Origin of the sequence: Rhizobium sp. NLR10b, from assembly GCF_019685435.1 — a bacterium.
GTDB lineage: Bacteria > Pseudomonadota > Alphaproteobacteria > Rhizobiales > Rhizobiaceae > Rhizobium.
In genome coordinates this window covers 340,183-397,853 of sequence record NZ_JABDWV010000005.1, presented here as the reverse complement: position 1 = coordinate 397,853, position 57,671 = coordinate 340,183, and the positions used below count along the sequence as shown (strand labels likewise).

Below are 57,671 nucleotides of genomic sequence, written 5' to 3'. Positions count from 1 at the left end.
GACATACCCCATCGATGAAACACCGGATCCGCCCATGTCGTTCGAGCAAGCATCCCTGCTGATCCTTCTGCTGGCGATGCTCATTCTCTTCTCGCTCGAGCGCATACGCATCGAGGTGACTGCGATTGCCGGCCTGCTCGCCGGCTATGCGCTCGGACTTTATCCGGCCGACCAGATCTTCGCGGGCTTCGCCAGCCCCGTCGTTATCACCGTCATCGAAATCCTGCTGATCGTTCAGGTGCTGGCGCGCGCCAAACTCTTCAACAACCTCGCTGCGCGTGTCGCGGCCGCAAGACCCTCGAACTTCAAGATCATATCAGGCGCTTCCTCGCTTGCCGGCGTTCTTTCCATCTTCATGAACAATATCGGCGCCTTTGCAATCACCTTGCCGGTGGCGCTGCGGCTCGGCGTGGCACTCTCAATCCCCCGCCGTCAGCTCGTCATGCCCATCTCGTTTGCCGCCCTGCTCGGCGGCCTCGTCTCGCTGATCGGCACGCCGGCCAACCTGCTCGTCAGCGACGCGCTTGCCAAGACGTCCGGTGCGGGCTTTCATTTCTTCGATTTCAGCTATGTCGGGCTGCCAGTCGCAATCGCCGGCATCCTGCTCATCGCCCTTCGGGTCCGATACTTGTTTCCGGAACCTGACGCAGTGCCGGCAACGCTCGCCCAGGGCTCGCGGCGCATCGTCGTCGAACGTCGCATTCCGGATGCTTCGCCGCTGATCGGCACACGGCTTTCCGAGTGTCTGACCCGCTTCGGCATCAAACCGCACGCGCTGATCCGTGACGGCAATTTTGTGTTTGGCCCGCTCGACCAGTCGATGGTCTGTGCGGGCGACGTGCTGCTTGCCGAAGGCGCCGATGACATCTTTGCCGACCTTGCCGCCACACAATCCCTGGTGGCCGATGCCCATCTGGACGGTCCGGCGCCGGATTTTACCCGGGTCGAAACCGTCGTCATGCCCGAAAGCACGCTGGTGGGTTCGCGCGTCAGCTCGCTCGAAGTCTTCCACCATCGCGGCATCGCAGTCACTGCTCTTTCCATGCGCACACCGCGCATCGAAGGCCGCTTTCTCGATCTGCAACTGTCGATCGGCGATATTTTGACGCTGGAAGGGCCGCGCACGGCAATCGCCGAAGCGCTGGAGGAAAGCGAGTGCCTGCCGCTTGCTCCGACAGCGTCAGCCGAACCGGCCCTCCTCTCCTGGCGGCCTTTCGCATTATTTGCCTGCGGCGTCGCGGCGTCGGCGGCGGGCCTGCATCCCGAGGTCGCTTTTGCGGGTGTCGTCCTCGTCCTCGCTTTGCTCAATCATCTCAACATCCGGCAGGGGATGGCCGACCTCAACTGGCCGATCATCATCATGCTCGCGGCGATGATTCCGATCGGCCAGGCAGTGGCCAGCACCGGGGCGGCCGAAGCCATTGCCGGCTGGCTGAGCCTCATCGTGCCGGTTAACCATCCGCTTTCCGGCATCGCCCTCATCCTCTTCCTCGCGATGGCGCTGACGCCCTTCGTCAACAACGCGACCGTCGCAATCGTGCTCGCCCCGATCGCACTCGAATTTGCGAAGATCGGGCGGCACGCGCCCGACGCCTATCTGATCGCGGTCGCCGTCGGAGCCTCGCTCGATTTTCTGACGCCCTTCGGCCATCACAACAACACGCTGGCGATGGGCGTCGGCGGCTACCGCTTCAGCGACTTCCCGCGGGCCGGCTGGCCGCTTGCCGTCGCAACTTACGGCCTCGCTCTGTTTCTTCTGGTTCTGTTCTGGCTGTGATGCCATAGTCGGCTCGGCTTGAACTTCGCCGGTAATGAAACTAGAGCAGGAAGCCTTCAGCCAAAGACAAGGACAGTCGAACGCCGTGCGAATCCTCTCCGAAGCCCATTTCCCGGAACTGCCGAACTACTATCGCGGCAAGGTGCGCGAGAATTACGACCTTCCCGACGGACGCCGCATCATCGTCAGCACTGATCGCCTCAGCGCTTTCGACCGTATTCTTACCTGTATTCCCTATAAGGGCCAGGTGCTGACGCAGACCGCACGTTACTGGTTCGAGGCGACGAAGGACATTTGCCCGAACCATGTGCTCGACTATCCCGATCCGAACGTGGTCATCGGCAAGCGGCTCGACATCCTGCCGGTTGAAATCGTCGTGCGCGGTTATCTCGCCGGCACCACCGGCACCTCGATCCTGACCCTCTATAAGAAGGGTGAGCGGGAGATGTACGGCATGCGTCTGCCGGACGGTATGCGCGACAATCAGATCCTGCCGGAACCGGTCATTACGCCGACCAGCAAGGAATTCGACGGAGGCCATGACGAACCGCTGACGCCTGCCGAAATCGTCACGCGAGGACTTCTGACCAGCCACCAGTGGGAAACCTTGTCGAAATATGCGCTTGCGCTCTTTGCCCGCGGCCAGGAAATGGCCGCGAAGCGAGGCCTGATCCTCGTCGATACCAAATATGAATTCGGCACCGATGGCGACGGCAACATCATCCTCGCCGATGAGATCCACACGCCGGACAGCAGCCGCTACTGGCTTGCCGACAGCTACCCGGCAAGCTTTGCCGCCGGAAAGCGGCCGGAAAGTTTCGACAAGGATTTCGTCCGCGCCTGGGTGGCGGAGCGTTGCGACCCCTACAAGGATGAAATCCCTGAAATCCCAACCGAACTGATCGAGCAGACCTCGGCCGTCTATATCAGGGCCTACGAGGCGATAACCGGCGAGCGCTTTGTTCCCGACAATAGCGGCGAGACGCCGCTTGCCCGTGTCCGAAACAATCTCGCCCGCTATTTCCCTTGAAAAGGCGACACGAGAGCCGCCGGGCCTTGCATCGGCTTGGCAGTTTTCGCTGAATAGCGCTAGCATCGGCAAAAAGGGATACCGGGCGCGGCCCGGCGGGGGACGGATGGTAAGAAGGCCGAGACGCAAGGCCGAGGAAACGCGACAGGACATCCTCTCCATGGCGGAGATGCTGTTTCGCGAACGTGGCTTCGCCGCGGTGTCGATCGCCGATATATCAGGCGCGCTGCACATGTCGCCCGCCAATGTCTTCAAGCATTTCCGTTCCAAGGTGGCACTGGTCGATGCCATCGCCGGGCGACATCTCGACAATGCCGCCGAGCGTTTTGTCCCTCTCGACCAGACCATGCCCGCGAAAGAGCAACTGCTTCGCTTCGTCCTGCGCCTGCTGGAGGGCCATCTGCAGGATATCCAGAAGAGCCCTTACATCTTCGAAATGGTGCTTTCGACCATCGAAGCCAAACTCGAAGCCGGCAATCGCTATCGCGCCCGTATCGAGGAGAAAATCGGCGAGATCATCCGCAAAGGCATGGTGGAAGGACGTTATCATTGCCGCGATCCCGAGCGTGCGGCGCAGACCGTCGCCGATGTGCTTGCCTGCGTGCTGCACCCTGTCCTCATCGTCCGCGACGACAAGGAGACGCTGGTGCATCGTGCCGAGGAAATCGTCGGCTTCGTCGATGCCGCACTGCAAAATAGCGCTTGCTAAGTGACGGTTGCTGACTTACGTCACTTCGTAAAGCTTTTGTTAGACTCGGGATTATGGCATTTGAGGCCAAGCTCATCCTGACGCTTACATAAGCCTGCGCTCGGCCCGGCCGGGCCCGTGGATCGAACGGCGATTGCCACCGCATGAGGGAATTCAGAATGATTCGGCGTGCCGTCCTCATCTCCTCGGCCCTGCTGGCCGGCGCATTGCTTGGCGCCTGCAGCGACAATGCCGGCAAGCCCGCGGGCAATGCCGGCGCGGCCGCGCAGCAGGCGATCCCCGTCGGCGTGATCGCCTTGACGAAGGCGAATTTCCCGATCACGACAATTCTTCCTGGCCGCGCCGAAGCTTTCCAGACGGCCGATATCCGGCCGCAGGTGAGCGGCATCATCCGCGAGATCGCCTTCAAGGAAGGCGGCGAGATCAAGAAGGGCGACCTTCTCTATCAGATCGAGGATGCGCCCTATATCGCCGCCGTCGAGCAGGCTAAGGCGGCCATCTCCAAGGCCGAGGCGAGCGTGCCGAGCGCTGAAAGCAATCTCGAACGCTACCAGCGCCTCGTCGGCAGCGGCGCCACCCAGATCGAATACGAGACGGCGAGAACGACGCTTCTCCAGGCGAAGGCCGAGGTCGAGGCGGCAAAGGCTGCCCTTTCCGCGGCACAGATCGACCTCGACCATACGAAGATCGTCGCGCCCTTCGACGGCGTCATCGACCAGACCGCCTACAATATCGGCAACGTCGTCTCGGCCAACCAGACGACGGCGCTGACGACGATCCGGCAGCTCGATCCGATCTATATTTCGCTGACGGAATCGAGCACCAACCTGCTGAGGCTGCGCGATGCGATGGCCGCCGGCGATATCAAGGGCGCGGAGAATGTCGCCTTCCACCTGATCCTTGAAGACGGCAAGGAATATAATCAGCAGGGGAAGCTCGACATGTCGAAGCAGGTGGTCAGCGAGACCACAGGCACCTTCATCATCCGTGTGCTCTTCCCCAATCCCGATCGCATCGTCCTGCCCGGCATGTATGTCCGCGCCACGGTCGCGCTCGGCGCCGAAACCGGTTATGCGCTGCCGCAGCTGGCGACGAGCCGTGACGCCAACGGCCGGTTGACGGCGCAATTCGTTTCCGCCGACGGCAAGGTCGAAACCCGCGCCTTCGAGAACAGCTCGCCCTCTAATAATTCCTGGCTGGTAACCGAAGGCATCAAGGACGGCGATCAGCTGGTCGTCACCGGTCTGCAGTCGGTCACGGCGGGCATGCCGGTGAAGCCGGTTCCGATGGAGATCAACGACAATGGCGTGGTCGTGGCTGCCGAGCAGCCCGCGGCCGGTGACGCTGAGAAGCCCGCAGCGAAGTAATCGCTGCGAGGCCGCATCGTCACCGTCTCAGCCGCACAGGAACAGCCAATGGCCAAGTTTTTCATCCGACGTCCGATATTCGCCTGGGTCATTGCGATCACCATCATGCTCGCCGGCCTGCTGGCGATCTTCACCCTGTCGATTTCGCAATATCCCGACATCGCCCCGACGACGGTGCGCATCAACGCCACCTATCGCGGCGCCAGCGCCGAGACCGTCGAAAAATCGGTAACGACGATCATCGAAGACGGCATGACCGGCCTGGACGACCTCACCTATATGACTTCGACTTCGTCGACCGGATCGGCCAGCATCCAGCTCACCTTCGGAACCAGCATCGATCCCGACATCGCCCAGGTGCAGGTGCAGAACAAGCTGCAGCTGGTCCAGTCGCAGCTTCCGGGCGACGTTATCGATGCCGGCATCAGCGTGACGCGCTCGACTTCGAGCATTCTCCTCGTCGGCTCGCTCGTTTCAACTGACGGCAAGCGCAATTCGGTCGATCTCGGCAACATCATGTCGACCTCCATCGAGGACCAGATCCAGCGCCTGGAAGGCGTGGGCAGCATCAACGTCTTCGGTTCCGGATACGCCATGCGCATCTGGCTCGATCCCTTCAAGCTGGTGAAATACCAGCTGACGCCGAGCGACGTCACAGCAGCGATCCAGGCGCAGAACACCCAGGTCTCCGTCGGTTCGCTCGGCGCCCAGCCGACGATCCCCGGTCAGCAGCTCAATGTCACCATCACCGCGCAAAGCCAGCTCACCACCGTCGCCGACTTCGAGCACATCATCCTGAAGGTCGAAAAGGACGGCGCGACGGTGCGCCTGAGCGATGTCTCGCGCATCGAGATCGGTCAGGAAAGCTACGGCGGCAGTTCGCGCTACAACGGCCTGCCTTCGAGCGGTTTCGCCGTCAACCTCGCAATCGGCGCCAACGCCATCGATACCGCCGCACGCGTTCGATCCGCGCTCGATGTCATCGGCCGCACCTTGCCGGAAGGTGTGAAGATCACCTATCCCTATGACACGACGCCCTTCGTGGAGCTGTCGATCGAGAAGGTCGTGCATACACTGATTGAGGCAATCGTGCTCGTTTTCGTGGTGCTGCTCGTCTTCCTGCAGAATCTGCGCGCCACGCTCATTCCGACCATCGCCGTTCCGGTGGTGTTGCTCGGCACCTTCGGGGTGCTGGCGGCCACCGGCTATTCGATCAATACCTTGACGATGTTCGCCATGGTTCTGGCGATCGGCCTTCTCGTCGACGATGCGATCGTCGTCGTCGAAAACGTCGAGCGCATCATGTCCGAAGAGAAGCTTTCGCCGCTCGAAGCGACGGAGAAATCGATGGGCGAGATCACCGGCGCCATCGTCGGCATTGCGCTCGTGCTGACCGCCGTCTTCATTCCGATGGCCTTCTTCGGCGGCTCGACCGGCATCATCTATCGCCAGTTTTCGATCACCATCGTCTCGGCCATGCTGCTGTCGGCGCTCGTCGCCATCGTGCTGACGCCGGCGCTCTGCGCCACGATGCTGAAGCCGGTCAGCGAACACGGGAAACACCGCGTCGGCGACTGGTTCAATCGCAACTTCACGCGCTCGACCAACGGCTATGTCTGGACTATCGGCTATCTCTTGAAGCGGCCGATCCGCGTCATGCTGGTCTTCCTTCTCGTCGGCGCCGGCTGTGCCTATCTCTTCACCCGGCTGCCGAGTTCCTTCCTGCCGCAGGAAGATCAGGGCGTGCTGCTGACCATCGTCACCACGCCGCCAGGCTCGACCACGCAGCAGACGCAGGCCGTCGTCGAGAAGGTGGAGCACTATTATCGCGAGAAGGAGAAGGATGCCGTCGAGTCCGTCTTCGGCGCACTCGGCTTTGGCTTCAGCGGCTCCGGCCAGAACAGCGCCATCGTTTTCACCAAGCTCAAGGATTTTTCGCTGCGCACCGATCCAAATCTGAGCGCCCAGTCGGTCGTCAACCGGGCCCTGCGCAGCTTCTTTGCGATGCGCGAGGCACAGGTTTTCGCGCTCCTGCCGCCGGCGATTCAGGGCCTCGGCGTGTCGAGCGGCTTTTCCATGTATCTCGTCGATACCGGCGGCCAAGGCAGCGACGCGCTGACGACTGCTTCCAAGCGGCTGATCCAGATGGGCAACAGCTCGGGTAAAATCGTGGCGCTGCGCAGCAGCAACAAGGAAGTCGAGCCGCAGATGCGCATCGTGCTCGATCAGGAGAAGATCGGCGCCATGGGCGTCGACATCGCCTCGGTCAATTCGATGTTGTCGATCATCTTCACCGGCCGCGACGTCAACGACTTCACCCTGAACGGCGAGATCAAGCCGGTCTACGTCCAGGGCGACGCGCCCTTCCGCATGCAGCCGGACGATCTTAATCACTGGTATGCCCGCAACACGGCCGGCGAAATGGTGCCCTTCTCCGCCTTCACCAAAACCGAATGGGTGAAGGGCGCACCTTCGCTTGCCCGCTTCAACGCCGTCAGCGCCATTCCGCTCGATGGCGCCGCCGCGCCCGGCGTGTCATCCGGCGATGCCATGAACGAAATGGAAGCGCTGACCGAGCAACTCGGCGGCGGTTACACCGTCGCCTGGCAGGGCATTTCCTACCAAGAGCGCCTTTCCGGCTCACAGGCGCCGATGCTCTATGCAATCTCGGTTCTCGTCGTCTTCCTCTGCCTGGCAGCGCTTTACGAGAGCTGGTCGATCCCCTTCTCGGTAATCATGGCAGTGCCGGTCGGCGTCCTTGGTGCTCTGGCGGCGGCAACACTCTTCGGCCAGTCCAACGATGTGTATTTCAAGGTCGGCTTGCTCACCACGATCGGCCTGGCGGCGAAGAACGCGATCCTGATCGTCGAATTCGCCAAGGATCGCACGGAAAGCGGCATGGGGCTTTTCGAGGCGACACTGGAGGCGGCGCGGCTGCGCCTGCGGCCGATCATCATGACATCGCTTGCCTTCATTCTCGGCGTCGTGCCTCTGGCGATCGCTACGGGCGCGGGCTCGGCGGCCCAGAACGCTATCGGCCTCGGCGTTCTCGGCGGCATGCTGTCGGCAACGATGCTCGGAATTTTCTTCGTGCCGTCCTTCTACGTCGTCATTCGACGCATCTTTGCCACACGCGACAAAAATGCGGCAGGAGTGTGATAAAAATGCACTGTGATAATGCTGTTCCGATTGCTACATTGCGCCCGACTGCTTCGGTGTGTGTGTTTGTGGTTGGACGAGGCGCGGCTGCGATAGTGAAGCATGAAGCTTCGGACAAGAATTGACTTGCTCGAGTACAGGATGAAATGAATGGTATCTCTTCGTTTTGCCACACCGGCATTATTGTTATTACTGTCGGGCTGCGTTGTTGGCCCGGATCATGCTCCTCCTGAAATGCCGCTGCCCGCTAAATTCGGAGAAGGCGGAACAAAAAGTATAGGCGACGTTGCTACCGCAGCCTGGTGGACCGCCTTCAACGACCCCAAACTGAATGGCTATGTTCAGGCCGGCCTTGATCAGAATCTGACGGTCCAGCAGGCGATCGAACGTATCAACGCGGCCTCCGCAAACGTCACTGTCGCCGGAGCGGGCGCCCTGCCGAACCTGAACGTCGGCGCCTCTCACACGGTCAGCGGCCAGAGGGGCGAACTGCGCACGCAGTTCGACACGCGCAACACCAGCGCCGGCGACGTCCAGCTGAGCTGGCTGCTCGATCTCTTCGGGCTCTACAAGCGCAGCACCGAAAGCGCGCTCGCTTCGCTCGACTCCGCCTACGCGTCGGCTGATGTTGCTAAGCTGACCCTCGTGCAGGATCTCGTCTCCAGCTATATCGACGTCCGCTATTATCAGCAGCGTCTGGCGCTTTCGAGGGCCAACCTGAAGTCTCGTCAGGAAACCTACGAACTGACCAAGTTCCAGCTGGAAGCCGGCGCTGCCTCGCGTCTCGATGTCGTTCAGGCCGAAGGCCTCGTACAGTCGACGCTCGCTGAAATTCCCGGCCTCGAAACCAACATCCGCATATCGGCCCATCACATCGCCACGTTGCTCGGCCTACCGGCCTCGGCCCTCGTGAATGAGCTGCTGAAGGGCCGCGGTCAGCCAGTATTCCGTGGCGGCATCAACTCGGGCATCCCTGCGGACCTGATCCGCAACCGTCCCGACATTCGCGTCGCCGAGCGCGATCTCGCCGCCGCAACGGCCAATATCGGTGTTGCCGAGGCCCAGCTTTATCCGAGCATCTCGCTCAGCGGCTCGATCTCGCCGTCCTACATCAACCAGCGCGGCATCCATGGCGACCTGACCCCCTGGTCCTTCGGTCCGACCCTCAACTTGCCGATCTTCGATGGCGGCCGTCTGCGCGCCAACGTCAAGTCGGCCCAGTCCACTGCCGCGACCGCCTATCTCAACTGGAAGTCGACGGTGCTGTCTGCGGTCGAACAGGTCGAGAACGCACTCGCGGCTGTCCGGCGCGACGCCCAAACGGTCGCCGCCCTACAGGCCCAGGTGAAGACCACTCAGGAAACGCTCGAATTATCGACCGCGTCCTACAAGGACGGCGCCTCGTCGCTGCTCGACGTTCTCGATGCGCAGCGCCAGGTTTCGCTTGCCCAGGCAAGCCTTGCCCAGGCGGTCCAGCAGATGGCCAAGGATTACGTCTCGCTGAACATCGCGGTCGGCGGGGGCTACGCACCCGGCGGCAAGACCACCGCGACGGTGGCGTCTGTGCCGGCAAAGGCCAAGAGCTGAGCGGCTTTTCGCCATTCTGAAATTACCAAACCCCGCGATTGCCTCGCGGGGTTTTTCATTGCCGGCAATATCCCGGAATACTCGCGCCCCAGACGAATTTGGATTCGACAAGCAGAAGGAGCTGCTATAGGACTGATTAAACGATTAATCAGAATGCTAGATCATGGCGTCATCGCGCTCCGGACCGAACCTCAGCAGGATTGCGACCTCCCTCGGCGTTTCCATTGCCACGGTCTCCAATGCGCTTTCCGGTAAAGGTCGGGTCTCCGGCCCGTTGGTCGAACGGATCCGCGAACATGCCGCCGAACTGGGCTATGTCCCGAGCCAGGCCGGCCGAGCGCTTAGGACCGGCCGCAGCGGCGTTCTCGGCCTGGTATTGCCCGATATCGCTAATCCTCTGTTTCCGAAGATCGCACAGGCGATCGAATATGCCGCCTCCATCGCCGGTTACGGCGTGCTGATCGCCGACTCCCGTGGCGATGCTGCCGCCCAGACCGAGGCGATCGATCGTCTCGTCGAACGCGGCGTCGACGGCCTGATCATTGTTCCCCGCCGCGCCACCCGCATTTCGTCCGCCGCTTGCCCAGTCGCTCTCATCGACACCCCCTCGACGCCAGGCAACACCGTTTCAGCCGACCATTGGCAGGGCGGCCGCGAAATTGCTCTCCATCTCGCGGACCTCGGCCACCAGCGCATCCTCATCATCGGCAACAACCAGGAATCCAGCGTTCAGAACGACCGCGCCGATGGGATTCGCGCCGGTATGCACGCGGGCATGCATGCCGAAACGCTGTGGATCGGGAAGGTGGAGCAGGATGGCGGCAGCGGCTGTCCGCTCGGCCTCGCCGAAAAGGTGCGGGAGGGTTTTACCGCTTTCGCGGCTCTCTCCGATCTGCAGGCGTTGCGCGCGCTGACCGAGCTGCAGCAGGCCGGCATCAGCGTTCCCGGCGATGTCAGCGTCACCGGCTTCGACGACCTCATCTGGTCGCCTGTTGTCACACCGTCGCTGACGACGGTAAGGATGGACATGGATAGAATTGCCGGAATTGCCGTATCGGCGCTGGCCGATACCATCAGAAAAAGCCGCGTCCGGGAAGGCGTGCTCGTTACCGCGGAAATCGAACGCGTCGCAATGCAGCTGATTGTCCGCCAATCATCCGGGCCTGCGAGTCCGGCAACAAAAACCTCAGAGATGGAGAACATGTAAGATGAAAAAAGCTCTCATGGCGTCGGCGGCACTCGCCGCACTGTCGCCGTTTGCCGCCTCCGCAGCCGAACGAACGCTGACCATTTCCGTCTATGCCTTCGCCCAGGACGACTTCAAGACGCTGGTCTATGATCCGTTCGAAGCCCAATGCGGCTGCAAGCTGGTGGTCGAGACCGGCAACAGCGTCGAGCGGCTGGCCAAGATGGAGGCGAACAAGGCCAACCCCGTGGTCGATCTCGCCGCCGTTTCGATGGCGGATGCGCTTGCCGCATCGCGCGCCGGACTGACCGACAAGATCGATACGACGAAACTTGCCAATTTCGACAAGCTCTACGACGTCGCCAAGGACCCGAACGGCGACGGCATGAGCGTCGGCTACACTTTCTATGCCACGTCGATCGCTTATCGTTCCGACAAGATGAAAATCGAGTCCTGGGCCGATCTTCTGAAGCCGGAATATGTCGGCCATGTCGCCTTCCCGAACGTCACAACCAATCAGGGCCCGCCGGCGCTCTATATGCTGGGCCTGTCGCTCGGCAAGGATACGCCTGATCTGCAAGGCCCGATTGAGGCGCTGGGCGAAAAGAAGGACGACATCGTCACCTTCTATGAAAAGTCCTCGCAGCTCGTGCAGCTCATGCAGCAGGAGGAAATCTGGGCAGCCCCCATCGGCCGTTTCTCCTGGGCCGGCTTCACCAAGCTCGACCTTCCCGTCGCCTGGGCAACGCCGAAGGAGGGGCAGACCGGCGGCATGAACGTGCTGGTGTTGACCAAGGGTTCGAAAAACCAGGATCTCGCCATGCAGTTCATGGATTTCTGGCTTTCGACCGCGATCCAGACCAAGCTCGCCGAAAAGCTGATCGACAGCCCCGCCAATAGCGAGGTCAAGCTTTCGGAAGCTGCGGCCGGCAACCTCACCTATGGCGAGGAAACGGCCAAGAGCCTCAAACTGATCCCTTCCGCCATCGCCCTCGACAACCGCGCCGGTTGGCTGAAGACCTGGAACGAGAAGGTCGGCCAGTAGAGCCCGCATGAACCCGCCCCGGCCGCTCGCCGGGGCCATCTCCTCTCCTCGAAAGGCGTCTCATGTTCCAGAACCGCGCGGAAGCCCTGGCGCTTGCCTTGCCGGCAGCCGTCTTTGCGACGGTGGTCTTTCTGCTGCCCGTCGCAATCCTGCTGTCGGAGGGTTTCCGCGCCGATGGTGCCTGGACGCTGTCGGCCTATACCGGCTTCTTTTCCGAGACGCTGAACCGCACCGTTTTCCTGCGCTCCTTCCGGCTCGCCCTCGAGGTCACCGCCGTCTCGGCCGTCATCGGCTACGCCGCAGCCTTTGCCATCGTCAACCTGCCGGCGAACGGCAAAGGCCGCATGATCGGCCTCATCACCCTACCGCTGATGATTTCGCCGGTGGCCCGCACCTATGCCTGGATTGTCATTCTCGGCCGCACCGGTATCGTCAACCAGGCGATCACGGGCCTCGGTTTCAGCGCCGAACCGCTGCGCCTGCTCTTCACCGAGACCGCCGTCTTCATCGGCCTCCTGCAGCTATTCCTGCCGCTGATGATCCTGTCGTTGATCAGTGCGCTCGAAAACATCCCGAGGGATGCGATCCCGGCTGCCCGCGTGCTCGGCGCCAACTGGTTGCAGGCCTTTTGGAAAGTCGTCCTGCCGCTGACGCGCGAGGGTCTCGTCATCGGCGGCACGCTCGTCTTCACCGGCTCGCTCACCGCCTACATCACGCCGGCCATCCTCGGCGGTTCCAAGGTGCTGATGCTCGAAACGCTGATGTATCAGCAGGTGTCCGTCGCCAATGATTTCGTCTCGGCAAGCGTCATCGCCTTCATCCTGATCGTCATGAGCTTTGCCGCCAACATCCTGCTGAAACGCCTTGCGACGGCGAGGAGCCGCAGATGAGCATCCGTCTCCTTTCGCCTGTCGTGCTCCTCCTGCTGCTGATCTTCCTGATCGGCCCGTTCCTGATCATCATTGCCGCCTCGCTCTCGGCGGGCGATACGCTGGCCTTTCCGCCGCAAGGCCTGTCGCTGCGCTGGGTGATGAAGGTCTTCACCATCGAAAGCTTCCGCGACAGCTTCGCCATGTCGCTGTTCCTTGCCGTCTTCGGAACGCTCGCAGCCCTCATCCTCGGCATCCCGGCCGCCTATGCCTTGCAGCGTTACCCAATGCCCGCCGCCGAAACCGTCCGCACCATCGTCTCGCTGCCGATCATCGTCCCCGGCATCATCGTCGGCCTGGCATTGCTGCGTTATCTCGTCGTGCCCTTCGGCTTCAACATCACGCTTGCGCTGTTCTTTGCCCATGCGGCCCTCGTACTGCCCTATGCCGTGCGCGTCGTTTCGGCGAGCCTCGACAATCTGCGCGCGGATATCGAGGAAGCAGCCGTCCTGCTCGGCTCCTCCAGGCTTGGTGCCTTCTTCCGCGTGGTGATGCCGAATATCCGCGGCGGCATCCTGGCCGCCTTCATCCTCGGCTTCGTCACCAGCTTCAATCAGGTGCCGGTCTCGCTCTTCCTTTCCGGCCCGGGTGTGCGGACACTGCCGATCGACATGCTGGGCTATATGGAAACCACCTACGATCCTTCGATCGCGGCGCTCTCCGCCCTTCTCGCTTTCCTCTCGATCGGTATCGTCTTCCTCGCCGAACGCTTCCTGGGATTCTCGCGTTATGTCTGATGCCTATCTCAAACTCGACAAGCTGACGCTTCGCTATGGTGATACGGTCGCCGTCAGGGATCTCGACCTTGCGATCGCCAAGGGCGAGCTCGTCGCTCTTCTCGGCCCGTCCGGCTGCGGCAAGACGACAACGATGCGCGCCATTGCCGGCCTGCTGAAGCCCGCTTCCGGCCGCATTGGCCTCGACGGCGCCGATATAACCCGCGTCTCCGCCAACAAACGCGCGGTCGGCCTCGTCTTCCAGTCCTACGCGCTTTTCCCGCATCTGACGGTCTACGAAAACGTCGCCTTCGGCCTGCGCCTCAAGGGCATTTCGGGCGCGAACCTCGATGCCCGCGTCGGCGCCGGCCTGAAATCCGTCGGCCTGACCAGCTTCGCCGGCCGAAAGCCTGCCGAACTGTCCGGCGGCCAGCAGCAGCGCGTCGCAATGGTGCGATCCATGGTGATGGAGCCGAAGGTGCTGCTGCTCGACGAACCGCTCTCCAACCTCGACGCCCGGCTTCGTCTCGAAATGCGCGCGGAATTGCAGCGCGTGCAGAAGGAGACCGGCGTCACCATGATCTTCGTCACTCACGATCAGGTGGAAGCCCTGGCCCTCGCCGACCGCATCGTCGTGATGCTGAACGGCGGCATCGAACAGATCGGCACGCCGGAGGAGATCTATAACAATCCCGCCTCCGCCTTCGTCGCCGATTTCGTCGGCTTCGAAAATGTCTTCGCTCTGAAGGACGGAAAACTTGTGACGCCGCACGGCCCCGCAGCACTCTCCGAACCGCCGCCCCAGGCTGTGGCCGGCCTGGCCTGGCGCCCGCGTACGGTGACCATCGGCTCCGGTCCGTTCCAAGGTACGGTGCGCGGCACGTCTTTCGCCGGCAATACACGCGAATACCTCCTCCAAACGCCGCTTGGGCCTATAAAGGCTGAAATCGACGCGAGCTTGCCGCCGCACGAGATCGGCAGTGAGCTCGCCTTCAATCTGCCGGTCGCCAGAGCGGCCAACCTCAAGCGCTTCGGGTGACATCATGGGTGCATGGATCGATACCGACATGGGCTTCGACGACATCGCCGCCATTCTGGTGGTGGCGCAGTCGAAATATCAGATCGACGGCGTCTCGCTGGTCTTCGGCAATACGCCGCTGCCGCAGGTGCGGGCGAATGCCGCAGGCGCCGCCAGCGCCTTCGGCTGGACGTTCCCCGTCCATACCGGTCGTGCAGCACCTGTTCTCGGCAAGCCCGAAACCGCCCAGGCGATCCTCGGCGAAACCGGCATTCCGACGTCAGGCACCAGTCTGCCGAAGGCCCCTCCCAGTGCCGAGAGCGATGCCTTCACCGCGCTCTGCCGCTGGCTCGACGGCGACGGACCCCACCGCATCCTGGCGCTCGGGCCGCTCACCAATATCGCCGCCGTGGCGCTCGCCCGCCCCGATCTTGCCGCGCGCATCACCGACATCGTCTGGATGGGCGGCGGCGTCACATCGGGCAACCATACGGCCTCTGCCGAGTTCAACGCGCTCGCCGATCCCGAGGCGCTGGCAATTGTTATCGCCCATGGCCTGCCGTTGCGTATGGTCGATCTCGATCTCTGCCGCAAGATAGTTGCAAGGCCCGAAGATGCCGAGCCGGTGCGCAGTGCCGGCGGCGCCAATGCCGAACTGATCGCCGACATGTTCGCCGGTTATATAGGCATCGGCACCAGCCGTGGTCGTCCCGGCATGGCAATTTACGATCCCTCAGCCGCCGTGGCTTTCGTCGCCCCCGATATCGTTAGCTTCCGCCCCGCCCGCATCGACGTCGAACTGCAGGGCGCCCTCACCCGTGGCCGCACCGTCGTCGAGACCCGCGCCACGCATGCGACCTTCAACGCCCAATTCGCCGCCGATATCGACGTCGAGAAGGCGCGTACCATCATTCTCGCCGCTTTGGTCAACGAGGCCCGCAAATGAACGCCATTCCTCGTCAGGAACCTTTCGATCTCAACGATCCCGAATTGCGCGCCCGGGCAGTTGCCGCCGCCCGCGGCGACGCTCCCTTTGATATGCTCATCACCGGCGGCCGGCTGCTCGATGCGGTGACAGGCCTGATCCGGGAGGCTGATATCGGCCTCGTCGGCGCGCTCATCGCAAGCGTCCATACGCCGGCAAGCCGAACGGATGCCATCGAGATCATCGATGCGACCGGCGCCACCCTGACGCCGGGCCTGATCGATACGCACATGCATGTCGAAAGCTCGATGGTGACACCGGCAGAATATGCAAGCGCCGTGCTGGCGCGCGGTGTCACGACGGCCGTCTGGGATCCGCATGAATTCGGCAACGTCCATGGCCTCGACGGCGTGCGCTGGGCGATCGAGGCGGCACGTGCATTGCCGCTGCGCATGATCCTGCTCGCCCCCTCCTGCGTGCCGTCTGCACCGGGCCTGGAACTTGCCGGCGCCGATTTCGATGCCGCCGTCGTTGCCGAGATGCTGCGTTCACCCGCTGTCGGCGGCGTTGCCGAAGTCATGAACATGCGCGGCGTCATCGACGGCGATCCACGCATGAGCGCTATCGTCAACTCTGGCCTTGCCTCCGGCAAGCTCGTCTGCGGCCATGCTCGGGGCCTCGAAGGCGCTGACCTCAACGCCTTCATGGCAGCGGGCGTCACCTCGGACCACGAACTCACCTCCGGCGCCGATCTCGCCGCCAAGCTTTCCGCCGGCCTGACGATCGAGCTGCGCGGCTCTCACGATCATCTCTTGCAGGAATTCGTCGAGGTGCTGAACGGTCTCGGCCAGCTGCCCCCCACCGTTACGCTCTGTACCGACGACGTCTTTCCCGATGAACTCTACCAAAGCGGCGGCCTCGACGATGTCGCCCGCCGCCTGGTGCGCTACGGCATGAAACCGGAATGGGCACTGCGGGCCGCGACCTTCAACGCCGCTGAGCGGCTGAAGCGTTCCGATCTCGGCCTTGTCGCCTCGGGCCGCCGCGCCGATCTCGTTCTCTTCGAGGATCTCACGGAATTCCGAGCACGCCTCGTCATATCAGACGGCCGCATCGTCGCCCGCAACGGCAGCATGGAGGCGGCCGTTCAGCCGCTCGATACGGCGCCGCTCGTCAACTCCATCAAGCTACCGCCGCTGACGGAGAATGATTTCCGCGTCCCTGCGAAGGGCGCGCGCGTCCGCATCGCTACCATCGACCGTCCGCGCTTCACGCAATGGGGCGAAGCCGAAACGGAAGTCCAAGACGGCTTCGTCGTGCCGCCGGCCGGCAGCGCCATGATCGCCGTCGCCCATCGCCACGGAAAGGCCGGAGGCACCCCGCGCATCGGCTTTCTCACCGGCTGGGGCGAATGGCGCGGCGCCTTCTGCACCACCGTTTCGCATGATAGCCACAACCTCACCGTCTTCGGCGGCAATGCGGCCGACATGGCGCTCGCCGCCAACGCCGTCATAGCAGCCGGCGGCGGCATGGCAGTCGCCAAGGACGGCGTAATCCAGTCGATCCTGCCGCTCCCGCTCTCCGGCCTCGTCACCGACGCCTCACTGAAGGACACCGCCTCAGCCTTTGCCGAAATCCGCAAGGCCATGGACAAAATCGTCGACTGGAAGCCACCCTACCGCGTCTTCAAGGCCTGTTTCGGCGCAACACTCGCCTGCAATGCGGGTCCGCACCTAACGGACCGGGGGATTGCGGATGTGGTGACGGGGAAGGTGGTGGAAAGTCCGGTGCTGGAGATTTTCTAGGTCGAACGCATCTCAAAGCGAGGGGAGTGCCGTGCAGCCCTCCATCCGCCCACGGGCGTCTGCCGCCGTGACCAACATAACATATGGCCTATTCCGAAATAGACATTCGGAATCAAACCTTCCTGACCAGGCCGAACGGCAGCACGTTGTCAGATTCAAGCTGAGCTGCCGACGCGGGCCGTCCGATGTAATATCCTTGGATCTGGTTGATTCCGTACTGCTGCATCAGCCGCTGATGTTCAATGGTCTCAACGCCTTCAATGAGTATCCTTACGCCGCGATTGCGCAGCAGGCTGATGATGTCAAGCAACATCCGCTTCCCTTTTTCCGTGTTGCAATCATGGAGGAAGGATCGATCGATCTTGACTGTGTCGAATTCTATGAGGCGAAGCCACGAGAGCCCGGCAAACCCTGTGCCGAAGTCGTCCAGCCAGACTTGAGCGCCTAGCTTTCTCAGGTCGCTGATGCAACGAACCACGGTCTGGTCGATTTCCAGCTCAACGCCTTCTGTAATTTCGAAAGCAAGCCGAGCACCCGTCACGCCGAATTCTGCGAGCGTCGCAGCGACATAGCTGGCGAAACCTGGCATTTTAAGTTCAATCGGCGAAACGTTGACGCTGGCAACTTGCACCAAGCCGGTTGCCAACAGGTCTCGGCAAACGGTGCGGATTGCCCACCGGCCGAGTTCAACAATCGAACCTGTCCTTTCCGCAACTGGAATAAACATAGCAGGTGGTATCTGCGTCCCGTCCAACATCCTCAAACGCATCAAAGCTTCAACGCCGTCCGTCTTGCCTGTCTGAATGTTGCGGATCGGCTGATAGACGAGTGAGACAAGCCCGTGTTCAATCGCAATTTTCAACGTCGCGGCTATATCCTCGCTGTCATCGCTACTCTGCGGGTCTTCGGGATCGAAGACCACGAGGGTGTTGCGACCCGTTGCCTTGGCGGCATAAAGCGCGCGATCGGCTTCATGGACGACCTTGTCGACCTGTTTGGTCTCATCCCGCGTATAGGACACGCCGACACTCACGGTGATTACGGCGGTCCCGTCCCGCCTGTGCTCGTGTGGCCAGGCCAACGCTCGGACGTCAGCACAAATTGCTTCTGCCAGGTCGGTCGCTCTTTGCGAATTCGGCATTGGCGTGATGACGATGAATTCCTCACCTCCGTATCGCCCGATAATCGAGCCCCAGGACGAGGCCACGCTTTGGAGAAGCTGCGAGACAGCGACAAGGCACCGGTCACCTTCTTGATGGCCGTAGCAGTCGTTATAGTGTTTGAAATAATCGACATCGATAAGCAGGACGGCAAAGGGCGCCCTATGGTCCTGCCAGCGTTGCCAGTAGTCACGCAGACGTTGATCAATCGCCCGGCGATTTTCCAGCCCGGTCAACGAGTCGGTGTTCGAGAGATGCAAAAGAGCCCTACCTCTTTCGTCGGCAGCAGCTTGCTGCAAACTCGCTTCAAGAGCATTCAGGAAGACTTTATAGCGCTCTCTGTTGAGTTGAAGGTTCACGTAAGAGGTAAAAATAAAGCAAGAAATGCAGAACGCACCGAGGATCAGCTTATGAAGAAGCAGCATCGGCGCGAACAAACAGAGGGCGCCGATGAAGATGAGCATGTTCGTTACGGAGGCCGCAAGAGCTAGCGGAAACCGGAAACTGAAGAACAGGTTGACGCTCATCATAAAGATCGAGCCAAAAACCATATAGTATGAAAAGGCGTCCGTGACCGTGGTCATCTGAGCGGTGAGAAGCCAGACAAGATAAGCTGCCAGCACGGACACCGCCGCAGCCATATCGACCGTATCGGCTTTTGCCTTGCAGTAGAGCAAGAGTTCCAACACGCACAGCGCACCGGCGCCAACCGCCAATCGACCGGCGATCGTGTACCGGACCACGTCGCCAATAAAGAGATAATCGGTGAAAGAGTATGCAAGGTAAGCGGCCACCGCTATCCAGAGGCCGTTGCGCGTAGCGGTCTTTCGGCCGCTCTCGCTCTTCTGCTTATAAAGACGGCGCAACTGTTCTGGCGACAGCATCGGCCTTATTGTGGCGACTGCGGTCTCGGCTAACACGTGCATCATGCCCCTGCCACCCAACATATTGCCACAGTTGCCCTACGCAGACTGCTGGCTGATGCTGGATAGCCCTGCGCAGACTCCACATCAACCGATAAGGCTCCCCCGAGCCACAAGCGGGCAGAGTATCTGTCGGGTTCACTAATATTTTCTAAAATTAAAGCGTGCGCTGAGGCCGCGTTCCAACCTTGACGCTTGACCTTAAAAGAATGTTGAAGATTTTATTCAATGTTTAGATCTTTATCCCCAATGAGGTTTCCGTGGCTCAGCCCCTCTTTTCCCTTGATGGCCAAAGCTTGATTACACCGCAGTCCGTTAGCAATCAGTTCCCCTCACCTCACCACGATAATGAAAAGGACCTGCTGCGGACTGCAGAAGCTGAGTTTGCGATTGTCATCAACATTGCAATGCAGCGGTTCGGTGCCGGGAACGACCTGCCTGGCGCAGTCAAGTGGTTAATTGGTCAGCTTCATGACGTCCGTCAAAAATTCGGTGCTGCTGTATGGCAGAAGCTCATCCCATTTATTCAGGCCCATCCCTCGGCAAAGATCCTGCAGCAGTGCCCGTTCACTCGTTGGTCCTTTGAAAAACCTCGCGGCTATTCCGGTGATGCCGGTCTTATCGACTTTATTTATGGCCATCCGGCGGTGGCCGAACAAGTGGCCAGATCCACCCTTCTCGGGCTGGATATCTTTGAATACACGATCAACGCGCCCGGCCCGGTAGCGGTCAGGGAACGTCGCGACATCCTGACCCGCTACGTCGATGACACCGCTGCGCGAACGGGTTCGGATACCGAGGTGCTGGCCATCGCCGCCGGCCACCTCCGGGAGGCGGAGACATCAAAAGCATTGGCAGAAGGCCGCCTTAAACGCTGGGTTGCTCTTGATCAGGACCCCCAAAGTATTGGCTCGATCGCCAGCCAATTCCATGGGACTTCTGTAGAGCCTATCGACGGATCCGTGCGCGGCTTGCTCGCGCGAAAGCATCAGCTTGGCACCTTCGATCTGATCTACGCAGCAGGGCTGTACGATTACCTTGCCGATAAAGTGGCAATCCGGCTCACGCAGATTTGCATGGAAATGCTGAAACCGGGCGGCGTCTTTCTATTTGCCAACTTCTCCGATGAGATGGCGGATGACGGATACATGGAATCCTACATGAACTGGGAGCTCCTCCAGCGATCCAATGCCGACATGTGGCGTATAGCCAATGCCGGTGCGGCGGAAAATACGGTTGAAAAGACAGTCTGGTTCGGGGCCAATCGCAACATTATTTACGCCACCATCAGGAGGCTGTCGTAAGTCGCGACGACCGGGCCGCGCTGCTACAGACCGGCCGGCGGTTTGGAGCTCCCGCTGCTGGCGATCTGGGCCTTTGCCCTGGCTGGGGCTCCCAGCTTGGGCCAACTGACGGCAGGATCCATTTACGCCTGGGCGCTCGTGCTGATGCTCATCGGCCTAATCATCGCGGAGCTGAAACAACAGACCGCACCGACTCAGAAAGCCTTTCTCCGATAAATGCGCCAATCGGCCGTCTCCCGCACCAGCACATAGTGGCGGGCGATATAGTGGGCATAAAGGTCGCGCAGGCCGTTACCCGTCCAGATTTCGATCGGCCATTTCGGATCGAGGATAAGGTCAACGTCGGCGAACATCTCTTCCGCGGCCGGATGATCATCCGGTCCAAGAGTTCGCCCCCAATGATACCACACGCTGTCGCCCACCGGCGGTGTCAGCCCCATGCCGGCGGAGAAGGGATTGACGAAATCGAGAACCGCGACGCGCTCGTCAGCAGACATCAGTTGCGACAGGGCAGCCGAAGCGTCAGCCAATGTCCTGTTGTATCTCTCGAAGTATTCGTATTGGCCGGCGCTCCACATCTCAACGAGCCCGATCTCAGAAAACGCCGGCAGCGGGATCGGTTTGCCTCGGCCGCCGGCAGCATAATAGGCATGAATTGCGAGCGATGCAGCGTTGCAGACGGCGGAGGGCAACAATAGGAACCCTAGGAGTAATGGCAGGGCGAACCGCGCCTTCCCGTATCGGGAGAGCAGCTTGGCGCGAAAGAGGCATTCCGTAATGACGGCGGCGCCCGCACCCAACGTCAGAATCCCGACGGTCTGGAAATTCTGCCCGATCAAGAGGATTCCGGTTGTGCCGCAGAAGGCAACGAAGAGCAAATGCCGATAACTCGGCGTCAGGTTGAGAACGACGAGCACGACCGTCAGATAGACAAGAAGGTCGGCGTGATTGTTCCGTACCAAGTGACCGAGGGCGGTCAACGTGAGAACGCCGCCGCTGTTTTTTGCTGAAAGGCCAAGGTCAGCAAGGTAGTTGAACCCGCCGCCCCAGATGATTTCAGTCGCGATAACGCTGAAAGCGATCATCCCGAGCGCCAACCTCACCCAACCGATCTGGCGACGATCGAAAAGCATGAACAAAAGGAAGCCAAGCCCTACGACGCCATAGGTGATCTTGGTGTAGAGCATCAACAACACAAGGAGACTGGCGCATGCGGCGTCGACGGCCTTGCTACTCCCGGAGGCCGGCAAGCGAGGCAAATACATCACCAGCAGTAAGCCCAGCGACGCCCATCCAATCCGGTTGTAGAACATGGCAAAGGTCAGCTCCCCTATCCGCTCGCCCGGATTTGCGGGAACCGCAGCTATCAAGAGCAGGAAGATCGCAAGCGGCAGTCCGAACGCCATATGCATCCGGCTGCCCACGATTTCCGCGGCGATAGCCGCAAGCAGGAGAACCACTATCGCCATTCCAGCCGGCATCGCGCCGCCCATATTGCCCGACAAGCCATAGCCGGCGGCGGGAATGTAAAATGTCAGCGGCCCGAGTGGCGAATGGAAATCCACATTCGGCACCTGGCCATGTACGATGCGATGAGCACCATCCAGGAAAACGAAGAGGTCGTTGACGTACTTGGTCGTCGCCGTTTGGCCGGGCAGAGCGAGAAGGCAGGCGAGAACGAAACCCGTGCCGAAGATGACAGCCTGCGACCAACTCAACCGTGACGCCGGGCGCGATGCGCCGTCTCCCGCTTGCACAGTCACTTCACCTCGCTTTGCACCTTCGCCTGACGCCACTGGTAGACCGTCCACTCCGATGTCTTCTGAACGACCTCGAACCGAGCCGAAAGAAAGGGGCCGTACAGCTCCTGCAAGGGCAGGCTGTTGATACCGGTTTTAGGCACCATGACGATCTTTACATCCGCAAAGAGCACTTCCGGTGGGATGTAGGCCTTCTCGTTGATATTGCGGTTCCAGTGAAACCAGGCGGAGTCACCGGTAGGCGGGCGAATTCCGAGGCCGGCTGAAAATGGATTGACGAAATCAAGCACAAAAACGCGTTCGGGTAGTACGGGCAACGCCTGCAGCAGCGCCCCCCCGGTTACGATGTCGTCGAGATAGCGCCTTATGAAGTCAGGTTCGCCGCCAGGCGGATCGATTTCCCGAACATCGTCAAAACGTGGCAGCCCGAGCGATTGACCAGCTTTCTCAGCCGCAAGCGATGTATGCAGAATGAGGGCAGCGGCGTGATGTACGATCGGCGGCGACAGGAATAAGGCCGCGAGCAGCGGAAGAGCCCCGGCAGGAAGAGCCAAGCCTCCTGTCCTTCTCCCGTCATCGCCTTGCTGAGGCCAGGCGGCTTTCTGCACCAGAGCGACTGCGCCGCAGTAGAGCGTGATAATGCCCCAGCTGTGGGCGTTCTGATTGATGATCGCCAGGCCGGCGCCTATGCAGAACCCGGAGAAGAGAAAATCGCGGAAGCTGCCGGTTTGCCAGATGGCGACCAAGGCGAAGGCCGCAAACACGATGAGGTCGGAAAGGTTCTCACGCAGGTTCTTCAGGATGCTGGCGACGTCATGGCCGCCGCTGACACGCGCCGCCGCCCGCAGATCCTCTATATGCTGAATGGTTCCGCGCCAGAAGAACTCGATGGCGATCATGGCCAGCCCCGTCAGCAGCAGGGCAGTCACGACCCAGCGGCGCTGCTGCCGATCCAACAGGATGACAAGGAGAAAGGCGGTTCCGGCGAGCCCGTAAGTCGCCTTGATGTAGAATGAGACGAGCAGAAGAAAGACAGCGGCAAGAGCATCGGCGGCATCGTTGCGCCCGCGCGCGGGCTGCGGCGTCAGATACATCACCAGCAGCAAGCCGAGCGCGACCCAACCGATGCGATTATAGAACATCGCGAACGAAGGATACCAGATGGAACTGCCGAGATTGATAGGCGCCGCGAGGATGAGAATGAGGAATATGCCGAGCGCGGCCGCCAATGACGGGTTGAGGCGAGACACAAGAATGCGGATCATTGCGGGGATGAAGGCGACGACAACGATAGCCATTCCAACCGGTATCGCAGCGCCGAAATTCCCCGTCAGTTGGTATCCAGCCGCCGGAAGATAAAAGACGAGTGGCCCGAGCGCCGTGTGGAAATCGCGGTTCGGCACCTGACCGAATGTGATGCGGTGCGCACCGTCGATAAAGACCAGCACGTCATTGATAAAGGCGGCGTTGATGGTCCTTCCCGGCAAGGCAAGCATGGCCGCAGAGACCAATGCTGTCAGGATGATCAAACCTTCCGCCGCGCGCAGCCGCCGTATCCTCGCCGCCGGTCGCTTGCTGGCGCCTGCTCCCGTTCCGATGGCCGCGTACGCGGCGTGATTGCCTGGTTCCGTCACAGCCGCAACCTCTTGAAGATCGGCTCCGGGATTGACCGGATCGCCGTCATCAGCGGTCGCCATATTCGTCTGACATAGACCACGTCCCCGCCTCTGCTTCCCTCGGCGACAGTAAAGATCTTCTGCGCGACCTCCCGAGGTTCGGCGGTGAGAAGCGGCGGGAGCTTCATGCCATGCGTCATGCGTGTCCGAACGAAACCGGGCTTCACGGTGAGCACGCGCACCCCGGACCCGGACAGCCGGTTCCTCAGGCCGGACAAGAAGGCGGTCAGCCCGGCTTTGCCGGCGCCATAGACATAGTTGGACGCGCGTCCGCGATCGCCGGCGACGGAACTAATGCCGACGATGGTTCCGGATCCTCTCGCCGCAAAACGTTCCGCCAGAAGGCCAAGAAGCAAAGCTGGCCCTTCAAAGTTCGTCCGCATGATCATGGCGGCATGCTCAAGTTCCCGTTCGGCGCGAGACTGCTCGCCCAGTTCGCCAACGACGCAGACCGCCGTGTCGGGCAGAGGCGAAACGGCGCCCACGAAATCTTCAAAGCGGCTTGTAGCGAGGATGTCGAGTTCGTGAACTAGGACATTAGCGCCGGTCCGCGCGCTGATGTCGTCGGCCTCGCGTTGTACGGCAGAGCGCTTTCGTCCGGTCAGAAGCACGTCCCATCCCGCCTCGGCATAGATCAGCGCCGTCGCGCGACCGATATCCGATGTCCCGCCTATCAGGAGCAGGGTCTTGCCGATCCCCTTCATATGCCGAGCCTCTTTGCCAAGCGGGAATTAAAGTGACGATCGGCGCCCGTTGCCTTGCGTAGCTCCTTGAACGCAGCCAACCGAGGGTAGCCAGCCTCGAATGTGTGACGTGACTGTCGTGCATCCTTGGCGAGATAGAGCCGCCCTCCTGCCTTGACAACCAGCTCATCGATTTCGTCGAGCAGCCGGAACACCTCCTGCGTGACGGGAAGGTCGAGTGCCAGCGTGTAGCCCGGCGCAGGAAAGGACAGCAGCCCGCTTCCGCCCCCTAGCTTCTTCAGAACGGCAAGAAAGGAGCCTTTTCCCGAACGCGCAAAACGCTCGAGCATGCCGCTCAGGACTGGAAGCGCGTCCTCGGCTGGAACCACGCACTGATGCTGCAGAAAGCCCCGCCTGCCATAAAGCCGGTTCCATTCGAGGATGCCGTCCAGTGGAAAGAAGTATTTATCCCAGTGGACCAGCGAGGTCTTGGCCGCCTTTCGCGCTCCCGCCCGGAAATAGATCTCGTTGAAGGCTGTTACGCTTGTTTTGTTGAGCACCCATTGCGGCAGATCGAATGGCAGTGAAAACATCCCTGCGTTTTTCGCTGCAAAGCGATCTACGCCCGGCATGCCGCCGACCTGGTCCAGCGTCGCGTGTTCGCCGGCAAAGATCAGCGAGCGTCCAAGAGAGGCGCCTTGCGAAAGGCAATCGATCCAGGCGACCGAATAGGTGACATCCTCGGTCTGCTGCAGCGCCTTCAACGCCTCGCCAAGATTTTCCGTGACGATCGTCTTTTGCGCGATCCAGGCGGATTCAATCGGTCTCAAACGGAAAGTCGCTTCCGCGATGATCCCGGTCATACCCATACCACCGACCGTCGCGAAGAAAAGATCGGCGTTGCGCCCGCGGCTACAGGTGAGGGTCTCTCCGCTGGCGACCACCAGCTTGATCTCGCTGACATGGTCACCGAACCCGCCGTCGCGATGATGGTTCTTGCCGTGCACGTCAGAGGCAATCATCCCGCCGACCGTGACATATTTCGTGCCCGGCACCACAGGCGGAAAATAGCCTCTCGGAACAAAAGCGCGCAGAATATCCGAGAGCATTACGCCCCCTTCCACGGTCAGCGTCGCATCGTTCGGATCGAAGCTCCGCATTCGGCTCAGTCCACGGCACATCAGGGTGGAGTGTTCGCCGATCGCCGCGTCACCGTATGAACGCCCATTTCCGCGGCCGATCAGTCCCATGCGAGCGGCCACGGTGCCTGCAAGCGCCTCCGGCCGCTTGCAGTCGATTGCCTGGCTTTCATGGCGCGGATAGCGTCCCCAGCCCTCCATGGGTTTGTTACGCCTCCTCTGGTTTGAAGACGAATTTCCGGTCCAACGCGTATTTGGAAATATAGCCGATCGCCAAGCCGAGCGCTCCGCCGGTGTATTTTGCGAGCTCCGTCTTCCACACCGTCCAAAAAGTAATTTCAAACCCCCAGAATATGAGCGTCGTCAGAACACTGAACAGGCCGTAAAGCGCCACCTTGAGCATCTCGTCGCCGTGCGACGTGTAGCCGTCGAAGAATATCCATTTTTTGTCGAGGAGATATTTCAAGCCGAAGCCGGCAGCGGTCCCTGCGAGCATCGAAGGCATAAGGTTCGGCGACGGCGCCAGCTGCATGACAGTGGCCTGGACCGCGAAGTTGGCGGCGGTGGAGAGCATGGCGAAGGCGAGGTAGCGGGTTGCGAGGCCCGCGGAAGTGCTTCGCTCTGAGGACTGACGAGCCATTCGGCCACCTCACATTGCGGCAATGACAAGTACGCCGGCGACGCCGAGCGTGACGAGGCTGACCTTGTCCTTGATCGCGAAGACGACTGGATCGTCATGCATCTGTCCTCGGTGGGCGAGCATAAGGATGCGGGCAATCCAGCAGGCAAGGATCGGTCCGGCCAACCACAGCATGGCTGGCCTGGTGTAGATGTCTTGGGCACTGTCGCTTGCGGCATAGAGGGCAAATAACGTCAGCGCGTTCATTCCCGCTCCAGCTGCCAGGGCGCCCACCATCCCAATATCCGCCTTCCTGTAGTCGCGGCTCTTGGAATCCGGCAGGTGCGCGGCGCGGCGTGAAATGAGCTCGGTGTATCGCTTCACCAAAGCGAGCGAGAGAAACCAGCTCATCATGAAGGCAAGCAGCCAGGGAGATGGCCACACCGAGACGGCGGCAGCGCCGCCGATCACCCGCGTGGTGTAAAGAGAGGCGAGAGCCACCACGTCCAGGATCATCTTCCGCTTGAGGAAGAACGAGTAGGCGGTGGTCAAGGCGAAATAACCCGCGAGTACGAGCACGAAGACGGGCGACACCATGGCGGCCACCGTAAGCGACAGCAAAAGCAGGATCGGGATTGCCAACAGAGCGTGCAACAGCGGGATCTCGCCACAGGCAAGCGGTCTGCGGCATTTGGTTTTATGACGGCGGTCGTCCTGCAGATCGACCAAGTCGTTCAGGAGATAAACGCCCGAGGCACAAAGCGAAAAAGCCGCCAGAGCCAGGCCGGCATTCGTAAGGCTATGGAGGTCAAAGAGTTGATTTGTCAGTAGCGGGATAAAAACCAACCCGTTCTTGACGTATTGATGCACCCGCAACGAGCGCGTCCAAATCCGCCATGTCGGTCTGTCGTGACTAAGGTGCTCGACGTTGTCGCATTGGCGCGAAAGCTCTCGCGCAACTGCCGCCGATGTCCTTATGGCATAGGACTTTGCGGCGTGGCGCCAGACTGACAAGTCGGCCGGGTCATTGCCGATATAGTCGAAGCCCCCCTCCCCGAAGGCGGCGACGAGCTTTGCCGCCTTCGCCTCGCCGACACAGTTCATCGTCTCGTTCGTTGCAAACCAGCCGGCGAAAAGGCCAAGGTGGTCGGCAACCGTGCAAACCAGGCGTTCGTGGGTTGCAGAAGCGAGGTAAACCGATCGTCCCTCCTCCCGTGCGGCCTTGATGACGTTCAGCACTTCCGCGTCATAGGGAAGAATAGCCGGGTCGAAATCCGCTGGTTGAGAAAGGCGGTGCTTCAGACACGCTTTTCCGGCGGACAGCGAACTGACGAAATCGACGATGGAAAGGGGCCGACGGCTAAGCTCCGAGAAGACAGTTTCGATCAGCAGGTCCGATCGAACGAGGGTGCCGTCGAGATCAACCACTAACGGGCGGGGCGACAGCGGTGTTTGCAGGACCGGTGGGCTGTCCACCGGCAATGCCGCGGGTCCAGGTTGAGGCCACCCGTCCTCCTCGGCTCTCGGCAGAAAATCTCTTCGCAGCTGGAATTCATGGTGCAGCTCGTTCAAAGGATTTCCCTTATGCTTCGAGACCGTGAAAGCCCGCCGAACCACGGCTAAGCAGTTTGGTTCCATCACCAAAATGGGTGAGGTGCTGACGCCTGGGGAAGATTATCAAAGGTTGAGTTTTTCAGCGCAGACTCAGAACCTTCACGGAGAAATTGCGCCCTCGCCGCGCCCTGCCGTCGAGGTCGGTGTTCGCGGAGGCGGGAACAAAGCGAGGATGCGCCGGTTCGAAGGACCGTAAAGATTAGAATGAGTGTCGTGATGAATCTGGCTCTGCTTTTCGGTGCGTTGACATTGACATGTTGGATGATGGGAGGAGCTGTTGCAGTGCTGGGCACTGCCGAGCACCCTCGTCATCACCTGCACCAACTCAGCGAATTCGTTTCGTTGGGCTTCAACGTTTTGGGTATCGCATGTGCGATCGCGATGATTGCGCTCGTGATCGCCGCCTGATCTGCATCGTTATGCTCTGATCTGGTCAAAGCTCACAGCTGCAGGATGACATCCTTACACATCGCAAGTCTGTCAGCTCGCTGCACGGTCGATGGGTCGCAGCGTGTCTTCGGCGCCGGTCGAAGGCGAGATTTCAGCCATCATCCTTGGAGAGCTCAGGGGTGGGATGATGCAACTTCATGCTGCAGGTCTGTCGAGGCTACCGCAGATGCTGGATCCGGAGGTTCGAAGCCCCTGAAGTGTGGTGCCGAGGAACTTGCGCAACGTTACAGCGTTTCTGAATATCGTCTTCCGCTCGGTTGTCGGCGACACCCCAGCCTCGTTCCCAGGTCCGCATGACAACACAACAGATAATCGCATTTTCTGTTATCGCTCTCATGATGGCAGTCTTTATTTGGGATCGCTTCCGCTATGATGTTGTCGCGTGTTGTGCGCTTGTATTGGCAGTCGGGACCGGCATTGTGCCACCGGAAAAAGCGTTCTCCGGGTTTTCGGATGACATCGTCATCATCGTTGGCAGCGCGCTGGTCGTCAGCGCGGGCGTAGCGCGCTCCGGCATTGTGGATTCGGCCATTAAGAGATTTTTCCCGAATCTGAACACGCTTTACACGCAGCTTGCGCTCTTGATGATTGCGGTGGCAATGCTTTCTGCTTTCATCAAAAATATCGGCGCGCTTGCCATCATGATGCCGGTCGCCTTCAAGTTCGCGAAAAAATCCGGTGCCTCTCCCTCAAAATACCTGATGCCGATGTCGTTTGCTGCTTTACTTGGCGGATTGATGACGCAGATCGGCACCTCACCCAATATCGTCGTGTCGCGGCTGCGGGAGGAGATGACAGGAGCCTCCTTCACCATGTTCGACTTCACGCCTATGGGCGGTGTTCTCACGGTTATCGGCATCACCTTTCTCTTGTTCTTCCACTGGTTGGTGCCAAGTCGCACCAAGCAGAACAGCTCGATCGAGGATGCGATCGAAATCAAGAATTACACCAGCGAAGTCGCGATCACGGCCCAGTCAACACTGCTTGAGCAGGCATTGAGTGACCTCCTGAATCTCGGTGATGGTGAGGTCATAGCCACCGCCGTACTGCGTGGCGGTACCCGAATGGCTCCGTTCCCCGATCTCACGCTCCGCTCTGACGACATTGTCCTACTGGAAGGTCCTTCGGCAGCGATGGACCGGATTGTGTCCCAGGGGAAGTTGAAGCTTTCCGGCAAGCCTCTGGCAGAAGGCGGCCACCCGGAGGCGGACATCATTTCGCTTGAGGCAATCGTTAGTCAGGGATCCTCCCTCGCTGGCCTTTCCGCCAAAGAATTGGCGCTTTCCTATACGCGCGGGGTCAACCTTTTGGCGATTAGCCGGCGCGGTGAACGCCTCAAGGAACGGCTGGGAAGCTTGACCATCAGCACCGGTGATGTGCTCCTTCTGCAAGGCAGCCGGGGAAGCCTGACTGCCCTTCTGCAGGATTTCGGCCTGCTGCCACTCGCCCAGCGAGAGGTGCTGCTCGGCACCCGCCGCCGCGCCTTCATTCCGCTTCTTATCCTGGCGCTCGCGATGGCAACGACCGCGGTCGGTCTCGCGCCGGTTCCGGTGGCCTTCTTCGCAGCCGCCCTGGGCATGGTCGTTTTTCGAGCTGTTCCACTCGCGGATGTCTATAAATCGGTTGATGGACCGATCCTGGTGATGCTCGCGGCCCTTATTCCCGTCTCGGACTCCTTGCGCACCTCCGGCGGCAGCGATTTGATTGCCGGCTGGCTGAGTGGGGCGGCGATGAATCTGCCGGCATGGGGTGCGCTCGGCCTGATTTTGGTGACCGCCATGGCCGTTACGCCCTTCCTCAACAACGCCGCGACGGTCCTTGTCATGGCGCCGATCGCCGCCAGCTTTGCAACGGGTCTAGGCTTCAGACCGGAAGCCTTCCTGATGGCGGTAGCCATTGGCGCGGGTTGCGATTTCCTCACGCCTGTCGGCCATCAATGCAACACGCTCGTCTTCGGTCCCGGCGGTTACAAGTTTTCCGATTATCCGCGTCTCGGCTTGCCGCTGTCGGCGTTGATTATTCTCGTTAGCGTGCCGGCGCTGCTATTTGTCTGGCCCGTCAACTAGTGTGGAACGACGTCTCACTTCCGGAAAGTCGTGCATCACTGCCACAGCGCCGCAAAACAGTGAAAACGGACCAATGGACATCGCTCAAACCTTCAACTCCCCCTCCACCAACGCCACCCAGTAAGCCGCCCCGTATCCAAGCGCCCCATCGTTAAAATCATAAGTCGTGTTGTGGTGTAGCGCGCCGTCAACCGCCGGTCCGTTGCCCAGCCAGACATAACAGCCCGGCGCGTTCTGCGCGAAGAAGGCAAAGTCATCTCCAGCCGTCGACGGCGGAAAACTCCTCCGCACGTTTTCAGCAAAGACGGTGCCGGCGGCGGCAAGCGCCCGTGATGTGGCATCCGCATCATTAACGACAGGCGGTATCCGCCGCTCAAAATGATAGTCGGCCGATACGCCATACATCGCAGCCGTCCCACTCGCCAACCGGGCGATCTCGGTCTCCAGCTGGTCGCGCACCTCAGGCGAATAGGCCCGTGCCGTTCCGCCGATCTCCACAATATCGGGAATGACGTTCAACGCCTTCGTATCGCCCGCCTGCAGGAAGCAGGCGCTGACGACCGCCGGCTGCAGCGGGTCGACAACACGGCCGACGATCGTCTGCAGCGATGACAGGAAAGTACCGGCTGCCGTGATCGGATCGCGGCCGAGATGCGGCTTGGCGCCGTGCGTGCCGACGCCGCGAAAGGTGATGCGCCAGCTGTCGGAGGAGGCGAGCTGCGGTCCCTCGACGACGGCGATCTCGTCGACCGCAAGCCCCGGCATATTGTGCAGGCCATAGACGGCATCGCAGGGGAAAAGCCGGAAGAGCCCCTCCTCGACCATGCGCTTCGCCCCGCCGCGGCCCTCTTCGGCCGGCTGGAAGATGAAATGCACGGTGCCGGAAAAATTCAGCGTCGCCGCCAGATGCCGCGCGGCGCCAAGCAGCATTGCCGTATGGCCGTCATGGCCGCAGGCATGCATCTTTCCCGGTACGGTCGATTTATAGGGCCGCTCCGCCATCTCAGGCATGGCGAGCGCATCCATATCGGCTCTCAACCCGATCCTGCGCGTGCCGTTGCCGACTTGCAGGGTGCCGACCACGCCGGTGCCGGCAAGCCCGCGATGCACGGCGATGCCGGCCTCCTCGAGAAGCTTTGCGGCGATACCGGCGGTGCGCTCCTCCTCGAAACCGAGTTCCGGATGCGCGTGCAGATCGCGGCGCAAGGCGGTGAGGAACGGCAGATCGTCCTTGATCCGGGCAGGAATGCTCATGGGCCTGGATATCCCTCCATGTGAAACGGGCGCCCGAACGGCGCCCGCGTCAGATCATTCGTTGTTCATCAAACAACTCGCGAGTTCAACCCTCAAGCTTCTTCGACGAACACCTCCTCGCGCGTCTTCCTGACGCTCGGCAGGAAGACGACGATCAGTACGGCGACCGCGATTGCCAGAAGCGTGGCGCTGATCGGCCGCGTGATGAAGGTGCTGGGGTCACCGCGCGACAGGATCATGGCGCGTCTGAGGTTCTCTTCCAGCAGCGGCCCGAGCACGAAACCGAGCAGCAGCGGCGCCGGCTCGCAGCGCAGCTTTGCCAGCACGTAGCCGATGAGGCCGAAGAAGGCGACGGCATAGAGGTCGTAGACGTTGGAATTGACGCTGTAGACCCCGATCGAGCAGAAGGCCATGATGATGGGGAAGAGTACGTAATAAGGCACCGTCAAAAGCTTCACCCAGAGCCCGATCAGCGGCAGGTTGAGGATGACGAGCATCAGATTGCCGATCCACATCGAGGCGATGATGCCCCAGAACAGCGCCGGCTGCTCGGTGGCGACGTTCGGGCCCGGCACGATGCCCTGGATGATCATCGCGCCGATCATCAGAGCCATGACGGGATTGGCCGGAATACCGAGCGTCAGCAGCGGAATGAATGAGGTCTGCGCTCCGGCATTATTGGCCGATTCCGGCCCTGCGACGCCGGCGACCGCGCCTTGGCCGAATTCCTTCGGCGTCTTCGACAAGCGCTTCTCCACCGTATAGGAGGCGAAGGAAGCGAGGATCGCCCCACCACCGGGCAGGATGCCGAGCGCCGAACCGATCGCGGTGCCGCGGATGATGGGCGCAATCATCTCCTTGAATTCCTGGCGCGAAGGCAAGAGACCCGATACCTTGGCCATCAGCACCGTGCGTGTCGACTCTCCCTCGAGATTGCGCAGGATTTCAGCGACGCCGAAGACGCCGACGGCGAGCGCCACGAAATTCAGGCCGTCCGCATATTCACGGATTCCGAGCGTGAAACGCGGCGTGCCGGTATAGATATCGGTGCCGACAAGGCCGAGCAGCAGCCCGAGCGCCACCATCGCCAGCGCCTTGACGACCGAGCCGTGCGCCAGCGCGATCGAGGAAACGAGGCCGACGATCATCAACGAGAAATATTCAGCCGATCCGAATTGCAGTGCGATGTCGGTCAGCGGCGGCGCGAAGACCGCAACGAGAAAGGTCGAGACCGTTCCGGCGAAGAACGAGCCGAGGGCCGCGATCGCCAGCGCCGCCCCCGCCCTGCCCTTGCGCGCCATCTGGTAGCCGTCGATCGCGGTGACGGCAGAGGAGGATTCGCCCGGCATGTTGATGAGGATCGCCGTTGTCGAGCCGCCATATTGCGCGCCATAATAGATGCCGGCGAGCATGATGAGCGAGGAGACCGGCTCGAGCTGGAAGGTGATCGGCAAGAGCATGGCGATCGTCGCCGTGGCGCCGATGCCGGGCAGCACGCCGATCAGCGTGCCGAGCAGCACGCCGATCAGGCAGAAGAGAAGATTGTCGAACGTTGCCGCCGTCGCAAAGCCGAGCGCGAGATTGCTGAAAAGATCCACCATCGCCTCCTAGAACCGGACCCAGGGGCCGAAGCGTTCGAACGGCAGTCCGAGCCCATAGCTGAAGACGGCGACCGAAAAGATTGTCAGCAGCAGCGACAGGATGACCGCGAATACCAGGTTCATCTTGCGCGACGCAAAGCAGGCGATGAAGGCTGTGAAGAACAGCGCCGGCGCAAATCCAAGCCCGCGCACCGTCAATCCGAAGAAGACGGGAGCCGGCAGAATGAAGAGCATGCCGCGCCAGGCGAAGGGATCGACCGGCTCCCCCTCCACACGCAGCGCCTGAAAGAAGATGATCGCGCCGAGAAGTATCAGTGCGCAGGCAAGGATAAACGGGAAATAACCGGGACCCATCCGCAAAGCCGTACCCAGGTCGAGCCCGACCGACTGATAGGCAAAGAAAGTGCCGGTCGCGACGAAAAGCGCGCCGCAGATCGCATTGGTGCTATCGAGACTGATGGATTTCATAGTGTCTCCTGGAGTTGGAGATGGTTCACGTGACGCGCTGCTGCCGCGATTGCCGCTCATCCGCCTGCCGGCACCTTCTCCCCGTTTTCGGGGAGAGGGTTAGGATGAGGGGCTATTCCTGGCACATCCCTCACTAGTCCGCGTATTCCCCGGCGGCCTCGATCACCGGCTTCCAGCGGGCGATTTCGCTTTCGAGCTTGGCTTTCAAAGCAGCAGGCGTTGCATCTGCATCGGAGGACGGCGCCGTGCCGAGTTCGGCGAAGCGGGCGCCGACATTCGGATCCTTCAGCGCCAGCTGCAGCGACTTCGACAGGCGTTCGTTAATCGCGGCCGGCGTACCCTTCGGCGTGTAGATGCCGTGCCAGATGCCGACTTCGAAGCCCGGCAGGCCAGCTTCGACAGCCGTCGGTACATCCTTCAGCACGTCGAGGCGCTTCGGCGAAGTCACCGCATAGGCCTTGATCGTGCCGCCCTTAATCTGTTTCGTGGTGTTGGTGGTCTGGTCGCACATAATATCAACCTGGCCGCCGAGCAGATCCGTCATCGCCGGGCCGGTTCCTTTGTAAGGAACGGTCGTGAGCTGCGTCTGGATGGCGCTCATGAACATCATGCCGCAGAGATGCGAAGCCGCACCGATACCGGCATTGGCGACGGTGACCTTGTCCTTGTTGGCCTTGACGTAATCGATCAGGCCCTTGAGATCGGTCGGCTCGAAATCCTTGCGCGCGACAATCGTCATCGGCACCTCGGTGACAAGGCCGACATACTCGAAGGCGCCGAGCGTGTCGTAGGCGAGCTTGCGATAGAGCGTGGCGCTTGTCGCCATGCCGATATGGTGCAAAAGAATGGTGTAGCCATCGGGGTCAGCGTTCGCCACCCGGCCGGCGCCGAGCGTGCCGCCGGCACCGCCGACATTTTCGACGACGATCTGCTGACCGAGATCCTTCGACATCGATTCAGCCACCAGCCGCGCGACGGTATCGGTCGGGCCGCCCGCCGCAAAGGGGACGACCATGGTGATGGTGCGCTCGGGATAGGTCTGCGCCGATGCGACACCGGCGAGAAGAGAAACCGCGGCAGCCGCGGTCAGGCCGAGCACGGCCTTCAGGATTTTCATCGTTTCCTCCCTGATGAAACAGCAAGCCCGCCGACACATCCTCCGCGCCGGGGATGACCTATTTGCCGCCGGGAGAAATCGAGCCGCAATCGCTACCGTCGCTTCCGCAAGATGATTCTGCGGCAGTGCAATGCAGCATGGGTCGATTTGGAAACAAACGGCATTCGGCAACCCGCTCCGCAAGCCCGGTTGCCTCCTCGGTCTGCCGTCCACCATTGTCGAGCCCAAGGACCAGACGGTCGGCGGCATTCCTCAACTCACGCACATTGCCGGGCCAGTCGCGCTGGGCGATGTCGGAGATCACCTCCGGCAGCACGGCCACCTCGTCGCGGCCGTAGCGGGCGGCCGCTTCCCGCACCAGCTGCAGGAAGAGCAGCGGAACGTCTGCCCGCCGCTGCGATAGCGACGGCACATGCAGCGTTGCGACGTTCAGTCGGTAGAGGAGATCGGCGCGGAAGCGGCCAGCGGCTACCTCCGCCTCCAGATCCACCTTGCTCGTCGCGATGAAGCGCACGTCGAGCGGCACGACCTCGTTCGATCCGAGCCTGGAGATCACCCGCTCCTGCAACACCCGCAGGAACTTCGCCTGCAGGTCGAAGGGCATCGAGCCGATCTCGTCGAGCAGGATGGTGCCGCCGCGCCCATGTTCGAACTTGCCGTAACGCGGCCTGACAGCGCCGGGAAAGGCGCCGGCCTCATGGCCGAAGAGCTCGCTCTCGATCAGGTTCGCCGGCAGGGCGGCACAATTGATCGCAATGAACGGCCGGCTCGCCCGGGCGCTGATATCGTGAAGTGCACGCGCCACGACCTCCTTGCCCGCCCCGGTCTCGCCGACGATGAGCGTATCGGCATCGCTGGCGCCGATTGCGCGGATGCGGTAGCGCAGATCCACCATTACCTGGGTGCGCCCCGGCAGCCGCGCCTCGATATCGTCGCGTTTGCCGGCGACCGCCTTCAGCAGCCGGTTCTCAAGCACGAGACCGCGCCGCTCCATCGCCCGGCGAATGACGCCGGCGAGCATTTCAGTCGTGAACGGCTTCTCGATGAAATCATAGGCGCCTTCACGCATCGCCTCGACCGCTAGCTGTACATCGCCGTGGCCGGTGACGAGGATAACGGGCACCTCCTGATCGATTTCACGAATCTTCTGCATCAAAGTCATGCCGTCCATGCCGGGCATGCGGATATCGCTGACGACGACGCCGGGAAAACTGTAGCCGATCAGTTCCAGCACATGATCGCCGCTCGAAAAAGTTTCGACGCTGAAGCCGGAGAGCTCCAGCGCCTGCGCCGTCGAGCGGCGCAGTTCCTCCTCGTCGTCGACAAGCAGGATCTTGGCTTCGTTCATTCGGCTGCCTCCGGCATCAGCCCAGCCGCCGATTGCAACTCGACGCGGAACACCGCGCCCCCTTCAGGATGATTGGCGGCAGTCAGGCTGCCGCCGAAATCCTTGATGATATTGTAGGAGATCGAAAGCCCGAGGCCGAGCCCCTTGCCCACACCCTTGGTCGTGAAGAAGGGGTCAAAGATGCGCTCGGCGATTGCCGCCGGCACCCCGGGTCCGTGATCGCGCACCGTCAGCACCACCTTGCCGGCCGCCTCGAAGGCCGAAACCTCGATGCGCCTGTCATCCAGTCCTTCAACCGCATCGGCCGCATTGGAGATCACATTCACCAGCACCTGCTGCAGCCGTACCGAACCGGCGCGCACCACCGGCGGCCGCGTTCCGAGATCGAGCCGGAGCTCGGCGTCCGCCGCCTTCAGCCGCCAGGCGATGATCTCCAGCGTGTCGCGCATCGCCTCGTCGAGGGGGACCGGCCCGAGCTTCTCATTCGGTTTGCGGGCGAAGTTGCGCAGGTGCCGGCTGATCGAGGCCATGCGGTCGATCAGCCCGCCGATCCGCCTTATATTGTCGCGCGCCTCCTCCGTTCGCCCTCGATCGATCAGAACGGCAGCGCTGTCCGTATAGGTCTTGGCGGCGGCGAGCGGCTGATTGAATTCATGCGAAAGGGCAGCCGACATCTGCCCGAGCCCGGCGAGTTTGCCCGCCTGGATGAGATCGGCCTGGGTCTGGCGAAGCTGCTGCTCGGTCAACCGCCGCTCGGCGATCTCCTCCTCGATGCGGCTGTTGACGCGGGCAAGATCCGCCGTGCGCTCCTCCACCCGCCGCTCCAGCTCGCCCCGCGCTTCGGCCTGCATCAACATGCGCTCGGCAAGCCGCGCCCGCCGCTGGCGAATGACCGCCACAGCAAGGCCTGCGATGCAAAGGATGAGAAAGACGGCGACAAGCGCGGTGCGCGCCTGGGCGCGGATGGAACTCGTCTCCATCAGCACGTTCACCGTCCAGTCCTCGGCCGGCATATAATGCGACAGCACCAGATACTCGCTTGCGCCCCGATCGCTCGCAAGCGTCATCAGATCATGCGGCTCGAAGCGATGACGCGTCACCGGCAGCGCCGTCAGCTTCGCATTGGCATAGCGCCGCGACGCCTCGGTGCGGGCGATACGGTCGGCCGTCAGCGGCAGGATCGCGCCATAGAGCCATTCCGGGCTGCCGGACATGAAGATGATGCCCTCGGGATCGGAGACGAAGATCTTGTATTCGCCGCCGCTCCAGGAGGATTCGATCATGTCGATATCGACCTTGAAGACGATGACACCGCGAATATCCGCGCCGACCCTGATCGGGGCAGAGAAATAGTAGCCGCGCTTTAGCGATGTGGTGCCGAGAGCATAAAACCGCGCCTGCCGGCCTTCGATCGCCTCCTGGAAATAAGGCCGGTAATTGAAATTCTGGCCGACGAAGCTCCCCGGTCCATCGTAATTGCTCGCCGCGATCGTCTCCCCGTCCGGCTTCACCACATAGATGTCGGAAGATTTTAAGAGCCCGTTGATCTCCTTGAGATAGAGATTGGCCGCATCACGCAGTGCCATGTCGTCGGGCGCGCTGACCAGTTCCTTGATATCGTCGTGATCGGCGATCAGCGCCGGCAGCGCCTCGTAGCGGTTGAGGTGGCCGCTGAGCGCCGAGACGGCAAGGCGTAGCGCCGTTCCCGCCTGAGCGGAAGCCTCCTCCATATAGGCGCGCGTCGCAATCGCGCTTCCATAGGTGAAGAAGGCGAAGATGACGAGCGGCACCAGCAGCAGCGCCGCGGTAGCACGATATCTCGAAGACAGATCCGGCTCCTCCCTTTCTGCCTTCACTCCCCAGCAAGGCATGCCCGACGGCTCAGTCTAATGAGGCAAGCGAAGATTTCCAAGAGCTCGCCGAAACTTGACACTCGGCAGGGACGGATGTCCTATTGCTGCACCGCAAGGAGACCCGTTCATGAGCGACGACCAGATGCCCGCCGACAGCAAGCTCACAAACTCCAAACGCCGCTGGGCATCCGAGGGCAAGTTCCTGACCGGCCGCATCAGCCGTCCCGAGGCCGAGCGCCTGCCGCCCGGCCAGCACCTCGTCAAGAACTGGCCGGTGCTCGATCTCGGCCAGCAACCGGTCATTTCAACCGGGAGCTGGCAGCTTGAAGTACGCGGCCTGGTCGAAACGACACTCACCCTCACCTGGACGGAATTCCAGGCGATCGAGCAGAGAACCAGGATCAGCGACATCCACTGCGTCACCACCTGGTCGCGCTACGATAACAAATGGAACGGCGTTTCGACGCGGGATCTGCTCGATCGCGCCATGCCGAGGCCGGAAGCAGCCTACGTGATGCTGACGAGCTACGACGGCTACACCACCAATCTGCCGCTCGCCGATTTCGCCGCCGAGGATGCGATCCTGGCGACCTCCTGGGAAGGCCTGCCGCTGACACCGGAGCACGGAGGCCCGTTGCGGCTCGTCGTGCCGCATCTCTATTTCTGGAAGAGCGCCAAATGGCTGCGCCGCATCGAGTTAATCGCCGCCGACGAGGCCGGCTTCTGGGAAAAGAACGGCTACCATATGTATGGCGATCCGTGGCGCGAGCAGCGCTATTCCGACGACTGAGCCTTCGGCCGCGAGACGCGACGAAGCGCGAGAACGGCCAGACCGAACAGAGCGGCCAACCCCGTCAGTGACGCCATGCTGGCAGGATGAAGCGGCACCTTGCTCCAGCTCGGCTTGATAATATCGGCGGTGTTGAAAGCCTCACCGCTGAACTGGCAGGTGATGAAGGCAAGTCCGCGGCCCGCCATGTCGGCGTCGATGGCCGAGATGATTTCGCCCGCCGCGGTTGCCTCTCGCGGCATCTCACGCATCGCCATCAGCACGGCTTTCGTCGCCGCGAGATAGGCATGGGCGCATTCGTTGAAAGGGCTTTCCTCGTCCGTCACGCTGCCCGGCATCCGGCCCCAGAGGCAATAGGAATACTGGATTTCCGAGTAGTTCAGGACACGCCGGAACGATTCGTTCGTATCGGCCGCCCGCGACGCCAGCATGCTGATGCTGCTGCGATACTCCGAAATGACCGCCATCTCGCCGTGGGAAATTGCCGGAATAACGAGCCCGGGATGAGAGCCGCCAGAGTTGCTCCCATGGGCGAGGGCATTTCCGATAAACATTGGCAACAGGCTCGCGATGAGACCGAGAAAAGCAAACCTGCCGATATGCCGCATCACCGGAACGCCGGCCGCAGACCGCTCTTGGCGGCAAGACGTCTTTCGGCCAGCGCTCCGAAAACCAGACCGAGCGTTGCCCAAAGGATCGCGTGCATTCCGAGCGTGGTCGTGCGGAACCGCCAGAGCACCATCGCCGAGAAATTCTCGGGCACCTCATTGATCGGCGGCAGCAGATAAAGCACGAAGCCGATGAAGACGAGATAGGCGACGCCGGCGATAATCGCGCCGTTCCAGAGACCGAAGCGCTCGCCAAGGCGGCGCGACAGCGCGATCGCGGCAATCAGCGACGCGAGCGAAACAACGATCATAAGGAAGAACAGTTCGGTCCTGGCGCCGATCGTATCGGGATTGCCGACAGCCGGCGGGTTGGCCGGATATTTGATGGCGGGAACGAGCACGACCGCCACGAAGGCGGCAATGGCGATGACGGCCGAGGTGCCGCGCGCCGATAGGCTGCTGAAGCGGCCGTGCACGAAGGCGAAGGCGAGCGAAAAAAGCCCGCCGACGGCGATGCTGTAGGCCATGACGCCTGTGAAAAGGCCGAGGCCGGCCTGCGTGGCCCGGCTGACGATTTCAGGTTCGGCAGCTTCGCCCGCCGCCTGGGCGCTCGCTTCCTCGAAGGCGATTGCCGCATCGACCAGCGGCTCGCCGAAGGTATGGGCGAACGCGAAAACGAGGATGCCAGCAATCAGGCCCGCGAGCATGCCGCGAAGCAGAAGCTTTCCAACCATGTCAGTATTCCCCCTTGTCGCGCAAAACTGTGCAGCGGTTTTGCGATAACGACATGCGTAAAACAAAGACCTAAAGCGCGAGAAGCGAATCCGAAAGATCGCGATGCGCTTTAGTGGCAGGGAAATCCGAGGAGATGGCGGCCGTCATGCACGAATTCGTGCACATACATGCCGTTGAACAGCGCCATCGCGCCCTCCTCGGTGCCGACGAAATAAAGAACGATGAGCATCAGCAGACCGCCGAAGATCGCCCAGGGAAGGATTTCCCCTACAGGGATCTGCGCCGGCGCCGCGACAGGCGCGAAAGTGGTGTCAGACATGTATTCCTCCGGAATGACGCGTTCAGTCGAAAGAGTGTTGTGCGGCAGGGTCTGACTTCCAGCGTGAAGAAGTTTCGACACGCTGGTCACAGTGGCGCGACCGCGCCGGATTTCCACCGGCTTCCAAACCCGCAACAGCACGGTTATATCTTCACGCCGAAGAGACTGTCAACGAAACTTCACGAAGCCGGCAAAGGCCGTCCCCATCCCGTCATCGGAGATCAGAACAATCGTGAATATGCGCCTCACCTGGATCTGCCACGGCGCGACGTCGGCGAACCGCAAGGCCCAGTTTCCGCTCGACGAACCGCTGGAAGAAAAGGCCGTGGAAGAAGCAGCCAGGATGGCCGCCCTCCCCCACGCCGATCGTATTGTCACAAGCCCCGCCATGCGCGCCCTCCAGACGGCTGAGGCGCTCCGTCTCGAAGCGCAGATTGATCCGTCGCTTCGAGATTGCGACCATGGCCGCTGGGCTGGCAGGCCGATCGAGGCGATCGAGGCGGAAGAGCCGGAAAACCTCACGGCCTGGATGACCGAGCCGGGGGTGGCCCCTCACGGCGGCGAGAGTGTTTTCGACCTGCGAAAGCGCGTCGCTGGCTGGATGGATGCCCAGTCCGCCCGAAGCGGTCACGTGATCGCCATCAGCCACGCGGCCGTCATCCGGGCTGCAGTCGCCCACGTGCTTCAGGCGCCACCCTCCTCCTTCTGGCTGAGCGACGTCGAGCCACTCGCCATCCTTCGGATGACCAGCAACGGAAGCCGCTGGTCGCTGCGCTTCCAGCATTAGAGATTCCTTATTTTATCCAGCCTTGCACAAGCAAATCGCGTCATTGCTGTTGAACCCGGTTTTGCGGGGACTACTTCCTTGTCCCAAGGAGATGGAAGAATGACATATGATTGGAGTGGAGAGCGTACACGGCGCCTGCGGTTGATGCGCGTCGCCACGTTCACGGTTTTGGCCGGTCTCATCCTCAGCGTTCCGCTGCTGATCGTCACCGCCTGAAGCACTGGAAAAGGCGAGCGATGCGTCAGCACGCTCGCCTTCGTTCTTCTGGGCATCTTTTCGGCCCAATCACCTGTAGCAACATTCTTCCTGAACGGGACCGGCGAAACAGCCGCAGTGCCGGTCCTGGCCGCATCGCAACGCTATCCGTCTGCCGGCGGCTCACCGCAAACCGCCCCCTCCGATAATTCGCCTTCTGGTTTCAACGAACATTTCAGACTTTCGTGATATCTCGGCGCGGGTGGAGTTGGAGAAGGCATAATGCCGGTGTTTTTCCAGAGCAGAGCCGGAAGGCAATGCATGTCGATCGTCGGTTTGGGGATTACCCTCTGGCTCCTAGCTACATTGCTGCGGTTCGACGACAGCCTGGTTTCCTTCATGACCGCTTTCCGTGAATACGGCGCCGACAAGCTCGTTCTGGGACTCGGCATCGCCGGCACCATGAGCTTCATCTACTCGGTGCTGCGTATTGCCGATCTGCGCAAGGAAATGGAACTGCGCGCCGCCGCCCAGGCAAAGGCCGACTGGACGGCAACGCACGACCATCTGACCAAGCTGCCGAACCGCTATGCCTTCGAGCGCAAAATCCTCTCACGGCCGGTCAGAAGCGACGAGGCCGAAATCGAGGAATGGAACCAAAACGTCACCATCTTCTCCGTCGACCTCGACGGCTTCAAAAAGGTCAACGATCTCGTCGGCCACAAGGGCGGCGACGTCTTGTTGGTCGAAGTTGCCAAACGCATCTGCGCGCTCGGCAATGCCGATTGCGTCTACCGCTTCGGCGGTGACGAATTCATCGTCGTCGCCTTTGCCCTGACGACACAACGCGAGGAGCGCTTCGCCAAGCTGCTGATCCAGGCCGTCACCCGCCCGATTCATATCGATGGTTTTGCCGTCGAAGTCGGCGCCAGCGTCGGCTACGATCGTTGGGTCGAGGGCAGCGAGCCGCTGGAAGACGCCGCCCACCGTGCCGATCTCGCCATGTATGAGGCCAAATCACGCGGCCCCAACCATCATCTCGTCTTCGAAAATTCGATGCAGGATAGGGTAACGGAACGCGCCTCCTTGGAAACCAGACTGCGCGCCGCGATCGCCAATAAGGCGATCAAGCCTTTCTATCAACCGCTGATTGATCTGAAGACCGGCCAGCTTTGCGGTTTCGAAGCCCTCGCGCGCTGGATCGGCGAGGATGGCGTCAACATTCCGCCGACTGTTTTCATCGACATTGCCGAGGAGACCGGGATGATCACCGCCTTGTTCGAGGATCTCCTTGCGCAGGCCTGCAGCGATGCGCTCACCTGGCCGGAGCATGTCACGTTGTCCTTCAACGTCTCGCCGGTGCAGATGGAAGACAGGCTGCTGACGTCCCGCATCCTCAAGGTCCTTTCGGCAAGCCGGCTACCGCCGCAACGCCTGGAAGTTGAGATCACCGAAAACGCGCTGATTCAGGATCCCGCTATCGCCGCCGTCATTCTCGAAGAGCTGCACGCGGCCGGCATTCAGATCGCTCTCGATGATTTCGGCACAGGCTATTCGAGCCTCGCCCAGCTCGCCCGCTACCGCTTCGACAAGATCAAGATCGACAAAAGCTTCATCGCCACCTATCGCGATGACGAACGCCAGGAAAAAATCGTCCGCGCCATGCTTGGCCTCGGCAGAAGCCTCAATATCAAGACGACTGCGGAAGGTGTCGAGGAGCATGGCCAGCTTGCCTTCCTGCTGCAGCTCGGCTGCGACATCGGCCAGGGTTACCTTTTCGGCAAGGCGATGCCCGCCGCCGAGGCGAGCATCTTCATCCGCGATCGCAACGTCAATCTGGCGTCAACGGCCTGAGCCCAGCTTATTTCAACAGAACCCAAGCTTTTGCGTCCCGATCGGCCGCCACGCACCGTCTTGTTGCGCACGGGGGGCTATTGCAGCTGGAGCTCTTGCCGCCATTGTGCCGCCAATGCTCAATGACCGCACGTGCGAGGTTGACAGGCGTGGGGATCGACCGAAGCAAAGGCAACCGCCAAATGATGCCTTTCCAGCGGGAGTTTCGGCGCTAGGTTCGCCCATCGTGACGACTGCGCGGGCTCTCTGAAGACATGTCATTCCCCGACCTTCTCCTGACCTTCAATGCCGGCTCATCGACTGTGAAGATCGGGGTCTTCTCAATTGATGACGCCGGGGCACGACGCCTCGGCAAGGGCGTCATCGATCTCCGCGCCGAGCCGCTCTCGCTTGACCTGACCAAGGGATCGCAGACATTCGACATGCCGCTGAAGGCGGAGGTGACGGACGATCTGCACGGAGTCATCGACGAGACCTTCACGCGTCTCGCCGATCATTTCGATATGGCGGCCGCAGCCGCGGCCGGTCACCGCGTCGTCCATGGCGGCGAGCGCTTCACGAGCGCCGTCGCGCTTGATGACGCCGCCACCGATGGGATCGAAGCGCTGATCCCGCTCGCACCCCTGCACCAACCGCAAGCGCTGCGCTTCATCCGCGCGCTCCGCCATCTGAAGCCACATCTTGTCCAGACAGCCTCCTTCGACACGGCCTTCCATGCCACGCAGGACGATCTCGTGCGCCGCCTCGCCATACCCCGTTCCCTGCATGAGGAGGGCATCAAGCGTTACGGCTTCCACGGACTTTCCTACAAGTTCATCGCCAGTGAACTCGCGCGCAAGGCGCCGCATGCGGCAAAGGCTGTGGTCGCCCATCTCGGCAGCGGCGCCAGCCTCTGTGCGATGGAAAACGGCATCAGCCGCGATTGCAGCATGGGCTTTTCCACCCTCGACGGCATCCCGATGGCGACACGCCCGGGCTGGCTCGATCCCGGCGTGATCCTGCATCTGGCAGGAGAGAGAAAACGATCGCTGGGTGAGATCGAGGATCTGCTCTATCAACGCTCAGGCCTGCTCGGCGTTTCCGGCATCAGCGCCGATACGCGCGATCTGTTGACGGACGGACGGCCGGAAGCGCGCCAGGCGATCGATCTGTTCATCCTGCGCATTGCCGGCGAAATCGGCCGCATGGCGGTAACACTCGGCGGCCTCGATACCGTCGTCTTCACCGCCGGCATTGGCGAGCATCAGCCGGAAATCCGCGCCGGCGTGGCGAAACGCCTGTCCTGGCTCGGCCTTTCGATTGATGAAAAGGCCAACGCCGCCCACAGATTCACGATCAGCACCGGGGAAAGCCGCATGGCCGCCCATGTCGTTGCCACGGACGAAGAACAGGTGATCGCCGACGAGGCGCTGTCCGTTCTCCGCGTCCGCTGATCCAGATCAATGGCGCGCTCGCGCTAACGGCTAGAACTGACGTTGAACGCGTTTTCGAACGGGAGAAGCCCCATGGAAAAGCATGTCTCGACCGCCGCCGCCCTGACCGATGCTGAACTCACCCTGATCGATCGCTACTGGCGGGCGGCCAACTATCTGTCGGTCGGCCAGATCTACCTGCTTGCCAATCCGCTGCTGCGCGAGCCGCTGCAGTCAGAGCACATCAAGCCCCGCCTGCTCGGCCACTGGGGCACGACACCCGGCCTCAACTTCATCTATGCGCATCTGAACCGCCTCATCCGCGCCCGCTATCTCGACATCATCTACATATGCGGCCCCGGTCACGGCGGGCCGGGAATGGTCGCCAACACCTATCTCGAAGGCACCTACAGCGAAATCTATCCCGATATTACCGAAGACGCCGAAGGGATGCGCCGGCTCTTCCGCCAATTTTCCTTTCCGGGCGGCATTCCGAGCCATGCGGCGCCGGAAACACCGGGATCGATCCACGAGGGCGGCGAACTCGGCTACGCCCTCGTCCATGCCTATGGCGCCGCCTTCGACAACCCCGACCTCACCATCGCCTGCGTCGTCGGCGACGGCGAGGCCGAAACCGGGCCGCTCGCCGCCAGCTGGCATTCCAACAAGTTCCTCAATCCCGCCCGCGACGGCGCCGTTCTGCCGATCCTGCATCTGAACGGCTACAAGATCGCTAATCCGACCATTCTCGGCCGGGCCGGTGACGACGAGCTCAAACGTCTTTTCGAAGGCTACGGCTACGAGCCGTTTTTCGTCGACGGCCATGAGCCGCGCGACATGCATCAACAGATGGCTGCGACGCTGGACCAGGTCTTCGACCGCATCCGTGGGATTCAGGAGCAAGCCCGCAGCGGCAAGGCTGCGGCGGGCTGCCCGCGCTGGCCAATGATCGTGCTGCGCAGCCCCAAGGGCTGGACCGGTCCGAAAGAGGTCGACGGCAAGAAGGTGGAAGGTTTCTGGCGAGCCCACCAGGTGCCGGTCTCCAACTGCCGCGAGAATGAGGGCCATCGCAGGATTCTCGAGGACTGGATGCAAAGCTACGATCCCGAAGATCTGTTCGATGCCGACGGCCGGCTGAAAACCGACCTGCGGGCGCTGGCCCCCGTCGGCAAACGCCGCATGGGCGCCAATCCGCATGCCAATGGCGGCTTGTTGCGCCGGGAGCTCGATGTTCCCGCCATAGGCGACTATGCGGTTGACGTCGGCAGGCGCGGCAGCGTCGCCGCCCAATCGACCGAGATCCTCGGCCATTACCTGCGCGATACGATGAAGCTCAACGCGGAGGCGGCAAACTTCCGCATTTTCGGTCCCGACGAGACGGAGTCGAACCGCCTCGGCAGCGTCTTCGAGGTCACCAACCGCGTGTGGATGGAGGATATCGAACCATATGATATCCATCTCTCCCGCGATGGACGCGTCGTAGAGGTGCTTTCCGAACATCTCTGCCAGGGATGGCTGGAGGGTTATCTGCTGACCGGGCGGCACGGCCTCTTTTCCTGCTATGAGGCCTTCATCCACATCATCGATTCCATGTTCAACCAGCACGCCAAATGGCTGAAGGTGACGCGCGAGATCGAATGGCGCAAACCGATCTCATCGCTGAACTACCTGCTGACCTCGCATGTCTGGCGCCAGGACCATAACGGCTTCAGCCACCAGGATCCGGGGTTCGTCGATCTCGTCGCCAACAAGAAGGCCGACGTCGTCCGCATCTACCTGCCGCCGGATGCCAACAGCCTGCTCTGGGTCGGCGATCATTGCCTGCGCACCTATGACCGCATCAACGTCATCGTCGCCGGCAAGCAGCCGGAGCCGCAATGGCTGTCGATGGACGAGGCGGTGAAACATTGCGAAGCCGGCATCGGTATCTGGCACTGGGCAAGCAACGAGGAGGACACGATCTCGCCCGATCTCGTCATGGCCTGCGCCGGCGATGTCCCGACGATGGAAACGCTCGCCGCCGTCGATCTCCTGCGCAAGGCCATTCCAGAGCTGAAGATCCGCACTGTCAATGTCGTCGACCTCCTGGCGCTGCAATCCAGTGACCAGCATCCGCATGGCCTTTCCGACGAGGCCTTCGACGCGATCTTCACCACCGACAAGCCGGTCATTTTCGCCTATCACGGCTATCCCTATCTCATTCATCGTCTGACCTATAAGCGGGCCAACCACGAGAACATCCACGTCCGCGGCTTTGTCGAGGAGGGAACGACGACCACGCCATTCGACATGACCGTGCTCAACCAACTCGACCGCTACCATCTCGCCATCGAAGCCATCGAGCGCGTGCCGGGCCTGAAGGAGAAGGCGAAAGACGCGCTTGCCGCCTTCCACGGCAAGCTCGCGGAGCATCACGACTATGTCAGGGAATACGGCGAGGACATGCCGGAGGTGCGGGACTGGACGTGGCCGGCGGCGTGAGCCATTCGCGACTGACGCGCGCGATGTGAGATGACCGAATGCCCTATGGCCGGTCAAGCCGAGCTTTTTCGTTCATCCGCCAAATCCGCGGCGTTTCGCCGGTATATTTCAGGAAGAAACGCGAGAAATAGGCGGGATCGACAAAGCCGAGGCGAAATCCTATCTCCTGAACGCTGCCGATGGTAAAGACGAGCTGGCGCTTCGCCTCTTCGATCAGTTTCCCGGCGATCAGTTCATGCGGGGTGTTTCCCGTCATCGAGCGAACGATACGGGTGAGATGCGTCGACGAAATGCCAAGTTCCCTGGCGTAGAAGGAAGCCGGCCTGTGCGATCGAAAATGCCGCTGGATCAGTTCGTCCAGCATCTCCATCCGCCGCTCGTTCTCATTTGACGGAAGCTCCTGCGCATATCCTTCATGGGAAATCCGCGCCGTCAGCCGCAACGCCAACCCGACATAGGCGGCCAAGACCTCGTTGCGGCCACCGCGGCGGTTTTCGAATTCGTCGCCGAGCCGCCTCAGCGTCTGCATGACATAGGCAGCCTCGGCATTTCCGGGATCGAGCGGCGTCAGATGCGGCATCGCCAGCCACTCGCCGAGATGGCTTCGCTCGCCGGGCGGGTGGCTGAGATGGGACCTCAATATAGTGATCACGAGGCCGTCGATATCACGTGAGAAGCGAAAGCCGTGATCGAGCCCAGGGGGAACCGTGATGACCGCCGGCGGACGGATGGCATGGCTCCTCTTGCTGAAGATCGCATCGCCCGAGCCGGCTTCGATGTATAATATCTGAAAGAAGCTCTCGTGGCGATGAAGCCGAATCTCCCATTGATGCAGGCTGCTGCGGGAGCGGATTGTTTCGCAATGCAACCAGAATTCCGGCGACCGCCCGATGTTTTCGCCGTAGAGTTCGTAGGTCGGTATGTGTCTGCTCATCGGCTCCCTCCTGCGCCAATGTTCGATTAGTGCAATTTTTAGGCTGGAATGTCCATTGTGGCGATCCGGCCAGCGCGGCAGAATCTGACAAAACGCAAAAATGCAAGGGAGGAAGCATTTGCGAACCCAGGTCGCCATCATCGGTTCGGGACCATCCGGCCTGCTGCTCGGCCAACTTCTGACCGAAGCTGGAATCGACAACGTCATCCTCGACCGCGTGGGCAAGGACTATATCCTCGGCCGCGTCCGCGCCGGCGTTCTCGAGGAAGGCACTGTCGGGCTGCTGGATGAAGCCAAGGCTGGAGCGAGGCTGCATGCCGAAGGCCTGCCGCATGACGGCTTCTCGCTCGCCTTCGACGGACGCGATCATCGCATCGACCTTCACGAATTGACCGGCGGCAGGCGTGTGACCGTCTATGGACAGACCGAGGTGACGCGCGATCTCATGGAGCGGCGGGAAGCTTGTGGCGCCCTTTCGATCTATGACGCCGCCGATGTGGCTCCGCATGCTATCGACGCTGGCTCGCCCTTCGTCACCTACCGGAAGGATGGCATCAGCCACCGCATCGATTGCGATTTCATCGCCGGCTGCGACGGCTTTCATGGAATAAGCCGCAGAGCCGTTCCCGAACGGGCGATCCGAAGTTTCGAGAAGGTCTATCCCTTCGGCTGGCTGGGCCTGCTTGCCGACGTGGCGCCCGTCAGCCATGAACTGATCTACGCCAACCACCCGAGGGGCTTCGCGCTCTGTTCGATGCGCTCGGCCAGGCGCAGCCGTTACTATATCCAGTGCCCGCTCGACGCGAAGATCGAAGACTGGAGCGACGAGCGCTTCTGGGACGAGTTGAGACGGCGCCTACCGGCCCATCACGCCGAGGCATTGAGCACCGCCCCATCCTTCGAAAAATCGATCGCGCCGTTGCGCTCCTTCGTCACCGAGCCCATGCGTTTCGGCCGGCTCTTCCTCGTCGGCGACGCCGCCCATATCGTGCCGCCGACCGGCGCCAAGGGGCTGAACCTTGCAGCAAGCGATGTCCATTACCTCTTCCGCGGGCTCCTCGAACATTACCGCGAAGGTTCCGACAGCGGCATCGACGCTTATTCGCAGACGGCGCTCGCCCGCGTGTGGAAAGCCGTGCGGTTTTCCTGGTGGATGACGACGATGATGCACCGGTTCCCCGATACAGGCGATTTCGATCAGAAGATCCAGGAAGCCGAACTCGACTATCTCACGCATTCTCGTGCAGCCTCCACGGTGCTCGCGGAAAACTACGTGGGATTGCCGTTCTGACACGAAGATTGCGGGATGAAAGCTGCGATACGCCGGTGAACAGCGAGAGTCGGGACGATACAGAACCATAACCGGCAAATCATGTGTTTGGGGATTTATTTCATTTTACATCACCATTTCGCATGACAAGCTAACCTGAAATTCAATACGGCGCTGGAGTACGCCGAAAAGGGAGAGAGAAGAATGAGGAAGCTGTTTCTGGCCGCCGCTGCGGCAATCCTTATGGGCACCAGCGCCTGTGCCGACACCATCAAGGTCGGCGTCATCGGGCCGTTCTCCGGCCCCTTCGCGCTCCAGGGCAAGAACTTCAAGGCCGGCATCGACGCCTATATGGCTGTCAACGGCAACAAGGTCGGCAGCGACACGGTCGAGATCGTCTACCGCGACGTGCCGCAGGCCGATCCGGCTCAATCCAAGGCGCTGGCGCAGGAACTGATCGTCAAGGAAAAGGTCCAGTATCTCGCCGGCTTCTATTTCACCCCCGACGCCATGGCGGTGACGCCGATCCTGAAGCAGGGCAACGTGCCGATGGTCATCATGAACGCCGCCACCTCGGCGATCGTCACCAAGAGCCCGCTTGTCGTACGCACCTCGTTTACAACATGGCAGACCTCGACGCCGATCGCCAAGGTTGCCTTCGACGCCGGCGTCAAGAAGGTGATTTCGGTCGTCAGCGATTACGGCCCGGGTATCGACGCCGAGAATGCGTTCAAGGCCGGTTTCGAGAAGGCCGGCGGTCAGGTGGTCGAGGCGATCCGCATGCCGCTCGCGACCAACGACTTCAGCCCGATCATGCAGCGCATCAAGGATTCCGGCGCCGAGGGCGTCTTCGCCTTCCTGCCATCGGGCCCGACGACGCTTGGCTTCGTCAAGGCTTATAACGAGAACGGCTTGAAGGCCGCCGGCATCAAGTTCTTCGCGCCTGGCGATCTGACGCAGGAATCCGATCTGCCGGCGCTCGGCGACGCCGCACTCGGCATCAAGACGACCTTCCACTATGCCGTGTCGCACGACTCGCCCGAGAACAAGGCTTTTGTCGAGGCTGCCGCCAAGGCGATCGGCAACAAGGCCGAAATCTCCTTCCCTGCGGTCAGCGCCTATGACGGCATGTATGTCATCTACAAGATGATCGAGGCGACGGGCGGCAAGCAGGACGCCGAGAAAGCGGTCGACGCGGTCAAGGGCCTTGCGTGGGTGAGCCCGCGCGGCCCGGTCTCGATCGATCCGGAAAGCCGGCATATCACCCAGAACATCTATCTGCGCGAAGTCGCCAAGGCCGATGACGGGACGTACTTCAACAAGGAGATCCAGACGTTCGAGAAACAGAGCGACCCGGGCCTTGCGGCGGCCAAGTAAGATTGCGGCATCCGGACCGGCGGCGGGGTCTCGCGCATCGCGGCCGCCGCATCGAAGTAAGGTATTTTCATGCAGACAGTCTTCAGCATCGCCGTCGACGCCTTTGCCTATGGCATGGCGCTCTTCGTGATCTCGATCGGCCTTTCCGTGACCATGGGGCTGATGCGTGTCGTCAACCTGGCTCATGGCGCCTTCGCCATGATCGGAGGCTACATCGCCTCCTATGCCGCCCGTGACCTCGGTCTTAGTTATGCTGTCGCAGTCGTCGCGGCCGTCGTCGTCACGATCATCATCGCAATTCCGCTCGAGCGTTTTCTCTACCGCCGGATCTATGGCGCCCCTGAACTGACCCAGGTGCTGATGACAATCGGCATCACTTTCTGCGTCATCGGCATCGCGAACTACGTGATGGGACCGACGCTGAAGACGATACCGCTTGCCGGCACCTTGCAGGGATCGGCCGATCTCGGATTCCGCACCATTCCCGTGCACCGGCTTTTCGTCATCTTCTGCGGCCTCGCCGTTGCGCTCGCCCTGTGGTTCGCGATCGAGCGAACGAGCTTCGGGGTCAAGCTGCGCGCCTCCGTCGACGATGCGGCGATGGCTGCCGCACTCGGCGTGCGCACAGAGATCATCTATGCGGTGAGCTTTGCCGTTGCCGTCGGGCTTGCCGCCTTCGGCGGCGTGGTCGGCGCCGAACTCCTGCCGGTCGAGCCCTATTATGCGCTGCGTTACATGGTGACCTTCCTCGTCGTCGTCTCCGTCGGCGGCGCCGGCTCCATTCCGGGCGCGCTGATTGCCTGCCTGCTGCTTGGCGCCATCGATACGACGGGACGCTATCTGATGCCGGAATTCGGGGAATTCTTCTTCTATCTCGCCGTGATCGCCATCATCTGCATCTTCCCGCGCGGCCTTGCCGGAAGGATGAAATAGGATGACGCTCGTCATGAACAACGAAACCGAACGCCTCCGGCATCGGCGCGCAGTGAATGCCGATCTTCTCGGAGTAGCGGCCATCACGGCCATCGCCGCGATCGGCTATTTCGCCTTACCCGACAATCTGGCGCTTCTGACGCGGATGATCACGATCGCCCTGCTCGTCCTGTCGCTCGATCTCGTGACCGGTTATTGCGGCGTCGCAACGCTCGGCCATGCCGCGCTCTTCGGCTCCGGCGCCTATGCCGCCGGGATCCTGTCGGCGCATTACGGCATCAACGACCCGCTGCTGATGATGCTTGCCGGCATAACAGGGGGCGCGGTTGCCGGGCTGCTCTGCGGCGCGATCATCCTGCGCGCGCATGGGCTGCCGCAACTCGTGCTGTCGATTGCGCTCATCCACCTCTTCCATGAATTTGCCAACAAGGCCTCCTCCTGGACGGGAGGCAGCGACGGGCTTTCCGGCATTGCGCCGGACCCGATATTCGGCATTTTCGAATTCGATCTCTACGGCCATACCGCCTTCTTTTTCGGAACGACACTGCTCGTCATCGTCTTCATGCTGCTGCGATTGCTGGTTCGCTCACCCTTCGGCATGCTCTGCCGCGGCATCCGGCAAGACCCGCTGCGCATCCGCGCCATGGGCGGCTCGCCGAAGGCCGCTCTCATCAAGATGTACGTGATCTCAGGCGCCGTTGCCGGCGTCGGCGGCGCGCTGAATGCGATCTCGACCCAGGTCGTCGGGCTCGACAGCCTGTCCTTCACGCAATCGGCCGAAGCGCTTGTCATGCTCGTGCTCGGCGGCACCGGTTCCCTGTTCGGCGCGCTCTCCGGCACCGTCATCTTCATGTTCTTCGAGGATTATGTCTCGGCCGCCAACCCCTTTCACTGGCTGACCATGGTCGGCGCCCTGCTGATCGCCGTCGTGCTGTTTGCGCCGAAAGGCCTCTACGGAACGGCCGCCGCCTTGATCGGCCGCCGGAAGGAGACGCGCGCATGAGCCCGGTCTTCGAAGTAACCAATCTCAGGAAAGCCTTCGGCGGCCTTGCCGTCACCAATGATGTCTCGCTGGCAATGGCGCCCGGCGACCGCATCGCGCTGATCGGCCCGAACGGCGCCGGCAAGACCACCTTCGTCAACCTCGTCACCGGCAATCTCTCCCCCGATTCCGGCGAGGTTCGCCTCGGCGGCGAGGCGGTGACGAAGGTGGATGCGATCGGCAGGGTCAAACGCGGCCTCGTCCGATCCTTTCAGGTGACGCGGCTTTTTCAGGATATGACGCCCGCCGAACATGTGGGGCTCGCCGTCCTTCAGCGTGACGGAAAGACCCGCAAGATGTTCGGGAATTTCCTCGCCATGCCCGACGTCATGGCGGAGGTCGACGATCTCCTGGGTAAACTCGGGCTGGCCTCGCTGATGCATCGCAGAGTCAGCGAGATCGCCTATGGCCAGCAGCGGCTCCTCGAAATCGCCGTGGCGCTGGCGCTGAGGCCGAAGGTGCTGCTGCTCGACGAGCCTGCGGCCGGCGTGCCGCAAAGCGATACCCGCCGAATCGAACAGGCGCTGGCCGACCTTCCCGCCGATCTCGCCGTCCTGATGATCGAACACGACATGGACCTCGTCTTCCGTTTTGCCAAGCGCGTCATCGTGCTGGCGGCCGGCGCGATCATCTTCGACGGCCTGCCGGCCGATGTCACCAAGGATGCCCGCGTGCGCGAGGCCTATCTCGGGAGCTATGCCAATGCCAGCCCTGTCGCTTGAGGTTGAAAACCTGTCGGCCGGATACGGGCCGACGCGGGTGCTCGAAGGCATCTCCTTCACCGTGCCGGCAGGCGCCCGTCTAGCCGTGCTCGGCCGTAACGGCATGGGCAAGACCACGCTCCTGGCAACGCTTGCCGGCCAGACCAGGCGGTATCAAGGCCAGATCCACCTCGGTGGTTCGGATGTCACCGCAGCACCGAGCGCAATGCGCGCCCATAGGGGCCTCGGCTATGTGCCTCAGACGCGCTGCGTCTTTCCCACGCTGACGGTCGAAGAGAACCTTTTCGTCGGTCTGAAGGCGCGGCCGAAGACGGCGCTGGAGGAAGCCTATGCCATGTTCCCGCGCCTGAAGGAGCGCCGCCGAAACCTCGGCAACCAGCTCTCCGGCGGCGAGCAGCAGATGCTTTCAACAGCCCGCACCATTCTCGGCCGCCCGTCCGTTCTGCTGCTCGACGAACCGCTCGAGGGCCTAGCGCCTGTCATTTGCGAGGAACTGATGGCTGCCTTCGTCGATCTCGCCAAGAAGGGCGATATGACCATCCTTCTTGTCGAACAGCGCATCCAGAGCGCGCTCGATTTCGCCGATCACGTCATCATCCTCGAACGCGGCCGACTGGCCTGGACAGGCACGCCGGAACGCCTGTCGAGAGATCATCAAACGGTCGAAAGCCTGCTCGGGGTCGGCGGCTTGCACTGACGCCTGGAGCTAGTACTGAGCCCGTTGGAGGCAGAGCCAGCGGCATTGCCGGTGGATCCAAAGCGCCCCCCAGGATTGGTTTGAGGACCCCCAGCAGCGAATCAGTATATCGTCATGACCATGTCATCATTGACCCACCATTATTCTCCGGAAAAGACGAGTTGTCTGCGAGAAACCAAGAGATCGCCTCAAGAGGCGATGAACATCATGAGCGAACGAAGCGCCGTGATCGCAAGGCATGCCAAAAAATCTTGGCGATAGACAGGGTCGGGGCCGGTTGGATCTCTTTATCTGGATATTTGTTCAGCAGGCGATTTAGATCTGCTGGAATTAAACAGGTAGAGTCGATCTGACGCTCCTTCAATTTTCGTTGCCAGACACCAGATAGGGTTGCATAGTCACATAGCACATTAGCCGGGAGGTAGAAATGGCAAACCACAAACCATTCGCGGGCAATGTATACCTGCCTGTTTTCAATCTCGACGATCCGATCAGCGGCGATGTTCTCGAAAACTCCTACGATACCGACGGAGATTCGGTGCGCCTGAATTTCGTCAACGGGCAGCGCATCAAGCAGCCGGCCGATCCTGAAGGCCAGCCGACAAAGACCATCATCGAAGGAAAATACGGCACACTCACCATTTTTTCCGACGGGACGTACACCTACGCCCTCGATCACTCCAAGCCGGAGGTCGCCGCCCTCGGGCCGGGAGATCAGCTCGTCGAGAAGTTCACTTTCAAGATATCCGACGGCAAAGGCGCCACCGATGTCGGTGCGTTCAGTATCGCAATCGATCTGCCGGAACGCGGCGACGTCTTAGTCAATTTCGAGGATGTCGGCCAAAGCGACTTTCCCACCGGCTACAAAGGCTTCGATTGGGGCGCCTGGCGAGACGGCGACGACGCGACAGTGCGCGAGGACGCCGACGGCAACCACTACCTGGGTGGGGGCGTCTTCTGGACCCCCATCTATTCAGCGGATGGCGGCCCCTTCCAGATCAAGCAGTTCGAAGTTGCCAACGGAACATCGAACTATGACAACGTCCTGACGATCGAAGGGCAGCTGAACGGCAACATCGTCTTCTCCACAACCGTGACCATAACCGCCGACAGCATCGATAATCCCCAGCTGATCGACCTCAGCGCCTACGGCGATATCGATTACCTCCTGCTCGACAGCGAACCGATCGTCACGGAAAACAGCGGTCCCGATTATTTCGGCGCGCAATACGACAGTTTCTACTTTGTCGTTTGAGGGATAGAGAGAAGCGTCGCATCACGAAAACTTTGCATCTTTCCGGCGCACCGCAGCGGCATCCGGTAGCAATTTCTTGCGATAGCTGATCGACCTGCACCCTGCTAGCTTTCGATCGTGCGGAGGAGCACGATCATGCTGGGATGGAGGAAATGATGCAGCCAGTCGGGATCAAGTTAGCGGCGGTCATGTTTTCGCTGGCCGCATGGGCCGTTATCATCGCTGCCGCATCCCATCTTTGGGCGATGAAGATGCCGATATTGCATTTGGCGCTCTACAGATAGAGCTGTCCTCGGCGCACCTGACACCCCCCACTCTCCTCGAGTACGCCGCCGATCCGATCGCGGATATTTCCGTGCTGACCTGCAGATCATGCTTCGGCGGGCAGCTTTGCGGCTGCGCAACGCCGGATCAATCGCCCTCGACGACGACTTGAGGCGATTCGTAATCTATGCAGTGAATTGGTGCTGACGCGCTAGGACGCGATCAGGTATGTCGTACGGGAGTGGATGAAGTAGAACACCTATCTGCCGATGTATGAGCTGGACGCAATGGCGAAGGGGATGGGGAAGCTTGATGGGCCAAATGACCATTGGTCAGGACTTGCACGGGATATCTTCATGGCGAAGCCCATTGCCGGTACTCCGCTTAATCCTGCTCTGCGGCTGGGTCTCTTTGATGGCAGGGATTTTACTATGGTCACTCCATCCGATCGCCTACGACAGTTGGCACATCACCCCTGTCCTTATTAGTTTGTTGTGGTTTTCGGGTCCGCTTTTGGCTTTTGCCATTTCGGCCGGTGCACTTATTCTGGATCAACCGGCTTCTCGCCTAATGAAGCGAGCCGCCGCTGTGCACTTCGGGGTAAGTCTGGCTGTTGGCCTAGTGGTATTGTTGACAGATCAGTTTGGTCCCGCCACCTGGTTGTTGCTGGCTGCGCTGGTCGATCTGCCGATCCTTGCGCTCGCGCCAGGCCGGATCGATAGCCAGAGAGCGGTCAAACTGCTACACATGGTGGTTGTGTCGTCGGTTGCAGGACCTATTGCCGCCCTCTTTCTTTGGTCCGCCCTCAACATCAAGATTGTGGAGTGGCGTGCACTCGCGGTCTCCGGTTCACATCCCTATTGCGTGCAGGTGCCCAAGGATTATCTCGGGCAGTACAAGGCAGTAACCCGACGGGCTGAATTGGCGGGTTTGAGGATGCGGACACCGTTTACAAATGGCGGTGGTTCCACTGACTACCAGTTCGCGTTTCACGCAGTGCTCGTGGTCAGGCATGATGAGGGGGACCGGTTGTACAACTGGTCCTACTTCGCCCAAAGCTTCGTCCCCGTCTCCGACAGTGCGATAAAAGGACTCACTCTTCGTGCTGATTGCGAGCCAATGGTTGCTTTCTTCGACGCGCTTTATCGTTAGGGATTGTCATCGAATTGTAGCAAACGCCCGGAACAGCTCGAACCCCGCGTTTGAGGTCATCGCCTCCGCCGCTGGAGGGAAATTACCGGACCGGAATTGTCGGCTGTTGAAGTGGTAGCGGAGGTCCGTTCTGGTCACAACAGCCGACAGCAGGAACGGACAGAGATCAGCCTGGGAACATGGCAGATCGAGCTTAAGCGGGCCATTGCCCTTTATCTAACGGCGCAGGGCAAAAAGGTTGCCGCGCCGGCCAATGACGTCGAGGAAAAAGGGAAGCGCCAGGTAGACTAACGCCCAGCGCCTGAGCTTATCACGCTACGCGCGACAATGGCTGTTTCCGCTTCTTCGCCTTCTGAAACCACGTGATGCCCAACGCCCGCCAGAAGGTAATTTTGTGGCTGGCGGAGAAGATCTTCGCCTCCTCCTCTGCAGCGGACAAGAGATCTACCATGGCGACCGTTATGTCGTCGGGTAACACGAAGTCGCAGTATTTTGGCTCTGTCATGAGCATTTCGACCGCCTTGATTTGAGATGCAGTCAAAGGACCAATCTCAGC

The 57,671-nt window shown here is 61.2% G+C and carries 48 protein-coding genes, 1 pseudogene and 1 riboswitch (1 of these 50 running past the window's edge); of the genes and pseudogenes, 31 read left to right on the top strand and 18 right to left on the bottom strand.

The features are described from left to right. Window positions 1-34: 34 nt before the first annotated feature. From HJB91_RS10850 to HJB91_RS10790, 13 genes are all read left to right on the top strand, one after another. Window positions 35-1,777: an SLC13 family permease gene (locus HJB91_RS10850; protein WP_221154690.1), complete on the top strand. Its 1,743-nt coding sequence runs from the start codon at window positions 35-37 to the stop codon at window positions 1,775-1,777. Between the two features lie 85 nt (window positions 1,778-1,862). Further along, window positions 1,863-2,807: a phosphoribosylaminoimidazolesuccinocarboxamide synthase gene (locus HJB91_RS10845; RefSeq protein ID WP_221123021.1), complete on the top strand. Its 945-nt coding sequence runs from the start codon at window positions 1,863-1,865 to the stop codon at window positions 2,805-2,807. A 106-nt stretch (window positions 2,808-2,913) separates the two neighbouring features. Next, on the top strand, window positions 2,914-3,516 hold the full coding sequence (locus HJB91_RS10840) for a TetR family transcriptional regulator (protein ID WP_210629985.1): 603 nt from the start codon (window positions 2,914-2,916) through the stop codon (window positions 3,514-3,516). 158 nt (window positions 3,517-3,674) lie between these two features. After that, entirely contained in the window at window positions 3,675-4,883 is a 1,209-nt protein-coding gene (locus HJB91_RS10835; protein ID WP_221146497.1) for an efflux RND transporter periplasmic adaptor subunit, read from the top strand. Between the two features lie 48 nt (window positions 4,884-4,931). After that, entirely contained in the window at window positions 4,932-8,042 is a 3,111-nt protein-coding gene (locus HJB91_RS10830) for an efflux RND transporter permease subunit (RefSeq protein ID WP_221154689.1), read from the top strand. Window positions 8,043-8,192: 150 nt separating this feature from the next. Next, window positions 8,193-9,629, top strand: a complete 1,437-nt coding sequence (locus tag HJB91_RS10825) for an efflux transporter outer membrane subunit (RefSeq protein ID WP_210629982.1) — start codon at window positions 8,193-8,195, stop codon at window positions 9,627-9,629. Between the two features lie 163 nt (window positions 9,630-9,792). Then, entirely contained in the window at window positions 9,793-10,836 is a 1,044-nt protein-coding gene (locus HJB91_RS10820) for a LacI family DNA-binding transcriptional regulator (protein WP_221123015.1), read from the top strand. Between the two features lies 1 nt (window position 10,837). Then, window positions 10,838-11,860 carry an ABC transporter substrate-binding protein gene (locus HJB91_RS10815; RefSeq protein ID WP_221146496.1) on the top strand — a complete coding sequence of 341 codons (1,023 nt, stop codon included), beginning with the start codon at window positions 10,838-10,840 and terminating at the stop codon, window positions 11,858-11,860. Window positions 11,861-11,922: 62 nt separating this feature from the next. After that, complete coding sequence (locus HJB91_RS10810; protein ID WP_210629979.1) at window positions 11,923-12,750, top strand: ABC transporter permease; 828 nt, start codon at window positions 11,923-11,925, stop codon at window positions 12,748-12,750. Beyond that, on the top strand, window positions 12,747-13,526 hold the full coding sequence (locus HJB91_RS10805; RefSeq protein WP_221154688.1) for an ABC transporter permease: 780 nt from the start codon (window positions 12,747-12,749) through the stop codon (window positions 13,524-13,526). Before HJB91_RS10810 ends, HJB91_RS10805 begins: the two co-directional genes overlap by 4 nt. Further along, on the top strand, window positions 13,519-14,544 hold the full coding sequence (locus HJB91_RS10800; protein ID WP_210629977.1) for an ABC transporter ATP-binding protein: 1,026 nt from the start codon (window positions 13,519-13,521) through the stop codon (window positions 14,542-14,544). The genes HJB91_RS10805 and HJB91_RS10800 overlap by 8 nt, the downstream gene beginning before the upstream one ends. 4 nt (window positions 14,545-14,548) lie before the next feature. Further along, the gene (locus HJB91_RS10795) at window positions 14,549-15,469 is read left to right on the top strand and encodes a nucleoside hydrolase (protein WP_210629976.1); all 921 of its coding nucleotides are present in this window, start codon (window positions 14,549-14,551) and stop codon (window positions 15,467-15,469) included. Then, a complete protein-coding gene (locus HJB91_RS10790; protein ID WP_221154687.1) occupies window positions 15,466-17,253 on the top strand; it encodes an adenine deaminase in 1,788 nt (595 codons plus the stop codon). The genes HJB91_RS10795 and HJB91_RS10790 overlap by 4 nt, the downstream gene beginning before the upstream one ends. Before the next feature lie 112 nt (window positions 17,254-17,365). Here HJB91_RS10790 and HJB91_RS10785 read toward each other — a convergent pair whose 3' ends face one another. Continuing rightward, window positions 17,366-19,342 carry a putative bifunctional diguanylate cyclase/phosphodiesterase gene (locus HJB91_RS10785; RefSeq protein WP_409079586.1) on the bottom strand — a complete coding sequence of 659 codons (1,977 nt, stop codon included), beginning with the start codon at window positions 19,340-19,342 and terminating at the stop codon, window positions 17,366-17,368. Between the two features lie 254 nt (window positions 19,343-19,596). Between HJB91_RS10785 and HJB91_RS10780 the strand changes: the two genes are divergently transcribed. Continuing rightward, on the top strand, window positions 19,597-20,640 hold the full coding sequence (locus tag HJB91_RS10780) for a class I SAM-dependent methyltransferase (protein ID WP_221154686.1): 1,044 nt from the start codon (window positions 19,597-19,599) through the stop codon (window positions 20,638-20,640). Window positions 20,641-20,834: 194 nt separating this feature from the next. Here HJB91_RS10780 and HJB91_RS10775 read toward each other — a convergent pair whose 3' ends face one another. The 6 genes from HJB91_RS10775 to HJB91_RS10750 are packed head-to-tail and all read right to left on the bottom strand — an operon-like array spanning window position 20,835 to window position 28,089. Beyond that, window positions 20,835-22,358 (bottom strand): hypothetical protein, encoded by a 1,524-nt coding sequence (locus tag HJB91_RS10775; RefSeq protein ID WP_259669870.1) that lies wholly within the window; start codon window positions 22,356-22,358, stop codon window positions 20,835-20,837. 41 nt (window positions 22,359-22,399) lie between these two features. Further along, on the bottom strand, window positions 22,400-24,097 hold the full coding sequence (locus HJB91_RS10770) for a hypothetical protein (RefSeq protein WP_247241705.1): 1,698 nt from the start codon (window positions 24,095-24,097) through the stop codon (window positions 22,400-22,402). Further along, window positions 24,031-24,780, bottom strand: a complete 750-nt coding sequence (locus HJB91_RS10765; protein WP_210629973.1) for an SDR family oxidoreductase — start codon at window positions 24,778-24,780, stop codon at window positions 24,031-24,033. The genes HJB91_RS10770 and HJB91_RS10765 overlap by 67 nt, the downstream gene beginning before the upstream one ends. After that, window positions 24,777-26,099 carry an FAD-binding oxidoreductase gene (locus tag HJB91_RS10760; RefSeq protein WP_210631565.1) on the bottom strand — a complete coding sequence of 441 codons (1,323 nt, stop codon included), beginning with the start codon at window positions 26,097-26,099 and terminating at the stop codon, window positions 24,777-24,779. The genes HJB91_RS10765 and HJB91_RS10760 overlap by 4 nt, the downstream gene beginning before the upstream one ends. A gap of 7 nt (window positions 26,100-26,106) precedes the next feature. Next, entirely contained in the window at window positions 26,107-26,538 is a 432-nt protein-coding gene (locus HJB91_RS10755; protein ID WP_210629972.1) for a GtrA family protein, read from the bottom strand. 9 nt (window positions 26,539-26,547) lie between these two features. Further along, on the bottom strand, window positions 26,548-28,089 hold the full coding sequence (locus HJB91_RS10750) for a UbiA family prenyltransferase (RefSeq protein ID WP_210629971.1): 1,542 nt from the start codon (window positions 28,087-28,089) through the stop codon (window positions 26,548-26,550). Between the two features lie 246 nt (window positions 28,090-28,335). Between HJB91_RS10750 and HJB91_RS10745 the strand changes: the two genes are divergently transcribed. Together HJB91_RS10745 and HJB91_RS10740 are read left to right on the top strand one after the other, a co-directional pair. Further along, window positions 28,336-28,539: a hypothetical protein gene (locus HJB91_RS10745; protein WP_210629970.1), complete on the top strand. Its 204-nt coding sequence runs from the start codon at window positions 28,336-28,338 to the stop codon at window positions 28,537-28,539. Window positions 28,540-28,874: 335 nt separating this feature from the next. Beyond that, window positions 28,875-30,647: an SLC13 family permease gene (locus tag HJB91_RS10740; protein WP_221154683.1), complete on the top strand. Its 1,773-nt coding sequence runs from the start codon at window positions 28,875-28,877 to the stop codon at window positions 30,645-30,647. 84 nt (window positions 30,648-30,731) lie between these two features. On the opposite strand, the gene HJB91_RS10735 is transcribed toward HJB91_RS10740, so the two are convergent. The 6 genes from HJB91_RS10735 to HJB91_RS10710 all read right to left on the bottom strand — a co-directional run bounded on the left by HJB91_RS10735 (window position 30,732) and on the right by HJB91_RS10710 (window position 38,306). Continuing rightward, window positions 30,732-31,901 carry a M20 aminoacylase family protein gene (locus tag HJB91_RS10735; RefSeq protein WP_221154681.1) on the bottom strand — a complete coding sequence of 390 codons (1,170 nt, stop codon included), beginning with the start codon at window positions 31,899-31,901 and terminating at the stop codon, window positions 30,732-30,734. 92 nt (window positions 31,902-31,993) lie between these two features. After that, on the bottom strand, window positions 31,994-33,499 hold the full coding sequence (locus HJB91_RS10730; RefSeq protein ID WP_221154680.1) for a tripartite tricarboxylate transporter permease: 1,506 nt from the start codon (window positions 33,497-33,499) through the stop codon (window positions 31,994-31,996). Between the two features lie 9 nt (window positions 33,500-33,508). After that, window positions 33,509-33,970: a tripartite tricarboxylate transporter TctB family protein gene (locus tag HJB91_RS10725; RefSeq protein WP_210629967.1), complete on the bottom strand. Its 462-nt coding sequence runs from the start codon at window positions 33,968-33,970 to the stop codon at window positions 33,509-33,511. Window positions 33,971-34,103: 133 nt separating this feature from the next. Next, the gene (locus HJB91_RS10720) at window positions 34,104-35,087 is read right to left on the bottom strand and encodes a tripartite tricarboxylate transporter substrate-binding protein (RefSeq protein WP_210629966.1); all 984 of its coding nucleotides are present in this window, start codon (window positions 35,085-35,087) and stop codon (window positions 34,104-34,106) included. A gap of 58 nt (window positions 35,088-35,145) precedes the next feature. Beyond that, on the bottom strand, window positions 35,146-36,435 hold the full coding sequence (locus HJB91_RS10715; RefSeq protein ID WP_311044438.1) for a sigma-54 dependent transcriptional regulator: 1,290 nt from the start codon (window positions 36,433-36,435) through the stop codon (window positions 35,146-35,148). Further along, complete coding sequence (locus HJB91_RS10710) at window positions 36,432-38,306, bottom strand: sensor histidine kinase (protein WP_259665206.1); 1,875 nt, start codon at window positions 38,304-38,306, stop codon at window positions 36,432-36,434. The genes HJB91_RS10715 and HJB91_RS10710 overlap by 4 nt, the downstream gene beginning before the upstream one ends. A gap of 109 nt (window positions 38,307-38,415) precedes the next feature. On the opposite strand from HJB91_RS10710, the gene HJB91_RS10705 reads away from it, so the two are divergent. Beyond that, window positions 38,416-39,078 (top strand): sulfite oxidase-like oxidoreductase, encoded by a 663-nt coding sequence (locus tag HJB91_RS10705; protein WP_221154679.1) that lies wholly within the window; start codon window positions 38,416-38,418, stop codon window positions 39,076-39,078. Here HJB91_RS10705 and HJB91_RS10700 read toward each other — a convergent pair. The 3 genes from HJB91_RS10700 to HJB91_RS10690 all read right to left on the bottom strand — a co-directional run bounded on the left by HJB91_RS10700 (window position 39,063) and on the right by HJB91_RS10690 (window position 40,740). Beyond that, window positions 39,063-39,632 (bottom strand): hypothetical protein, encoded by a 570-nt coding sequence (locus HJB91_RS10700; protein WP_259669867.1) that lies wholly within the window; start codon window positions 39,630-39,632, stop codon window positions 39,063-39,065. The genes HJB91_RS10705 and HJB91_RS10700 overlap by 16 nt on opposite strands. A gap of 53 nt (window positions 39,633-39,685) precedes the next feature. Further along, window positions 39,686-40,420: a CbtA family protein gene (locus tag HJB91_RS10695; protein WP_221123005.1), complete on the bottom strand. Its 735-nt coding sequence runs from the start codon at window positions 40,418-40,420 to the stop codon at window positions 39,686-39,688. Window positions 40,421-40,530: 110 nt separating this feature from the next. Continuing rightward, complete coding sequence (locus tag HJB91_RS10690; RefSeq protein WP_221154677.1) at window positions 40,531-40,740, bottom strand: CbtB domain-containing protein; 210 nt, start codon at window positions 40,738-40,740, stop codon at window positions 40,531-40,533. Between the two features lie 25 nt (window positions 40,741-40,765). After that, a riboswitch (cobalamin riboswitch) is annotated at window positions 40,766-40,916 on the bottom strand. 56 nt (window positions 40,917-40,972) lie between these two features. Here HJB91_RS10690 and HJB91_RS10685 point away from each other — a divergent pair. The 4 genes from HJB91_RS10685 (at window position 40,973) to HJB91_RS10670 (ending at window position 47,469) form a co-directional block, all read left to right on the top strand. Continuing rightward, a complete protein-coding gene (locus HJB91_RS10685) occupies window positions 40,973-41,527 on the top strand; it encodes a histidine phosphatase family protein (protein ID WP_210629961.1) in 555 nt (184 codons plus the stop codon). 477 nt (window positions 41,528-42,004) lie between these two features. After that, window positions 42,005-43,576 carry a bifunctional diguanylate cyclase/phosphodiesterase gene (locus HJB91_RS10680; protein ID WP_210629960.1) on the top strand — a complete coding sequence of 524 codons (1,572 nt, stop codon included), beginning with the start codon at window positions 42,005-42,007 and terminating at the stop codon, window positions 43,574-43,576. A 254-nt stretch (window positions 43,577-43,830) separates the two neighbouring features. Next, on the top strand, window positions 43,831-45,009 hold the full coding sequence (locus tag HJB91_RS10675; RefSeq protein WP_210629959.1) for an acetate/propionate family kinase: 1,179 nt from the start codon (window positions 43,831-43,833) through the stop codon (window positions 45,007-45,009). A gap of 72 nt (window positions 45,010-45,081) precedes the next feature. Further along, complete coding sequence (locus tag HJB91_RS10670) at window positions 45,082-47,469, top strand: phosphoketolase (protein WP_221154676.1); 2,388 nt, start codon at window positions 45,082-45,084, stop codon at window positions 47,467-47,469. Between the two features lie 43 nt (window positions 47,470-47,512). Here HJB91_RS10670 and HJB91_RS10665 read toward each other — a convergent pair whose 3' ends face one another. Continuing rightward, on the bottom strand, window positions 47,513-48,403 hold the full coding sequence (locus HJB91_RS10665) for a helix-turn-helix domain-containing protein (protein ID WP_210629957.1): 891 nt from the start codon (window positions 48,401-48,403) through the stop codon (window positions 47,513-47,515). Between the two features lie 118 nt (window positions 48,404-48,521). On the opposite strand from HJB91_RS10665, the gene pobA reads away from it, so the two are divergent. The 10 genes and pseudogenes from pobA (at window position 48,522) to HJB91_RS10620 (ending at window position 57,406) form a co-directional block, all read left to right on the top strand. Continuing rightward, window positions 48,522-49,694 (top strand): 4-hydroxybenzoate 3-monooxygenase, encoded by a 1,173-nt coding sequence (gene pobA / locus HJB91_RS10660; protein WP_221154674.1) that lies wholly within the window; start codon window positions 48,522-48,524, stop codon window positions 49,692-49,694. A gap of 183 nt (window positions 49,695-49,877) precedes the next feature. After that, window positions 49,878-51,050 (top strand): ABC transporter substrate-binding protein, encoded by a 1,173-nt coding sequence (locus HJB91_RS10655; RefSeq protein WP_221123915.1) that lies wholly within the window; start codon window positions 49,878-49,880, stop codon window positions 51,048-51,050. 69 nt (window positions 51,051-51,119) lie between these two features. Next, complete coding sequence (locus HJB91_RS10650; RefSeq protein WP_210629954.1) at window positions 51,120-51,983, top strand: branched-chain amino acid ABC transporter permease; 864 nt, start codon at window positions 51,120-51,122, stop codon at window positions 51,981-51,983. A gap of 1 nt (window position 51,984) precedes the next feature. After that, on the top strand, window positions 51,985-52,986 hold the full coding sequence (locus HJB91_RS10645) for a branched-chain amino acid ABC transporter permease (RefSeq protein ID WP_221123914.1): 1,002 nt from the start codon (window positions 51,985-51,987) through the stop codon (window positions 52,984-52,986). Then, window positions 52,983-53,747 (top strand): ABC transporter ATP-binding protein, encoded by a 765-nt coding sequence (locus HJB91_RS10640; protein ID WP_221154672.1) that lies wholly within the window; start codon window positions 52,983-52,985, stop codon window positions 53,745-53,747. The genes HJB91_RS10645 and HJB91_RS10640 overlap by 4 nt, the downstream gene beginning before the upstream one ends. Beyond that, window positions 53,728-54,444 (top strand): ABC transporter ATP-binding protein, encoded by a 717-nt coding sequence (locus HJB91_RS10635; protein ID WP_221154671.1) that lies wholly within the window; start codon window positions 53,728-53,730, stop codon window positions 54,442-54,444. Before HJB91_RS10640 ends, HJB91_RS10635 begins: the two co-directional genes overlap by 20 nt. A gap of 427 nt (window positions 54,445-54,871) precedes the next feature. Continuing rightward, window positions 54,872-55,699 carry a VCBS domain-containing protein gene (locus tag HJB91_RS10630; protein WP_221154669.1) on the top strand — a complete coding sequence of 276 codons (828 nt, stop codon included), beginning with the start codon at window positions 54,872-54,874 and terminating at the stop codon, window positions 55,697-55,699. A gap of 301 nt (window positions 55,700-56,000) precedes the next feature. Next, window positions 56,001-56,217: pseudogene (locus tag HJB91_RS30630) on the top strand (CopG family transcriptional regulator). Between the two features lie 58 nt (window positions 56,218-56,275). Continuing rightward, on the top strand, window positions 56,276-57,115 hold the full coding sequence (locus tag HJB91_RS10625) for a hypothetical protein (protein WP_221154666.1): 840 nt from the start codon (window positions 56,276-56,278) through the stop codon (window positions 57,113-57,115). Between the two features lie 96 nt (window positions 57,116-57,211). After that, entirely contained in the window at window positions 57,212-57,406 is a 195-nt protein-coding gene (locus HJB91_RS10620; protein WP_221154664.1) for a hypothetical protein, read from the top strand. A gap of 19 nt (window positions 57,407-57,425) precedes the next feature. Here HJB91_RS10620 and HJB91_RS10615 read toward each other — a convergent pair whose 3' ends face one another. Next, window positions 57,426-57,671, bottom strand: partial view of a hypothetical protein gene (locus HJB91_RS10615; protein ID WP_221154661.1) — the end only. Its footprint extends 609 nt past the window's final position; only the last 246 of its 855 coding nucleotides appear in the window; the start codon falls outside the window, past its right edge — the gene reads right to left on this strand; it ends in the stop codon at window positions 57,426-57,428.

Excerpts from the sequence above, each read along its gene's own strand:
- HJB91_RS10830 (WP_221154689.1), top strand. The coding sequence starts at position 4,932 with ATGGCCAAGTTTTTCATCCGACGTCCGATATTCGCCTGGGTCATTGCG.
- HJB91_RS10705 (WP_221154679.1), top strand. The coding sequence starts at position 38,416 with ATGAGCGACGACCAGATGCCCGCCGACAGCAAGCTCACAAACTCCAAA.
- HJB91_RS10645 (WP_221123914.1), top strand. The coding sequence starts at position 51,985 with ATGACGCTCGTCATGAACAACGAAACCGAACGCCTCCGGCATCGGCGC.
- HJB91_RS10835 (WP_221146497.1), top strand. The coding sequence starts at position 3,675 with ATGATTCGGCGTGCCGTCCTCATCTCCTCGGCCCTGCTGGCCGGCGCA.
- HJB91_RS10655 (WP_221123915.1), top strand. The coding sequence starts at position 49,878 with ATGAGGAAGCTGTTTCTGGCCGCCGCTGCGGCAATCCTTATGGGCACC.
- HJB91_RS10640 (WP_221154672.1), top strand. The coding sequence starts at position 52,983 with ATGAGCCCGGTCTTCGAAGTAACCAATCTCAGGAAAGCCTTCGGCGGC.
- HJB91_RS10715 (WP_311044438.1), bottom strand. The coding sequence starts at position 36,435 with ATGAACGAAGCCAAGATCCTGCTTGTCGACGACGAGGAGGAACTGCGC.
- HJB91_RS10820 (WP_221123015.1), top strand. The coding sequence starts at position 9,793 with ATGGCGTCATCGCGCTCCGGACCGAACCTCAGCAGGATTGCGACCTCC.
- HJB91_RS10850 (WP_221154690.1), top strand. The coding sequence starts at position 35 with ATGTCGTTCGAGCAAGCATCCCTGCTGATCCTTCTGCTGGCGATGCTC.
- HJB91_RS10745 (WP_210629970.1), top strand. The coding sequence starts at position 28,336 with ATGAGTGTCGTGATGAATCTGGCTCTGCTTTTCGGTGCGTTGACATTG.
- HJB91_RS10725 (WP_210629967.1), bottom strand. The coding sequence starts at position 33,970 with ATGAAATCCATCAGTCTCGATAGCACCAATGCGATCTGCGGCGCGCTT.
- HJB91_RS10690 (WP_221154677.1), bottom strand. The coding sequence starts at position 40,740 with ATGTCTGACACCACTTTCGCGCCTGTCGCGGCGCCGGCGCAGATCCCT.
- HJB91_RS10815 (WP_221146496.1), top strand. The coding sequence starts at position 10,838 with ATGAAAAAAGCTCTCATGGCGTCGGCGGCACTCGCCGCACTGTCGCCG.
- HJB91_RS10760 (WP_210631565.1), bottom strand. The coding sequence starts at position 26,099 with ATGGAGGGCTGGGGACGCTATCCGCGCCATGAAAGCCAGGCAATCGAC.
- HJB91_RS10675 (WP_210629959.1), top strand. The coding sequence starts at position 43,831 with ATGTCATTCCCCGACCTTCTCCTGACCTTCAATGCCGGCTCATCGACT.
- HJB91_RS10785 (WP_409079586.1), bottom strand. The coding sequence starts at position 19,342 with ATGATGCACGTGTTAGCCGAGACCGCAGTCGCCACAATAAGGCCGATG.
- HJB91_RS10840 (WP_210629985.1), top strand. The coding sequence starts at position 2,914 with ATGGTAAGAAGGCCGAGACGCAAGGCCGAGGAAACGCGACAGGACATC.
- HJB91_RS10695 (WP_221123005.1), bottom strand. The coding sequence starts at position 40,420 with ATGGTTGGAAAGCTTCTGCTTCGCGGCATGCTCGCGGGCCTGATTGCT.
- HJB91_RS10755 (WP_210629972.1), bottom strand. The coding sequence starts at position 26,538 with ATGGCTCGTCAGTCCTCAGAGCGAAGCACTTCCGCGGGCCTCGCAACC.
- HJB91_RS10735 (WP_221154681.1), bottom strand. The coding sequence starts at position 31,901 with ATGAGCATTCCTGCCCGGATCAAGGACGATCTGCCGTTCCTCACCGCC.
- HJB91_RS10740 (WP_221154683.1), top strand. The coding sequence starts at position 28,875 with ATGACAACACAACAGATAATCGCATTTTCTGTTATCGCTCTCATGATG.
- HJB91_RS10795 (WP_210629976.1), top strand. The coding sequence starts at position 14,549 with ATGGGTGCATGGATCGATACCGACATGGGCTTCGACGACATCGCCGCC.
- HJB91_RS10700 (WP_259669867.1), bottom strand. The coding sequence starts at position 39,632 with ATGTTTATCGGAAATGCCCTCGCCCATGGGAGCAACTCTGGCGGCTCT.
- HJB91_RS10805 (WP_221154688.1), top strand. The coding sequence starts at position 12,747 with ATGAGCATCCGTCTCCTTTCGCCTGTCGTGCTCCTCCTGCTGCTGATC.
- HJB91_RS10650 (WP_210629954.1), top strand. The coding sequence starts at position 51,120 with ATGCAGACAGTCTTCAGCATCGCCGTCGACGCCTTTGCCTATGGCATG.
- HJB91_RS10790 (WP_221154687.1), top strand. The coding sequence starts at position 15,466 with ATGAACGCCATTCCTCGTCAGGAACCTTTCGATCTCAACGATCCCGAA.
- HJB91_RS10670 (WP_221154676.1), top strand. The coding sequence starts at position 45,082 with ATGGAAAAGCATGTCTCGACCGCCGCCGCCCTGACCGATGCTGAACTC.
- HJB91_RS10665 (WP_210629957.1), bottom strand. The coding sequence starts at position 48,403 with ATGAGCAGACACATACCGACCTACGAACTCTACGGCGAAAACATCGGG.
- HJB91_RS10630 (WP_221154669.1), top strand. The coding sequence starts at position 54,872 with ATGGCAAACCACAAACCATTCGCGGGCAATGTATACCTGCCTGTTTTC.
- HJB91_RS10825 (WP_210629982.1), top strand. The coding sequence starts at position 8,193 with ATGGTATCTCTTCGTTTTGCCACACCGGCATTATTGTTATTACTGTCG.
- HJB91_RS10765 (WP_210629973.1), bottom strand. The coding sequence starts at position 24,780 with ATGAAGGGGATCGGCAAGACCCTGCTCCTGATAGGCGGGACATCGGAT.
- HJB91_RS10770 (WP_247241705.1), bottom strand. The coding sequence starts at position 24,097 with ATGGCGACCGCTGATGACGGCGATCCGGTCAATCCCGGAGCCGATCTT.
- HJB91_RS10810 (WP_210629979.1), top strand. The coding sequence starts at position 11,923 with ATGTTCCAGAACCGCGCGGAAGCCCTGGCGCTTGCCTTGCCGGCAGCC.
- HJB91_RS10635 (WP_221154671.1), top strand. The coding sequence starts at position 53,728 with ATGCCAGCCCTGTCGCTTGAGGTTGAAAACCTGTCGGCCGGATACGGG.
- HJB91_RS10680 (WP_210629960.1), top strand. The coding sequence starts at position 42,005 with ATGCCGGTGTTTTTCCAGAGCAGAGCCGGAAGGCAATGCATGTCGATC.
- HJB91_RS10710 (WP_259665206.1), bottom strand. The coding sequence starts at position 38,306 with ATGCCTTGCTGGGGAGTGAAGGCAGAAAGGGAGGAGCCGGATCTGTCT.
- HJB91_RS10625 (WP_221154666.1), top strand. The coding sequence starts at position 56,276 with ATGGGCCAAATGACCATTGGTCAGGACTTGCACGGGATATCTTCATGG.
- HJB91_RS10720 (WP_210629966.1), bottom strand. The coding sequence starts at position 35,087 with ATGAAAATCCTGAAGGCCGTGCTCGGCCTGACCGCGGCTGCCGCGGTT.
- HJB91_RS10800 (WP_210629977.1), top strand. The coding sequence starts at position 13,519 with ATGTCTGATGCCTATCTCAAACTCGACAAGCTGACGCTTCGCTATGGT.